This is a genomic window from Marinicella marina (assembly GCF_030065545.1).
In the GTDB taxonomy this organism is placed as follows: Bacteria; Pseudomonadota; Gammaproteobacteria; order Xanthomonadales; family Marinicellaceae; genus Marinicella; species Marinicella marina.
Window position 1 is genome coordinate 461,372 of sequence record NZ_JASJNC010000001.1, and the last position, 57,671, is coordinate 519,042.

The 57,671-nt window shown below is 45.5% G+C and carries 55 protein-coding genes and 1 pseudogene (2 of these 56 running past the window's edge); 26 read left to right on the forward strand and 30 right to left on the reverse strand.

Annotation, left to right across the window (positions count from 1 at the left end; genetic code table 11):
• Window positions 1-333, forward strand: the final stretch of a protein-coding gene (locus tag QNI24_RS02080; RefSeq protein WP_267175759.1) for an ankyrin repeat domain-containing protein. Its footprint begins 369 nt before the window's first position; only the last 333 of its 702 coding nucleotides appear in the window; the start codon falls outside the window, past its left edge; its stop codon occupies window positions 331-333.
• A 36-nt stretch (window positions 334-369) separates the two neighbouring features.
• On the opposite strand, the gene QNI24_RS02085 is transcribed toward QNI24_RS02080, so the two are convergent.
• Together QNI24_RS02085 and QNI24_RS02090 are read right to left on the reverse strand one after the other, a co-directional pair.
• Window positions 370-906 carry an REP-associated tyrosine transposase gene (locus tag QNI24_RS02085; RefSeq protein ID WP_267175760.1) on the reverse strand — a complete coding sequence of 179 codons (537 nt, stop codon included), beginning with the start codon at window positions 904-906 and terminating at the stop codon, window positions 370-372.
• Window positions 907-1,123: 217 nt separating this feature from the next.
• The gene (locus QNI24_RS02090; RefSeq protein WP_267175761.1) at window positions 1,124-3,094 is read right to left on the reverse strand and encodes a GTP-binding protein; all 1,971 of its coding nucleotides are present in this window, start codon (window positions 3,092-3,094) and stop codon (window positions 1,124-1,126) included.
• Between the two features lie 738 nt (window positions 3,095-3,832).
• On the opposite strand from QNI24_RS02090, the gene QNI24_RS02095 reads away from it, so the two are divergent.
• From QNI24_RS02095 to QNI24_RS02125, 7 genes are all read left to right on the forward strand, one after another.
• Window positions 3,833-4,324, forward strand: a complete 492-nt coding sequence (locus QNI24_RS02095) for a hypothetical protein (protein ID WP_267175762.1) — start codon at window positions 3,833-3,835, stop codon at window positions 4,322-4,324.
• A gap of 256 nt (window positions 4,325-4,580) precedes the next feature.
• Entirely contained in the window at window positions 4,581-4,841 is a 261-nt protein-coding gene (locus QNI24_RS02100) for a hypothetical protein (protein ID WP_267175763.1), read from the forward strand.
• Between the two features lie 117 nt (window positions 4,842-4,958).
• Window positions 4,959-5,360 (forward strand): hypothetical protein, encoded by a 402-nt coding sequence (locus tag QNI24_RS02105; protein ID WP_267175764.1) that lies wholly within the window; start codon window positions 4,959-4,961, stop codon window positions 5,358-5,360.
• Between the two features lie 70 nt (window positions 5,361-5,430).
• Window positions 5,431-5,922 (forward strand): P-loop nucleotide/nucleoside kinase family protein, encoded by a 492-nt coding sequence (locus tag QNI24_RS02110; RefSeq protein ID WP_267175765.1) that lies wholly within the window; start codon window positions 5,431-5,433, stop codon window positions 5,920-5,922.
• Between the two features lie 191 nt (window positions 5,923-6,113).
• Window positions 6,114-6,533, forward strand: a complete 420-nt coding sequence (locus QNI24_RS02115; RefSeq protein ID WP_267175766.1) for a hypothetical protein — start codon at window positions 6,114-6,116, stop codon at window positions 6,531-6,533.
• 252 nt (window positions 6,534-6,785) lie between these two features.
• Window positions 6,786-7,112: a hypothetical protein gene (locus QNI24_RS02120; RefSeq protein ID WP_267175767.1), complete on the forward strand. Its 327-nt coding sequence runs from the start codon at window positions 6,786-6,788 to the stop codon at window positions 7,110-7,112.
• Window positions 7,113-7,494: 382 nt separating this feature from the next.
• On the forward strand, window positions 7,495-8,754 hold the full coding sequence (locus QNI24_RS02125) for a Y-family DNA polymerase (RefSeq protein WP_267175768.1): 1,260 nt from the start codon (window positions 7,495-7,497) through the stop codon (window positions 8,752-8,754).
• A 25-nt stretch (window positions 8,755-8,779) separates the two neighbouring features.
• On the opposite strand, the gene QNI24_RS02130 is transcribed toward QNI24_RS02125, so the two are convergent.
• From QNI24_RS02130 to QNI24_RS02140, 3 genes are read right to left on the reverse strand one after another with little or no spacing between them, the layout of a single operon-like run.
• Window positions 8,780-9,136, reverse strand: coding sequence for a VanZ family protein (locus QNI24_RS02130; RefSeq protein WP_267175769.1), 357 nt, complete (start codon window positions 9,134-9,136; stop codon window positions 8,780-8,782).
• On the reverse strand, window positions 9,126-10,211 hold the full coding sequence (locus QNI24_RS02135) for a tRNA-queuosine alpha-mannosyltransferase domain-containing protein (RefSeq protein WP_267175770.1): 1,086 nt from the start codon (window positions 10,209-10,211) through the stop codon (window positions 9,126-9,128). Before QNI24_RS02135 ends, QNI24_RS02130 begins: the two co-directional genes overlap by 11 nt.
• A gap of 18 nt (window positions 10,212-10,229) precedes the next feature.
• The gene (locus QNI24_RS02140; protein ID WP_267175771.1) at window positions 10,230-12,263 is read right to left on the reverse strand and encodes a serine/threonine-protein kinase; all 2,034 of its coding nucleotides are present in this window, start codon (window positions 12,261-12,263) and stop codon (window positions 10,230-10,232) included.
• A 212-nt stretch (window positions 12,264-12,475) separates the two neighbouring features.
• On the opposite strand from QNI24_RS02140, the gene aspS reads away from it, so the two are divergent.
• From aspS to QNI24_RS02155, 3 genes are all read left to right on the forward strand, one after another.
• The gene (gene aspS, locus QNI24_RS02145) at window positions 12,476-14,254 is read left to right on the forward strand and encodes an aspartate--tRNA ligase (RefSeq protein WP_267175772.1); all 1,779 of its coding nucleotides are present in this window, start codon (window positions 12,476-12,478) and stop codon (window positions 14,252-14,254) included.
• A 6-nt stretch (window positions 14,255-14,260) separates the two neighbouring features.
• Window positions 14,261-14,875: an esterase/lipase family protein gene (locus QNI24_RS02150; protein WP_267175773.1), complete on the forward strand. Its 615-nt coding sequence runs from the start codon at window positions 14,261-14,263 to the stop codon at window positions 14,873-14,875.
• An 86-nt stretch (window positions 14,876-14,961) separates the two neighbouring features.
• On the forward strand, window positions 14,962-15,861 hold the full coding sequence (locus tag QNI24_RS02155; RefSeq protein WP_267175774.1) for a mechanosensitive ion channel family protein: 900 nt from the start codon (window positions 14,962-14,964) through the stop codon (window positions 15,859-15,861).
• 51 nt (window positions 15,862-15,912) lie between these two features.
• Here the strand turns inward: QNI24_RS02155 and QNI24_RS02160 are convergent, their stop codons facing one another.
• Window positions 15,913-16,650: a class I SAM-dependent methyltransferase gene (locus QNI24_RS02160; protein ID WP_267175775.1), complete on the reverse strand. Its 738-nt coding sequence runs from the start codon at window positions 16,648-16,650 to the stop codon at window positions 15,913-15,915.
• Window positions 16,651-16,731: 81 nt separating this feature from the next.
• A complete protein-coding gene (locus tag QNI24_RS02165; protein ID WP_267175776.1) occupies window positions 16,732-17,064 on the reverse strand; it encodes a YegP family protein in 333 nt (110 codons plus the stop codon).
• Window positions 17,065-17,234: 170 nt separating this feature from the next.
• Here QNI24_RS02165 and QNI24_RS02170 point away from each other — a divergent pair, with 170 nt between their 5' ends.
• The 6 genes from QNI24_RS02170 to QNI24_RS02195 all read left to right on the forward strand — a co-directional run bounded on the left by QNI24_RS02170 (window position 17,235) and on the right by QNI24_RS02195 (window position 24,609).
• Window positions 17,235-19,406 (forward strand): LPS-assembly protein LptD, encoded by a 2,172-nt coding sequence (locus QNI24_RS02170; protein WP_267175777.1) that lies wholly within the window; start codon window positions 17,235-17,237, stop codon window positions 19,404-19,406.
• A 1-nt stretch (window position 19,407) separates the two neighbouring features.
• Window positions 19,408-20,667 carry a peptidylprolyl isomerase gene (locus tag QNI24_RS02175; protein ID WP_267175778.1) on the forward strand — a complete coding sequence of 420 codons (1,260 nt, stop codon included), beginning with the start codon at window positions 19,408-19,410 and terminating at the stop codon, window positions 20,665-20,667.
• A 21-nt stretch (window positions 20,668-20,688) separates the two neighbouring features.
• The gene (gene pdxA / locus QNI24_RS02180) at window positions 20,689-21,606 is read left to right on the forward strand and encodes a 4-hydroxythreonine-4-phosphate dehydrogenase PdxA (protein ID WP_267175779.1); all 918 of its coding nucleotides are present in this window, start codon (window positions 20,689-20,691) and stop codon (window positions 21,604-21,606) included.
• Entirely contained in the window at window positions 21,603-22,364 is a 762-nt protein-coding gene (gene rsmA / locus QNI24_RS02185; RefSeq protein ID WP_267175780.1) for a 16S rRNA (adenine(1518)-N(6)/adenine(1519)-N(6))-dimethyltransferase RsmA, read from the forward strand. The genes pdxA and rsmA overlap by 4 nt, the downstream gene beginning before the upstream one ends.
• Window positions 22,365-22,367: 3 nt before the next feature.
• A complete protein-coding gene (gene bioD / locus QNI24_RS02190) occupies window positions 22,368-22,967 on the forward strand; it encodes a dethiobiotin synthase (RefSeq protein ID WP_267175781.1) in 600 nt (199 codons plus the stop codon).
• Between the two features lie 106 nt (window positions 22,968-23,073).
• The gene (locus tag QNI24_RS02195) at window positions 23,074-24,609 is read left to right on the forward strand and encodes a choice-of-anchor I family protein (RefSeq protein ID WP_267175782.1); all 1,536 of its coding nucleotides are present in this window, start codon (window positions 23,074-23,076) and stop codon (window positions 24,607-24,609) included.
• Between the two features lie 269 nt (window positions 24,610-24,878).
• On the opposite strand, the gene QNI24_RS02200 is transcribed toward QNI24_RS02195, so the two are convergent.
• The 15 genes from QNI24_RS02200 to ccoN all read right to left on the reverse strand — a co-directional run bounded on the left by QNI24_RS02200 (window position 24,879) and on the right by ccoN (window position 38,446).
• Window positions 24,879-26,117 (reverse strand): ABC transporter permease, encoded by a 1,239-nt coding sequence (locus QNI24_RS02200; RefSeq protein ID WP_267175783.1) that lies wholly within the window; start codon window positions 26,115-26,117, stop codon window positions 24,879-24,881.
• Window positions 26,114-27,325, reverse strand: a complete 1,212-nt coding sequence (locus QNI24_RS02205) for an efflux RND transporter periplasmic adaptor subunit (RefSeq protein WP_267175784.1) — start codon at window positions 27,323-27,325, stop codon at window positions 26,114-26,116. Before QNI24_RS02205 ends, QNI24_RS02200 begins: the two co-directional genes overlap by 4 nt.
• Window positions 27,322-28,272, reverse strand: coding sequence for an HlyD family secretion protein (locus tag QNI24_RS02210; RefSeq protein WP_267175785.1), 951 nt, complete (start codon window positions 28,270-28,272; stop codon window positions 27,322-27,324). The genes QNI24_RS02205 and QNI24_RS02210 overlap by 4 nt, the downstream gene beginning before the upstream one ends.
• A gap of 1 nt (window position 28,273) precedes the next feature.
• The gene (locus tag QNI24_RS02215; protein ID WP_267175786.1) at window positions 28,274-29,212 is read right to left on the reverse strand and encodes an HlyD family secretion protein; all 939 of its coding nucleotides are present in this window, start codon (window positions 29,210-29,212) and stop codon (window positions 28,274-28,276) included.
• Window positions 29,209-29,874: an ABC transporter ATP-binding protein gene (locus tag QNI24_RS02220; RefSeq protein ID WP_267175787.1), complete on the reverse strand. Its 666-nt coding sequence runs from the start codon at window positions 29,872-29,874 to the stop codon at window positions 29,209-29,211. Before QNI24_RS02220 ends, QNI24_RS02215 begins: the two co-directional genes overlap by 4 nt.
• A gap of 155 nt (window positions 29,875-30,029) precedes the next feature.
• On the reverse strand, window positions 30,030-30,746 hold the full coding sequence (locus QNI24_RS02225) for a sulfite exporter TauE/SafE family protein (protein WP_267175788.1): 717 nt from the start codon (window positions 30,744-30,746) through the stop codon (window positions 30,030-30,032).
• 3 nt (window positions 30,747-30,749) lie between these two features.
• On the reverse strand, window positions 30,750-30,959 hold the full coding sequence (gene ccoS, locus QNI24_RS02230) for a cbb3-type cytochrome oxidase assembly protein CcoS (protein ID WP_267175789.1): 210 nt from the start codon (window positions 30,957-30,959) through the stop codon (window positions 30,750-30,752).
• A gap of 78 nt (window positions 30,960-31,037) precedes the next feature.
• Window positions 31,038-33,428: a heavy metal translocating P-type ATPase gene (locus QNI24_RS02235; RefSeq protein ID WP_267175790.1), complete on the reverse strand. Its 2,391-nt coding sequence runs from the start codon at window positions 33,426-33,428 to the stop codon at window positions 31,038-31,040.
• Window positions 33,429-33,447: 19 nt separating this feature from the next.
• On the reverse strand, window positions 33,448-33,630 hold the full coding sequence (locus QNI24_RS02240) for a hypothetical protein (protein WP_267175791.1): 183 nt from the start codon (window positions 33,628-33,630) through the stop codon (window positions 33,448-33,450).
• Complete coding sequence (ccoG, locus tag QNI24_RS02245; RefSeq protein WP_267175792.1) at window positions 33,627-35,018, reverse strand: cytochrome c oxidase accessory protein CcoG; 1,392 nt, start codon at window positions 35,016-35,018, stop codon at window positions 33,627-33,629. Before ccoG ends, QNI24_RS02240 begins: the two co-directional genes overlap by 4 nt.
• Before the next feature lie 8 nt (window positions 35,019-35,026).
• Window positions 35,027-35,341, reverse strand: a complete 315-nt coding sequence (locus tag QNI24_RS02250; RefSeq protein WP_267175793.1) for a hypothetical protein — start codon at window positions 35,339-35,341, stop codon at window positions 35,027-35,029.
• 21 nt (window positions 35,342-35,362) lie between these two features.
• Window positions 35,363-36,247, reverse strand: coding sequence for a cytochrome-c oxidase, cbb3-type subunit III (gene ccoP, locus QNI24_RS02255; RefSeq protein ID WP_267175794.1), 885 nt, complete (start codon window positions 36,245-36,247; stop codon window positions 35,363-35,365).
• Window positions 36,240-36,404 (reverse strand): cbb3-type cytochrome oxidase subunit 3, encoded by a 165-nt coding sequence (locus QNI24_RS02260; protein ID WP_267175795.1) that lies wholly within the window; start codon window positions 36,402-36,404, stop codon window positions 36,240-36,242. The genes ccoP and QNI24_RS02260 overlap by 8 nt, the downstream gene beginning before the upstream one ends.
• A 12-nt stretch (window positions 36,405-36,416) precedes the next feature.
• A complete protein-coding gene (gene ccoO / locus QNI24_RS02265; RefSeq protein ID WP_267175796.1) occupies window positions 36,417-37,031 on the reverse strand; it encodes a cytochrome-c oxidase, cbb3-type subunit II in 615 nt (204 codons plus the stop codon).
• Window positions 37,028-38,446: a cytochrome-c oxidase, cbb3-type subunit I gene (gene ccoN, locus QNI24_RS02270; RefSeq protein WP_267175797.1), complete on the reverse strand. Its 1,419-nt coding sequence runs from the start codon at window positions 38,444-38,446 to the stop codon at window positions 37,028-37,030. Before ccoN ends, ccoO begins: the two co-directional genes overlap by 4 nt.
• A gap of 125 nt (window positions 38,447-38,571) precedes the next feature.
• Between ccoN and QNI24_RS02275 the strand changes: the two genes are divergently transcribed.
• From QNI24_RS02275 to QNI24_RS02290, 4 genes and pseudogenes are all read left to right on the forward strand, one after another.
• Window positions 38,572-39,306, forward strand: coding sequence for a cyclic nucleotide-binding domain-containing protein (locus QNI24_RS02275; protein WP_267175798.1), 735 nt, complete (start codon window positions 38,572-38,574; stop codon window positions 39,304-39,306).
• Between the two features lie 83 nt (window positions 39,307-39,389).
• Window positions 39,390-39,716: a thioredoxin gene (gene trxA, locus QNI24_RS02280; protein ID WP_267175799.1), complete on the forward strand. Its 327-nt coding sequence runs from the start codon at window positions 39,390-39,392 to the stop codon at window positions 39,714-39,716.
• A gap of 258 nt (window positions 39,717-39,974) precedes the next feature.
• A pseudogene (rho, locus tag QNI24_RS02285) lies at window positions 39,975-41,228 on the forward strand (transcription termination factor Rho); the annotation flags it as partial.
• Window positions 41,229-41,338: 110 nt separating this feature from the next.
• Window positions 41,339-42,856: a Ppx/GppA phosphatase family protein gene (locus QNI24_RS02290; protein ID WP_267175801.1), complete on the forward strand. Its 1,518-nt coding sequence runs from the start codon at window positions 41,339-41,341 to the stop codon at window positions 42,854-42,856.
• On the opposite strand, the gene QNI24_RS02295 is transcribed toward QNI24_RS02290, so the two are convergent.
• On the reverse strand, window positions 42,822-43,265 hold the full coding sequence (locus QNI24_RS02295; protein WP_267175802.1) for a VOC family protein: 444 nt from the start codon (window positions 43,263-43,265) through the stop codon (window positions 42,822-42,824). The two genes, QNI24_RS02290 and QNI24_RS02295, sit on opposite strands and share 35 nt — an antisense overlap.
• A 53-nt stretch (window positions 43,266-43,318) precedes the next feature.
• Here QNI24_RS02295 and QNI24_RS02300 point away from each other — a divergent pair, with 53 nt between their 5' ends.
• The gene (locus QNI24_RS02300; protein ID WP_267175803.1) at window positions 43,319-44,446 is read left to right on the forward strand and encodes a glycosyltransferase family 4 protein; all 1,128 of its coding nucleotides are present in this window, start codon (window positions 43,319-43,321) and stop codon (window positions 44,444-44,446) included.
• Window positions 44,447-44,565: 119 nt separating this feature from the next.
• Entirely contained in the window at window positions 44,566-46,209 is a 1,644-nt protein-coding gene (locus tag QNI24_RS02305; RefSeq protein WP_267175804.1) for a Na/Pi cotransporter family protein, read from the forward strand.
• A 29-nt stretch (window positions 46,210-46,238) separates the two neighbouring features.
• Here QNI24_RS02305 and QNI24_RS02310 read toward each other — a convergent pair whose 3' ends face one another.
• Complete coding sequence (locus tag QNI24_RS02310) at window positions 46,239-47,831, reverse strand: metallopeptidase domain-containing protein (protein ID WP_267175805.1); 1,593 nt, start codon at window positions 47,829-47,831, stop codon at window positions 46,239-46,241.
• 383 nt (window positions 47,832-48,214) lie between these two features.
• Here QNI24_RS02310 and QNI24_RS02315 point away from each other — a divergent pair, with 383 nt between their 5' ends.
• Entirely contained in the window at window positions 48,215-50,461 is a 2,247-nt protein-coding gene (locus tag QNI24_RS02315; protein ID WP_267175806.1) for a S9 family peptidase, read from the forward strand.
• A gap of 148 nt (window positions 50,462-50,609) precedes the next feature.
• Here QNI24_RS02315 and QNI24_RS15410 read toward each other — a convergent pair whose 3' ends face one another.
• The 5 genes from QNI24_RS15410 to QNI24_RS02340 all read right to left on the reverse strand — a co-directional run bounded on the left by QNI24_RS15410 (window position 50,610) and on the right by QNI24_RS02340 (window position 55,174).
• Entirely contained in the window at window positions 50,610-50,768 is a 159-nt protein-coding gene (locus QNI24_RS15410) for an SEC-C metal-binding domain-containing protein (protein WP_323373312.1), read from the reverse strand.
• Between the two features lie 170 nt (window positions 50,769-50,938).
• Window positions 50,939-52,096, reverse strand: coding sequence for an aminotransferase class I/II-fold pyridoxal phosphate-dependent enzyme (locus tag QNI24_RS02325; protein WP_267175807.1), 1,158 nt, complete (start codon window positions 52,094-52,096; stop codon window positions 50,939-50,941).
• 128 nt (window positions 52,097-52,224) lie between these two features.
• Window positions 52,225-53,190, reverse strand: coding sequence for a biotin synthase BioB (bioB, locus tag QNI24_RS02330; protein WP_267175808.1), 966 nt, complete (start codon window positions 53,188-53,190; stop codon window positions 52,225-52,227).
• Window positions 53,191-53,332: 142 nt separating this feature from the next.
• Window positions 53,333-54,529: a PQQ-dependent sugar dehydrogenase gene (locus QNI24_RS02335; protein WP_267175809.1), complete on the reverse strand. Its 1,197-nt coding sequence runs from the start codon at window positions 54,527-54,529 to the stop codon at window positions 53,333-53,335.
• A gap of 183 nt (window positions 54,530-54,712) precedes the next feature.
• On the reverse strand, window positions 54,713-55,174 hold the full coding sequence (locus QNI24_RS02340; RefSeq protein WP_267175810.1) for a helix-turn-helix domain-containing protein: 462 nt from the start codon (window positions 55,172-55,174) through the stop codon (window positions 54,713-54,715).
• Between the two features lie 161 nt (window positions 55,175-55,335).
• Between QNI24_RS02340 and upp the strand changes: the two genes are divergently transcribed.
• Together upp and QNI24_RS02350 are read left to right on the forward strand one after the other, a co-directional pair.
• Complete coding sequence (upp, locus tag QNI24_RS02345) at window positions 55,336-55,962, forward strand: uracil phosphoribosyltransferase (protein ID WP_267175811.1); 627 nt, start codon at window positions 55,336-55,338, stop codon at window positions 55,960-55,962.
• A gap of 25 nt (window positions 55,963-55,987) precedes the next feature.
• Window positions 55,988-56,686, forward strand: a complete 699-nt coding sequence (locus tag QNI24_RS02350) for an SGNH/GDSL hydrolase family protein (RefSeq protein WP_283708469.1) — start codon at window positions 55,988-55,990, stop codon at window positions 56,684-56,686.
• Between the two features lie 188 nt (window positions 56,687-56,874).
• On the opposite strand, the gene QNI24_RS02355 is transcribed toward QNI24_RS02350, so the two are convergent.
• Window positions 56,875-57,671: the 3' portion of a serine hydrolase gene (locus QNI24_RS02355; protein WP_283708470.1), read on the reverse strand. Its footprint extends 553 nt past the window's final position; 797 of the gene's 1,350 nt are visible here — the last part of the coding sequence; the start codon falls outside the window, past its right edge; the stop codon is at window positions 56,875-56,877.

Genomic DNA, 57,671 nt, shown 5'->3' on the forward strand with positions numbered 1-57,671 from the left:
TATTTTAAACAGTTGTTAGATGCAGCCAAATACGATGAATCTGTCCGAGTTGCAAGGTATTGGAAAAGTATAGAAACAGCTTTACGATTAGCAGGTAAGTTCCTAACAAAACCTCACATGTTCAAACTCGAAGAAAGGGCGTTGGAAGAATATAAAAACTTCGAGGATAAAGCATTCTTCGAACGTTCAATCAATGAACTAGCTGAGATTGCAAAAGATCATGGAAGTAAGAAAGGTCTATGGAGAAGACTGAGCAAAATTGCAAAACAAATGGGCTTGTCAAATAAGGCCGAAGAGTATGAAGCTATATTTCATAGCACACTGCAAAAGTAAGGTAGCACCGTAGGATGGGCTCTGCCCATCAAAACATTAATGGTAATCCTTCAGCTCAGTAAAATCACACCAATTGGAATCATAAAACCCCTTCTCAACAAAACGCTTGAATGACGAATACTGCCATTCAGCGGGTTTTTCAACCAACCCGTGTTTGACAGGGTTGTAGTGAATATAGTCGGTTAAATGGTTTAAATCTGATTCATTGCGAATGGTATGTTCATAAAACCTCCTTTGCCATACCCCACTTTCCCTTTTCTTTGTTTTGCTTTTTGATACTTCGTTAGAGAGCTCCGATCTTATTTTTTTTGGTAAACTTTTTGTGAAGTTGATTTTTATCAATGAAACTATTTTTGGATAATCAGATACACAACGGGGCCTAATAATCATGTGAAAGTGATCCGGCATGATAACAATCGCATGAACCTCAAACTGAATTTGAGATTGAACTGTTTTAAAAGCTAATTTGAGATCGGTTACATGCTCTGTTAAGAGTTTACGGTGTCGGTTGTTGATAGCCACAGTGATAAAAACACAGCTGTTTTCAACGAAAACCCTTCTAAAATTGGGCATATGCAAATTCTAACATAACACTGTTATTAGACAGATTTTTGATGGGCGGAGCCCATCCTACGTATCTCCTGCTGTCTTAAGCATGGTAGATATCCTGTGATTACTGGAAAAACACCCACCTGGGTTCCTGCGCTCGCCTTCGGGCTCGGCTGGAACGACGGTTTTGGGGAGTATTGTAGGATGGGCTCCGCCCATCACAAACAGAGCTTGATACAACTCACAGCGCCCCGCGCGCTTGCAGAATCCATTTGTCTCGATCTAGGGAACTGACGCCGCGGTACTCGCGGGTTTGGCCTTGGGCCAGTTCGCACGGTTGGTAGTTCAGTAAGCGGCTGGAGAACTTGGCTTTGCCGCCACTTTTTGAGGCCAGTTGTACCGGGTAATCAATCGATGTGGCCGCAGGGATTTGGGCGTTTAATGTGAAACGTTCGCCGACAATATCCGGGCTCTCAGAGACGCCACGCATTTTAGTGATGTCGCTGCTGATGGTACCGAGTAGGTCTAAGGGCGCGGTGATTTTTACTGCCAATATCGGTTCCAGTAATTGGGTGCCAGATAACACCAAGCCATTCATGATGGCCATCGGTGTGGCAATGGCGAAATCCCCTGAGCGGCTGTGGACGTTGTGGTCTTCACCCGCGACTAAAGTGATTTCTACATCGGTCACTTGCCAGCCCTTGGTGCCCTGTTTCAGCGCTTGGGGCAGGGTTGCTTCGATTTCTTTTTGGTATTTTGCGGCCACGTCATTGTGCGATACTTTGGACTCAAAAGTCACACCGCTACCAAGTTCACCTGGCTTTAATTTAACTTCCATGATCGCCCAGCAGGGTTTCGGCATCCAGTACCGCTCATAGCCCAAAGCCGTCTTGATTGGGGTTTCTTGGTAAATGATGGTTGGTTCTTCGAACGTTGCGTTTAAGCCATAACGATCAAGTAACTGCGCCGCCAAGATTTCAATTTGAATTTTACCGGCTATTTTGATGTGTAATTCCCGGATGTCGGCCAGCCACTCTAAATCCAACATCGGATCTTCAGCCGAGAGCTGCTGTAAGGCCTGCGCCAATTGGGGAAATTCAGCCGCCTTATCCGCTTTCACTTGCACCGTTAACAAGGGCGCTGAAAAACGCGCCACCCTCGGCACCAAAGCAGCGTCACCAAACACATCACCCACTTGCGCATCCGCAAGGCCACTGACCACACCGATGTCACCCGAAGGAACCACATCAACGGCCACGTACTTGCCTTGGTGTACTTGTTTGATTTGGCTGATTTTTTGTTCAATTTTTACCCCATGACGCTCAGTGATGACCACTTCCCTGGGCAGGATTTGGCCGGAAAACACCCGGATATAAGCCATGCGACCTAAGGTCTTATCGTGTTCAATTTTAAACACCACCGCTGACAGTTCACTGCTTGAATCAGCGTTTTCATGTTCAGCTTCAGCCGGTAAATAACGCACAATGGCATCCATCAATGCCTCAATACCCAAACCCAATTTACCCACCCCACACAAAACAGGCACCAAGTCACCGCTCACAGTCGCTGATTTTAAGGCCGCATCCAATGCCTTGAAACCAATGGCTTCGCCTTCTAAAAAGCGCTCCAATAAGCCCTCATCAAGCTCAACCACTTGTTCAATTTGTTGCTCTGAGACAGCGTGTTCAGACCAAGCTCTGTGCAAAGACACATGTGCTTCACCGGCATTATCAGCGGATTGCAAAACAAAACACCGCACAGCGAATTCCTTTTCCAATTCCTCAATCACCGCAGCCACATCAGCACCCATGCGATCCACTTTATTGATGAACACCAAGGTCGGAATCTGCATGTCTCTCAGCGCATGGAAGACGGTCAGGGTTTGTGCTTGTACCCCTTCCACCGCACTTAAAACCAAAACAGCCGCATCCAAAGTCAACAAAGAACGCTCCACCTCCGAACTGAAATCCACATGGCCCGGGGTATCAATGATGTTAACTTGCTGCCCTTTCCAAGTGAAACTGGCCGTGGCCAAACGCACCGAAATACCCCGCTCACGCTCCACCGCCAAGTGATCGGTGGCAGAAGTGCCCTGATCAACACTGCCCGCCTGGCGCAAAGCCCCCGCCGCAAACAGCATCTGTTCAGTCACAGTGGTTTTCCCCGCATCCACATGCGCCAATACACCAATATTCAAAATGGACTTCGTCATGCCCGAACTATAACACTTCTGCTGATGTCAGTACCACACTGCCGGATGAACCACTGTAGGATGGGCTCCGCTCATCAGAAATTAAAGAACTGTCTTTGTGATATGGCTACATCACTGCGTAACTCACAATGACTTGTGTTAATATTTGTTCTTTTAAGCGCATTAAAATACGCAAATATGACGTTATATGGCACCAATGCATATATGATAAATTGTTATAAATCAGAGCATGAAACTTTTTAGGCGCAAACCTGTTGAGTACTGGATTAAGCATCAGCAGAAGCTTAAAAGAGATATACAACTTAAGTCACGGATTGCTTTGTTTCTTATCATTCTCTATATGCTTTTAGGAGCTTATAATTTTTTACTGCTGGTTATAGTAATTTCTATAACGGGATATATCTTCTTAGATCTATTAGTTGATATTTTGTCTATGAAAGAGGTAAAAACTAGATTGAGGTCAACAAATGATACGTAACAAGCAAAAGTTCTGTAGGATGGGCTCCGCCCATCAAAAATCAGCGAAAATACTATAATTGACGTGAGCATTCCATTGTTGAATGTTTATTGAGTAGTAACATCCAAGAAGCTGTATTATTATTGTGTTGTGATGGGCAGAGCCCATCCTACGAGTCTAAAATTTTAGGTTTTTAAGTGCATTAAATACCCAAATATGACGTTATATGGCATCAATGCACACATGTTAAATTATTAAAAAGCAATAAGCAGATTGAATGTATGAATAGATTGTTTTTCTTGTTTTTTTGCTCAGTCGTTTCATCGGTTTTAGCCCAAGAAATATATTACGACGGCTTATCTGGTGCATCAGCTAAAGCGCAATGGCGCGTTGGTTTTGACTGCGAAGTTCATGATTTTAAATTCACCGAACTTTCGCATCACGCCGGAGTTAAGGAAGCAGCCACGAAGGCATTCAGCCGCATGACGAAGCCCACTGTTACCGAGCCGAGCATGGATATCAAAACGGAATTTGACGAAAACATGAAACTTACCCTCGTCAAACCTGAGTTATGGCAGAAAAAGATAATTCCCGTTCCTGGTTCAGGTGTGGATGAGTATAGCTATTTAACGTGTTTCATCTACAAAGATAAGGCTCCAAGATGGGAGCTGTTGACAGTTTTTAATGAAGGGCGGGAAAGTCGTAAAAAACTGTTAACCAAAAAAGACATTGATGGACTTGGGCTTTACCATGCAACATTCGAGGTAGAGTGATTTTTGATCTCGCTCCCAAGCTCCAGCTGCCTTAAGGACCCAACTGTTGGTGGTCATGCACAGGGATTTGTTTTCGCAGGGGTGATTTGTAGAAAACCAATTTAAAAAATGTTGATTCAGCCTTTTATCATTGCTAAATTATTTACAGTGTTATTTAAGAGCCCTATGAATTCCCAAGCCGGAGCTTGGGAACTAGGAAAAGCCGCGTAGATACTCTGTTGCCCCTTAGCCCAAAGTTATGTGTAAGCTAAAGAATATGGAATATCATTCGAATACAGATTTATTTGAAGCTATTGAAGAGCTACAGAAGTCTCTGGCTTCGTCTGGAAACGAAGAGGCTAGTAATTTGATTGCGGAAGGTTTGTCAGGTTTAAATGGTCTCACTGATGGCTGGGCTGTGCTATTTGAATCATTAAGAACTATTAATAACAAATACGGCACCAGCTTTTCTAAGCAACAAAGCGCCGAACTAAACAACCTTCAAAGCACTGTTCATAAGGCGATGCATCGTGTGTAAAATACACAACAATTGAATCAATGGGGTCAGAGAAATTGATTTAAAATTGAACGCACTTAAATACGCAAATATGACGATATACAGCGCATATGCACATATGAAAATTGTTAGGCTAATATGAATCTTGAACAAATGTATGAAGTCTTGTTGACTTATATTTATTTTATGTTTCCATATCCAACAGGATACTTTTTTTATGCAACGGAGATGGGATTTATTGAGTATGCAATAGCTTGGATGCTTGTCGGTCTGTCAATTGCTTACGGGTTACATCGCTGGGCACCGCGATTGTTTTTTAAGTTGTGGATTGTGGTGTGGTTCATGCCAGGCACACTTATTTGTGGTAGTGCCACTCTTATTCCATGGATCACGTCATTATTTTGGTTAGGAAATGAAAGTTATTGCGTTACATTGTTGTCCACAATTACATGTTTGGCTCTCAACTTATTAGTTGTCTTTACTTTAGCGTCAGTTTTTAGGAAATTAAGACAACCGACTTCTGATATTAAAGATGCCTAACAAAATAATGCATGTTACCAGCAAGTTGGTACCTGAGTTTAGGCGTTATTTAACGAAATAAAGGGTAGACATGAATAAAGGTAAACTGACTTTTTTCTGCGGAAAAATGGGTGCGGGGAAGTCAACTAAAGCCAGTGAAATGGCACAGGATGGCAACACAGTATTGATTTCAGAAGATGAATGGCTTGCGTCGCTGTACCCAAATAAAATCTCATCACTCAACGACTATATTGAATACTCAAATCTACTTAAACCACAGATTAAAAAACTTGTACAATCTATTTTGTCTTCCGGAACTGATGTGGTCATGGACTTCCCAGCAAATACTCGCTCACAAAGAGATTGGTTTCGGAGTATTTTCTCGGAAATCGGTGCCCCACATAATTTGATATACATTGATATACCCAATGAAGTCTGCCTAGAACAAATCGAGAAAAGGCGTACAGAACAGCCTGAAAGAGCAAATACTGATACGCCGGACATGTTTGAACAAGTTACAAAGTATTTTACGGCTCCAACATCAGAGGAAGGTTTCAATACAACCATAGTATCTTCGAGCTGAAAATAAATAGATTGATTTATTCATCATTTGAGGAATGACTCACCTCAAAGCGCTATTCCAGTTATTGATATAGCGATGTAAAATATAATGCCTAAAATATTGTGATGGGCAGAGCCCATCCTACTTGGCTGGGATATATCATGCTACGAACTCTTACAACAATAATGGTCTTAATATCTGGAGCACAGGTTATGGCCGAATCAATGGATTCAATAATCGAAGGGAAGTCCATTGAAATAACCGGCTTTGATTGTGCCGAGAAAAGTGTGCACATGATCGAATGGTTGGGTCTTGGTAAAGATTATCGTAAGTTTGTGGTTTCTGATGTTGAAAGCGAACTTTATAAACAACAGCCAGGGTCACAACTCTTAAAATTGCATTGTATTGGTAATCCTGAATTGTTAACTGGTGCACTGCCACAAAATAGTGACGAGTCGAAAGCTATCCTTACACGCTTTTCAGCAACCTTTCCATTGGAGGCAACAGTCAACCTTGGTGGTGAAGTTTGGATTTTAACTATCGACCAAAATTACTACGCCGAAAATCTCAATATCCCAAATGAGCGTAAGCTAACACAAAACTTCAATGTCAAAGGCAGCGCCAAGCAATGAATTTAACCAGGCCAAACAGTAGGGCCTTTAAGGCAGCTGGAGCTTAGGAACTAGGAATAAAAATGAAGCACGAGCCAATAGACATAAAAGGCGTATTATTATTGTTTTGTGATGGGCAGAGCCCATCCTACTTGGCTGTTCCAGTTGTTGGTATAGCGATGTAAAATATAATGCCTAAAATATTGTGATGGGCATAGCCCATCCTACATGGTTTCTTTTCAACTGAGCTTGGGAACTAGAATATAATAAAAAATGAAATTAGAAAACTGTACAAAAATTTATGACTACCTGCTCGAGCAGGATGGAGCGGGTGTTTCGGCAGCAACGATTGCCAAAGATTTGCAGATGGCGCCGGCAGAGGTCGAGGCCTGTTTGAACACATTGAATACAAGCTTCATCAAGGTCAATGGCACGGACAGCTACACAGTCAACAAGGCAGAGGGTTTTGATCAGGCATCAATGGTCAAAGAGTTTGAGGAGAAATGTGCCACTAAAAACATGTCTTTGTTCTGGTATATGATCTTTTTCACCATTGGCATTTCATTGATAACGGTGTTCACTGCAACCAACAACACGTAAAAAACATCGCGCTGTTAATTCTTTAATCTCGTTCCCAAGCTTCAGCTGCCTTAAGGGCCCTGCTGTTGGTGGTCATGCACAGAGATTTGTAATCGCAGGGGTGATTTGTAGGTAACCGATTTAAAATTGTTTATTTGGCCTTTTACCAATGCTAAATTATTTACTGTGTTATTTAAGAACCCTATGAATTCCCAAGCAGGAGCTTGGGAACTAGGAAAATAATCCTTCTAAAGTTTGGCATATGCAAATTTGAGCATATCACTGTAATTAGATAGCATTGTGATGGGCAGAGCCCATCCTACATGGTTTCTTTTTAACTGAGCTTCAATTCTTTAAAAATCACTTCTCACTTTTCGCGAATCGGGGGTATGATAATTGCCCCATGATTGCGCTGTGTGATGTCAATAATTTCTATGTGTCTTGTGAGCGGGTGTTTAATCCGAGCTTACAAAACCGGCCGGTGATCGTCTTGTCCAACAACGACGGCTGTGCGGTGGCGCGCTCCAATGAAGTGAAAAATTTGGGCGTGAAGATGGGCGCACCGCTGCATCAGATCAAAGACCTCATCAGGCAGCACAACATCGCGGTGTTTTCCTCCAACTACATCCTCTATGGCGATATGTCGCAGCGAGTGGATGACATCATTGGTTTGTACAGTGATCAGGTGGAGAATTACAGCATCGATGAATCGTTCATCCGCTTCAAAGGTTTTGAGCATTTGAACCTGACTAAGCACTGCCAGAAGCTGGTGAAGCAGATTGATCAGTGGTTGGGCTTGCCGGTTTGTGTCGGTTTGGCACCGTCGAAAACATTGGCTAAAATCGCCAATCATTACGCCAAAAGTCTTAAAGTTGACGGTAACGTGCTGGATTTGTCGCATGAGTACCACATCAAACAAGCGCTCGAACACTTACCGGTGGGTGAGATTTGGGGCATTGGGCGTCGCCTGTCACAACACCTCAGTGACATGGGTATCGAGACCGCTTTGCAGTTGCGTGATGCCGATCGCAAAACCCTGCGCAAACGTTTTTCGGTCAATATGGAGCGCACCATCATGGAGCTGCGTGGGGTGGCTTGTATTGAGTTTGATGCCGATCCGGAGAAGAAAAAAGAAATCGTCTGCACCCGTTCTTTTGGTAACAAATCCAGTGACTATCAGGTGCTGCGTGAGGCCATTGCATATCATGTGACCCGTGGCTGTGTGACCTTGCGTGAACAAGACTCGATGGCACAATGTTTAACCGTGGGCATCAAAACCAATCCATTCAGCAAGAACGACCAACAATACACCAACTCCATCACCATCCAGCTGCCACAGCCCAGTGATTACACCGGCCATTTCCTGGCGGCTGCGACCCATGCTTTGAAGCGCATTTTTAAACCGCATTACCAGTACAAAAAAGTCGGTATCATGCTGTCTAACTTGAGTGATAAAGGCAGCGCGCAACAAGACATTTTCAACCCGGTTGCGGTGAGTGAAAAAAACAGCGATTTGATGCGGGCTTTGGATGCGGTGAATGACCGTTTTGGTAAAGGCAAGTTACGCAGCGGCACCGAAGGTTTTACCAAGGAGTGGGTGATGCGCTCAGAGAGAAAATCGAAAGAATTCACCACCAACTGGCGGCATCTGATCAAGGTCTGATCGACCAGTGCATTCACTCAGGCAGTCAGTCAAGCAGGGTTTTGAGGCGCAGCTTGAGGCCGTGATAAAGCAGCCAAGCCAGCAGCACCCCAGTGACATTCATCAACATATCCAGCCACTCAAAATAACGATGTGGCGTCAGTGCCTGCAGCCATTCCAGGCCGATACCGAGCGCAATCAGGCCCGCCGTGATTCGGTACTTGAAAGCGTGGTAAGCATGGTAAAACCAATAAGCCAGAAAACAGTAACTGCTCAGGTGCAGCCATTTGTCGCTGTGAGGGATTTGGGTTTGGGGTTGTGGCAGTTTAATCAGTGATAAAACCACCAGAGCGACTGTCATCAACCAAGCAATCAGTTTAATCCAGTTTTTCTTACTCAGCATGCGAGCCACCCAGTAAATCAGCATACATTGGTTTGAGTTTTTGCCAGCCCAAATCAACCACCGCAGCGGCTAAATTTTGCGGCTTCAACAGCAATGCCAGAATGCTTTGTGCTTGTTGTTTCGGCGTGGCACTGGGGTATAAATTCTCAGGCGGATAATACTCGGGGTAGACCAGGCGATCAGGTGCCACTGGCAGGCAGCCACAAGCCACTGCTTCTAACATGGCGATGCCTTGAAAGTCGTGCTGGGCAGTGGATAACACCACATCGGCGCGCTGTAAAATGGCCAAATATGCATCGCGATCCTCAACATAACCGAGGTTCAGGCATTGGTCGCGGTGGGCATCGATGATGCTTTGCATGGCTGGGGGTGTTTGTTTGAACTGTTGGCCCAAGATATGAAACTTGATCTGCTCATGACCTCGGCACAAGCGCAGCAGTTCGAGTAAGGTTTCTGGCCCTTTGTCGTGCTCCCAGCGGTGATTCCAGATGACTTCAAGGCAGGGCTTTTTGTTGTTGTCGGTTTGTTGTTGAATTGGCCTGGCATCGTCTCTGATGGGGACCGGTAACAGCTGGGCTTTGGCTTTGAGCCGCTGGGGTAAATCAGCCGGCGTGCCATCGGGCATCTTTTTAATGAATGCGCCCACGCCGCTGATGAAGCTGTCGCGGTTGAACTGAGAATTGAATACCAGCACATCGGCCACCATGGCGGCATAGATGCTGCGCAACTGCATTTCAGCCAAACCTTGTTGCTTGTTATTCACCGGATAAGCGAATTGGTTTTCGTGGAAATAAAGCAGTTTTCGCGCCGGGTTCAAATGGGGGTATAAAGCCAACAGGGTACTCAGGTCGGTCATGGAAGTGGCCAACACCACGTCGTAATCAGCTGACAATTCAGTGTCACTTTGTTGTTGAAAACTCATGGCGTTACCGCCCATGCGCCAAGAAAAATAACGGTCTTTCAAGGTCAGCAGCTGCCACTTAAATTGGGGCAGGCCGCTGATCAGCTGCTGGTGCCAGTAGCGGTGTGACTGGGCGTCATAAGCTGATATCAGCAGTATCCGTGGTTTATGCACCTGGTTTTTATGATCGACTTATTGTTTGTTTTTTAAATCTTGTTTGAGGCGATCAACAAATTCCATCACCGCATCCTGTGCCGTCTCGGTGGCGTTCAAACTGGTGTAGCTCAATTGGCTGCCATAGCCGTTACCAATTGAATCACCAGTGGCCAAATCATAGCTATCGATGTCCAACTGGGCATTAACCAATTGTGATTGACGGCCGTAGTATTCCAGGGTTTGTTCGCCGACGTAATTGACATTGGCAATGATCATGGCCTCGCCACCGTAAGCATCGAGTTTAGTTTTGATCGCGGCCAGATCGACACCTTGGGCCATCACTTGTGACAAGCCTGGTACGAACTGCTCATTCAGCACTTTGATGTTATCGCGCTTCAACTCTGCCTCAAGAATTTTTTCAATCGGGTTGGCCACTGCTGGATCACCGAATACCAACACCGCAATGCCTTTGTCTTTTTTCACCACTTTGGGCTTTCTGATCACAGGTTTGGTTTGTTTCTCAACAAATTCATCCAGGTTATTGGTCACAGTTTTGCTGCTGTTATCAACCGCAGCAAGGGTGGCTTGAGTGATGGTGGCTTGTGCTTGCTCAATTTTTTCGTTGTTGATCACAGGCTGTTGTATCACCTGATCGGTGGTTTGTTGTGGTGTTGTTGTTTGATTAGCTGCCAAGGCCTGATCCGAACCAGTGACCTGATTCGAAGATGCCGGAACACTGGCTACCAAATTCTCATTGGCGCTGTTCACAGCAGGGTTGGCAGCAGTTGTATCAGTCATGCGGTCAGCCGCTGTCATGTCGCTGGCTTGTTGAGTGACTGCATCTGTCGAGGCTGAACTGTTATCAGCTGTGGTTGTGGTGGCAGCGCTGTTGTTCTTTTGGTTCATCTCGTTGTTGATGGCGGCCAGCTCTTCAGGTGACTTCAGGTTCACATCGGCCAGCTCCATGTCCTGCTTGCTGTCATCGCTGAGCAAGGTCATGGCCTGTTTGTCGCTGTTATCAAAGGGTGAAGGGATGTAGCCTTCATGCATGCCCACCGCACCCAAGCCAACAGCAACGGCCAGGGCCAATACGCCCCACACGGCTTTGTTGGATTTTTTATGACTTTTAGGTACCACGGTATCAATGGTACTGGCATTCGGCAGGGTCACTTGTTGTGACACACTGGGCGCTTTCTTCTCGGGTTTGACTGAGATGGCCTGGCTAGTGATGTCAGCCAGGCTCAACTCGATCGACGAGGGCCCCAAATGTTTGATCACTTCCTGGCAAGACTGAAAACGCTCTTCGGGATTTTTGGCAATCATCTTTTGTAAGATGTAGCTGGTTTTCTTATCGACTTTTTTGTTGATGGCGCGAATGTCTGGAATATCAGCTTGTACCACTTCCAACATCAAACCCAAAGGACTGTCATTCTCAAACGGCACTTTACCTGCCAACATTTCATAAAACACAATACCCAAAGCAAAAATATCAGAGCGGGCATCGACATCATTGCCAGTACAAACTTCTGGAGATAAATACCCAGGAGTACCGACAAATTCACCGGTGTTGGTCAGTTTGTCGCCATATTCACGGGTTTGGGCGATGCCAAAGTCAACCACTTTAACGGTGCCATCATCGCACAGCATCAAGTTAGCGGGTTTGATGTCGCGGTGCACCAAGTCACGGTCATGCGCAATGGCCAAACCAGCACAGGCTTGGCGCAAAATTTCTTTGGCATGAGAGACGGTCAAAACTTTGTTGCCACGCAGTAGGTCATCCAAAGAAACACCTTCAATGAATTCCATAGCAAAATAGGGTTGGTTGGCTTCCATACCAATGAAATAGACCTGTATCACATTGGGGTGGTTGATGGCTGCCATGCTTTTGGCTTCGCGGGTGAAACGCTCAATCAAGCCCTCATCACCCAGCAGGTGCTCGCCCAATGCTTTGATCGCCACGTGCCTGTTCAGTGAGGGTTCCCACGCTTTATACACCACACCCATGCCACCACGGCCCAATTCTGAGACCACTTCATAGTGACCAAACTTTTTCTTTAATTCTTCAGACATAACCTTTTCCCAACCTGATTTTTCTATATCGAGCATACCATTATAATGACAGCTGTTGAATATCAGCTTAACGCAAAAATCGCTGTTTTGTGAAGTACATCACTTTCAAATGTATATTTTAAGCGGTTTTAGCCACTAAATAGCATCATTCTTAATGGTTTGTTGGTAACTGTTAAGGTAAAATTGCTCGCTTTTTTAAACGATTGAATGTCATGCGGAATGAGTTTTGTGGTCAGGTTACGGAAAAATACCTCGATCAAAAAGTAGAAGTTTGTGGTTGGGTTGGAAACAGACGCGACCATGGTGGGGTGATTTTTATTGATTTACGCGACCACACCGGGTTGGTTCAGGTCGTGGTTGAGCCAGATAATGAAGCGGCTTTTAAGATTGCTGATGGCGCACGCTATGAATATTGTTTGCGCGTGACCGGTACGGTCAGAAATCGCCCAGCTGGACAAAACAACGACAAATTAGCCACTGGCCAAATCGAAGTGGTGGTCGATGATTACCACGTGCTGAACCCGTCCAAGGCTTTGCCCTTCATGTTGGATGAAAATCCGGGTGAAAACATCCGTTTACAGTACCGTTATTTGGATTTGCGTCGCGATAACATGCAACACAACATGCGCCTGCGTTCAAAACTAACCCACGCATTGCGCAGTCACTTGCATGGCAATGATTTCTTGGACATTGAAACACCGATTTTAACCAAAGCCACACCAGAGGGTGCTCGTGACTTTTTGGTGCCCTCACGCATGAACCAAGGTCAATTTTATGCCATGCCACAATCACCGCAGCTATTCAAACAGTTGTTGATGATGTCAGGGATGGACCGCTACTACCAAATTGCGCGCTGTTTCCGCGATGAAGATTTACGTGCCGATCGTCAACCTGAGTTCACTCAATTAGACATCGAGATGGCTTTTGTGGAGCAAGAAGATGTGCTGAACATGGCAGAAACCTTAATCCGTGATACCTTCAAAACAGTCATGGATGTTGAGTTGGCCAGCCCGTTCCCGCGCATGACGTATGCCGAGGCCATGCGTCGCTATGGTTCTGATAAACCTGATTTACGCATTGATCTGGAATTGGTCGATGTCGCTGATGCGGTCAAAGATTCAGAATTCAAAGTGTTCTCAGCACCTGCCAATGACCCCAAAGGTCGAGTGGCGGTGTTGAAAGTGCCTCAAGGCGGTGCTAATTTCACCCGCAAGCAAATTGATGAATACGAACCTTACGCGCGTCGTTTTGGTGCCCGCGGTTTGGCTTGGATCAAAGTCAATGACAAAGCAGCCGGCAAGGACGGCTTACAATCTCCCATTGTTAAGTTCCTCAGTGACGATGCCTTGGCGGGTATTTTGTCATCAACCGCAGCAGAAGACGGTGATTTGTTGTTCTTTGGTGCCGGTAAATACAACGAAGTGACTCAATTCATGGGTGCTTTGCGTTTGAAAGTCGGTCAAGACATTGGTCGCGTTAAGGACGAATGGGCGCCGCTGTGGGTGGTTGACTTCCCCATGTTCGAATACAACGACGATGAAGACCGCTGGGATGCCTTGCATCACCCGTTCACTGCACCCACAGGTTCGGTAGAAGAATTACAAGCAAACCCCGGTGAGGCTTTGTCAAAAGGTTATGACATGGTGCTCAATGGCGTCGAGCTGGGTGGCGGTTCAATCCGTATCCACGATCAAAAAATGCAATCAGCTGTGTTGGAATTATTGGGCATCAGCGAGCAGCAAGCAGAAGATAAATTCGGTTTCCTACTGGAAGCGCTGCAATACGGTTGTCCACCACACGGTGGTATCGCTTTTGGGGTTGATCGCATGGCCACTTTGATGTGTGATGAAGAGTCGATTCGTGAAGTGATTGCTTTCCCGAAAACATCTTCAGGCCATTGTCCATTGACTCAAGCACCTTCCAACATTGATGCAGAGCAATTGGCTGAAGCCCACATTCAGGTCATAGAGCCAGAAGACGAAGATGAATAACAACTGATGAGTACCACAGCAGATACTGCTGTTGTTTTGGTCCACGGCTTGTTCATGAAGCGGTGGACCTGGTCATCTTATCGCCGCAGGCTCGAGGGCAGCGGCTTCAAAACCTATACCTTTGCTTATAAAACCACGCGTCAGTCGATTGATTTGAGTGCGTTACAGTTGGCCGCTTTTGTCAATTCCAGACCTGAGACAACGGTGCATTTGGTGGTGCACTCGATGGGTGGGATCTTAACCATGCGGGCACTGCCTAAAATCAACAAACCGGGTAAACTGTTGATGTTGGGTTCGCCCATCAAAGGTTCTCGTGTGGCTCATAAACTCAAGCGCATGGGCTGGCACAACGGCATATTAAAACATGCCACTGAACCACTGACCAGCGGTGTGGTGGCACCCACCGTGTTCAGAACCACCATGATGATTGCTGGCACCTCACCTTATGGCATGGGCCGGGTGATTGAAAAGAAACTCGGGCCCAGTGACGGTACCGTGGCCATTGATGAAACCCAAGCTGACTGGCTGGATTACCACGAAGAAATTGATGCCAACCATTTTGGATTGTTGAATAACAAATCAGCCATCGAAAAGACCATAGCGTTTTTCAAACAGGACTGAACCATCCGCAATTAACCATAATTCACATTTTCATCAGAACATGATTTGTTAGAATATGGTTTTTTTATTAAGTCAAGGAACCTGATATGAACCAAGCAGCTGAACAAAACGAAGCCGTGGCGCAAGAGGGCGCGGCCACTGAACCAAGCTTAATTGAACAAATTCAAAATAAAATCACCGAGTATATATCTGACCCTGCGTTATTGATAGACATTGCCCAGTCTTTGATTTTGGCGCTGTTGATTTTTTGGGTGGGTAAGCGCATCGCGCGGTTTGTCAGTAACATGATTGGAAAAGGCCTGACTCGATCGGGCAATGAAGTCATTTTAGTGAACTTTATCCAGAACATCGTTTATTACGTGTTGTTGGTGGTGGTGATTGTCATGGCATTGGGACAATTGGGTGTACAGACCACTTCATTGATTGCGGTCATGGGTGCCGCTGGCCTGGCTGTCGGCTTGGCTTTGAAAGATTCGTTGTCTAATTTGGCCTCAGGAGTGATGTTGGTATTGACCAGACCATTCAAACGCGGTGATTTTGTTGAAGTGGCAGGGACACAAGGTAAAGTTACCGAGATTAAATTATTCAGTACCATCATGCACTCAACAGATAACAAAGAGATGATCATTCCAAACGGTCAAATCACTGCTGATGTCATCACCAATTACACCACAGAAGCCACCCGCCGGATTGATTTGGTGATTGGGGTCTCATATGACGATGACATCCACAAAGCGAAACAAATACTGATGGATACCATCAGTGGCCATGAGTTGGTGCTGAGTGATCCGAAACCCAATGTGATGTTGAAAGATTTGGGTGCATCAAGCGTTGATTTTGCGGTCAGGCCTTGGGTCAAGACCGATGATTATTGGACTGTTTACGGTGACTTGATGGAACAGATCAAGACCAACATTGAAGCAGCTGGCTTGAGTTTCCCATACCCGCAACAAGATGTGCACATGCACCAGGTTAATCAAGATTGATTTAATTCAATGAATTAACTGTAACAAGGGCTGAATAAAAATTCGGCCCTTTTATTTTCTGGCCAACGCCACCAAACGCTCCGCACCCAGATCATAATCATCTTGCGACAATGAACCAAAAATGCGTACATCAGTGAAGCCTGCTTGTTGCAGCATTTGTGACAGTTCGTTAGCAGAATAGACAAAGTGTTCATAAGCCCAGCGGTGGGCCTGGTTGTCACGAACCAGAATCCACTCATTGGAATAAACAGACATGTTTTCAATCAGCAAAGGACGTTCAAAACGTATGTCACCGTTGTCATATTCGGTGCAATGAACCGGTTCAATGGCATGCGCTGCTTGTTCTTTACCAAAGGTATCAATAACCAAGCTGCCACCCTGATTCAACCACTGATAGGCGTTCTCCAGTACCCGCTGGTTTTCTGTCGGGGTGGGGTAGTAGCCAAATGAAGTGAATAAGTTGGTGATCAGGTCAAACTTCTGTTGCGGTTGATAGTTCAATAAGTCGCTGTGAACTAAATTGGCGCTGAGCTTTTGTTGTTCTATATGATTGGCTGCTTGGTTCAATAGGAAACCACTTAAGTCAACGCCAGTGACTGCCAAGTGTTTTCGCGCGAAACCCAAAACATGTCTGCCTGGACCACAAGCCAAATCGAGCACGGTTTTCACTGGATGGTCTACCAGTTCCAGTATTTGTTGGCACTGTTGATTGGCTACATCGAAACTTTCTTGATCAAACATACAATCATAAAAGATGGCCCACATTTCGTTGTCGTCGTACCAAGGCATGTTTTTCTCAGCGCAAAAAAAAAGACACTTTAAATCAAAAGTGTCTTTTAATGAAGTTATTAATTGATTTAGATAATGAGCTTATCTTTCATCAACGGTGGTCGCATCGGCAGCATTTTTAGCCACTGAAGCCATACCGTTTTTACAGCCACTGTCAGTTTTGTACATTTGAGACCGTCCAATTTCTTGGCCATTATTGGCTTTCAATACAAAGTAAGTGCGCCCGTCTTTGGCTTCTCTGCATTCGAACTTAGACTCATCTCCTGCATTGGCTTTGACTGATTCAATGCCGTTTTCACAACCCGAGGCTGAACTGTAGCCTTGAGACTGAAGGATGACTTCGCCATTGCCTGCTTTTAATACAAAATAATCTTTACCGTCTTTACCCTTTGTTATACAAAATTTTCCTGCCATGATTATAAACTCTCAAATGGGGTGATCCTCACACGGGCGTTTTCGCTTGCCACTGATCACATTACAAATAATAACATCCATAGAGGACATTTACCTTTATCCATATTAAAATAGAGGATTCATAATGTAAAACACATATTACGAAATTTTACAATTGACTTGAGAAAAATTTGACACAAAGATTCTTTATTGTGCTGTTTGGCACGCTCATCAACTTCGCACCCCTCATCGCCCAGGCTGACTTGAGCAGCTGTCCTGCTGTTGATGTGAAAATTAATGCGGTACAAAAACATTGTATAGAGCAAACCAGCACGCCCGGAAAAATTGGTTTGTTGGCCAAGCGTTCGGCCGTCATTGAGCCAGGTGAGTTTTTGTTGGACGGTGACATTTGCATCATCCAAGATGAATTGCGGATGATGACACCCAAGCTGATTTACCATCAGGCTGAGGGTGAATTCGATAGTGAGGGTGGCGTGATGCTACAAAACGGTGCGCAAAGAATCAGTGCGGCACAAGCCAAATTCTTCTCGGAAGACATGAGCGCCCAACTGGAACAAGTTGATTTCTTTTTGCGAGACTCAGACATGAACGGCCAAGCCAGTAACATGTTCTTGCAAAAAAACCGTTCAAAACTCGATAACCTGACTTTTTCAACCTGCTCACCTGAACAGCGTGACTGGGAAATCATCGCCCAATCTGCTCAGTTGGATCATGAGAAAGGCGTAGGCACTTTCAAGCACGTCAGCCTGCGCTTTAAGGATGTACCCATTTTCTACGTACCTTGGGCCAAACTACCGTTGAATGATGATCGACGCAGTGGCTTATTGATGCCGCAAATTTCCTATTCTGATAATACTGGTTTGGATTTGGCGTTGCCTTATTACCTCAACATCGCGCCACAGGTGGATGCCACTTTGACACCCCGGTTTTTACAACAACACGGTTTGATGTTGGGTGCTGAGTTACGCTACCTGAGCCCGCGATCGAATGGCATTTTTTCGGGAACCTATCTGCCAGATGATGATCGCAGAAACCGTGACCGCGGATTGATTGAATACAACCACCGCACCCGTTTTGCGCAGGGTTGGTCATTCAACAGTGATTTAAACCATGTCACAGACTCACAGTACTATGAAGATTTTGCCTCCAGCTCATTTCTGACGGCCACACCTTATTTGCGCAGTGCCATCAATGTTCGAGGCAACGGTTTGAATTGGCGCTTTTTTGCTGGCATCAATGACTACCAAGTATTGAGCCAAAACATCACAGCTGCCAATGAACCTTATCAGACCTTTCCTGAAATCGCTTTTGACTGGTTCGAATATGATTACCGCCGCCAGTTGAACTACGGTATCAGCACTGAACTAATCAACTTCTATCGTGAGGATTCGGTCGGTGCATGGCGCAGTGACATCACGCCTTGGGTTGAAAAACAATGGTCCAACGCATGGGGTTTCATCAAACCCAAACTGCAGTACCGCAGCACCTACTACCAGTTTGATGATGAACGAGAAGACCTCAGCAGGAATTTGCCGATTGCTTCATTGGACATGGGCATGACCTTTGAAAAAAGCAGTACCGACGGTTATAAAACCATTGAGCCTCGGTTGTTTTATGTGTATGCCCCCGATCGTGATCAAAGTGACATTCCAATTTTTGATTCACGTGAATTAACTTTTGGATCATCGCTGCTGTTTCAGACCAACCGTTTTTCTGGTGGCGATAGACAATCAGACATGAACCAAGTGGCTGCCGCTTTGACCCATCGCAGCTTTACTGCCACGGGTCGTGAACAATGGAACCTCACAGTCGGTCAGATCAAGTATTTTGATGACCAAAGCGTGCAAATCAACAATCAGCCTGAAGATTTAACGAAATCTCCATTAGTGGTTGAATACAATCACTTCCTGAGTAAATATTGGAATGCTGGGTTGAGTATTCATTATGACCAAGTCAACTCGGAAATGGAGCGGGGCATGTTTCGGGTCCAGAGAATAACCCCCAAACAGCAAGTTTTTAATTTTGCCTACCGCTTCAGACGCAATCAATTGGAACAGTTTGACACTTCATTTGTCTTACCTATCAAGGACCAACACCGCATCATTGCCAGGTGGAACTACTCAACCAAATTTGATAAAACCATTGAGGCGGTCTTTGGTTACGAAAGAAAAAGTTGTTGTTGGGCATTTCGCCTGTTGGGTAGGCACTATTTGACTGATGAAAATGGTCAATCAAACAACGGCATATACGCAGAAATACAACTCAACGGCTTGGGTTCAGTTGGCAGGAACCCAAGGCGCATATTGAAACAAACCATAGCAGGATATAACGAGGCTTTTTAACATGAGAAACACCTTAATCATTTTATTTTTAACTACAACTTTCGTGGCCACTGGCCAGGAATTATTAGACGAAATCGTCGCGGTTGTTGATGATAATGTCATCATGCGATCTGAACTGGATCGTGCCACTGAATCAATCAAAAAACAAATCGAAGCCAGTGGTAACCAAACACCACCTGCTGAAATTCTGAATTCGCAAGTCTTAGAACGATTGATTATCCAAGAAATTCAAATCGCTCGTGCCGAACAGGCAGGTATCAGAATACCTGACAATGAAATTGATGCGGCTTTGGCCAACATTGCTGCGCAAAATGGTCTGACCTTGGAACAGATGCAACAAGCGGTTGAGAGTGATGGTTTCAGTTTTGCTGATTTTCGTCGTGACATGAAACGTGACATGCAAGCTGAGCGGGTTAGATACGCCTATGCCAACTCCACAGTCAAAATCAGCGACCATGAAATAGACTTGTTCTTGGCTGATAATGAATTGGATCAGGGCGAAGTTGAAATTCAACACATTCTGATAGCTACCAGCAGTGATAACGATGCATCAGCCACTGAAGCGGCGCAAACGGAGGCCAATGAGTTGTATGAAAAGATTCAATCAGGTGAAAATTTTGCCGCATTGGCCACACAGTTTTCTGATGGCCAAAAAGCCCTGGAAGGTGGTCGCTTGGGTTGGCGCCCAGTTAACCAGCTGCCACCCTTGTTTGCTGATCAAGTGACCTTGATGTCACCTGGCGAAGTAACGCGACCCATCCGCTCTCCCAGTGGGTTTCATATCTTGAAATTGTTGGATAAAAAAAGCGAAACCATCAAAACAGTCGATCAATACAACATGCTTCACATCATGATTGAAACAGACGAAGTTGTTTCAGCCCGCGATGGCATGGAGATTGCCAATGGTTTACATGAAAAGATCATGGCAGGCGAAGATTTTTCAAAATTGGCTGAAGAACATTCAGACGATCATTCATCGGCACCATTGGGTGGTGATATGGGTTGGTTTGAAATCAATAAATTTGGTCCTCGCATGGCAGATGTCATAGCCGGCCTTGAAGTCAACGAAGTGTCGAACCCCTTCCAAACTGATGTCGGATGGCACATCATCAAGTTTCTGGGTAAAAAAGAAGCGGACGTAACCACTGAATTCAGGCGGGAACAAGCGAGTAACGCCATCAGACAACGCAAAGTTGAAGAAGAAATCGAATCATGGATCAGACAGATCCGTGGTGAAGCATTTGTTGATATCAGACTTTGATGGCAGTTAAAGCCTAGTCTCATGATAGCTATTACTCTGGGAGAGCCAGCTGGGATAGGGGTGGAATTGGTGGCTCAACTGGCAGCCAAAAATGAACTCAAAGGTTGTGTTTTGATCGGTGATGAAAACTTCATCTGCCAAAACATACCAGAAGCATCGGCACTGACCATCAGGCACATACCTTTGGCCGCCAAGGCAAAGGCAGGACAGCTTAATGCGCTTAATTCAGCTTATGTGTTAGAAACCATCAAAACAGCCACTTTAGGCTGTCTCAGTGGTGAGTATGATGCGATGGTGACAGCGCCTATCCACAAAGGCATCATCAATGATGCGGGTATACCGTTTTCGGGACACACTGAATACCTGGCAGAATTAACCCATACCCCACAAGTGGTGATGATGCTGTTGAATTCAGTGATGCGGGTCGCGCTGGTGACCACGCACATCCCGTTAAAGGACGTTTCAAAACAGGTCACTGCTGAGCAAATAAAATCAGTTACGCACATTTTGTACCAAGACTTAAAACATAAGTTTGGTATTCAACAGCCCAGTATTGCTGTGTGTGGTTTGAATCCACACGCCGGTGAAGGTGGCCATATTGGTCAAGAAGAGCTAGAAACCATTATTCCAGCTTTGGATGACTTGAGAATGGCGGGGCTGTATATTCATGGCCCGATTCCAGCAGACACCTTGTTCACGCCGAATAAAGTCAAAAACTATGATGCCATTTTGGCGATGTACCACGATCAGGGTTTGGCACCATTGAAGTATGCGGGTTTTGGTGAATCGGTGAACATCACCTTGGGCTTGCCCATCATTCGTACCAGTGTGGATCACGGTACGGCTTTGGACATTGTTGGTCAAGGCAAAGCCGACGCGGGCAGTCTGCGTGCGGCACTTCAATTGGCTAAGGATTGTGTGCAAAGGACGGTTTTATGAAAGCCAAAAAATCACTGGGACAAAACTTCCTCCAAGATGAAGGCGTCATTCACAACATCGTCAAAATCATCAACCCACAAGCCGATGACCGGCTGATAGAGATTGGTCCAGGTCATGGCGCCATCACTGAACACCTACAGGCCAGTGGTGCAGAATTGCAGCTGATTGAGCTGGACACTGACTTGATCCCCATTTTAAGTGAGCGTTTTGCTGCATCAAGCAACGTCACTTTACACCATTTGGATGCTTTGAAATTACAGCTCAAAAATGGACCTTATAAAGTGGTTGGTAACCTGCCATACAACATATCATCACCATTACTGATCAGCATGTTGTACCAAGCCAGCCAAATTGAACAAATGGTGTTTATGCTGCAAAAAGAGGTGGTACAACGCATTTGTGCACCACCAGGTGAAAAGTTATTTGGTCGTTTATCGGTGATGTTGCAGCACCGCTTTGAATGTTTGGGACATTTAAGCATTCCGCCGGAAGCGTTTAATCCACAACCCAAAGTGGACTCACAAATCATTCAACTGATCACCAAGCAAAACCCAACACAAGTGCCGTTGCCGGAACTGGAAGCATTGGTCAAACAGTCTTTCGCCATGCGCCGCAAAACCATCCGCAACAACTTAAAAGGCATGATCAGTGTCGAACAAATTGAGCAAGTGGGTATTGACCCAAGTCAGCGCCCAGAGACCATCAGTGTGGCTCAGTTCGAACAATTAACCTTGCAGTACATTGAAAGCAAAAAATAAAACATGCTAATCAAACAGTTTGTTGATATACCCAGTTGTTTCATCACGGCCACCGATACCGATGCTGGTAAAACTTACATTTCTTGTCAAATCCTCAAAGCGTGGAAAAACCAAGGATTAACTGTGGGTGCTTTCAAACCAATTGCATCCGGTGCCATCTGGCAAGGTGGTCAGCTGGTCAGTGAAGATGCGCTTGAATTGGCCAAAGTGACGGGACAAACATTGAGTGAAATCAACCCTTATACATTTGAACATCCCGCATCACCACACATTGCGGATGTCGATGGCCAGTTTAATATGTCTGAATGCCTGGATTTATTTCAGCAATTAAACAACAAATACGACCGTGTATTGGTGGAGGGTGTCGGCGGTTGGTGTGTGCCATTGAGTGAGAATCTGATGCTGAAAGACTTGGCCATTGCTGTGCAATTACCAGTGGTGATGGTGGCCAGAATTGGTTTGGGTTGTATCAACCACAGCCTACTGACCATCGAGAAAATCAAACAAGACAGTGATTTGTATCACGGTTGGATTGCCAATGTCATTGAAGCCGAATTCACAGATATTGATAGCAACATACAAGCCATTGTTGACAGGAGTTAGGCCAGCGTCATGAAAACATCATCTGAATTAAACACAAGCACAACATAAGACACCTAAACTTCTCCGGATTAATTGCTCCTTACTATTAATCCTATGAGAGGTTCTGATGAGAATAAAACACCCCATTAAGATGCTGGCTTTGTTGGCCATGAGTTGCCACAGCCATGCCGCCATTCAATTAGAGAAAATCAATCAATTATCGACTGGGCTGGGCGAAAGCTCCGGTGAAATATCAAGTTACGACAGCAACAGCCAGAAATTATTTGTGATCAATTCAGGCTTTGCATCATTCAGTATTTTTGATTTCTCGACGCCATTACAGGCTGGTGCCAGTACCACCATCGATCTCAGTTCATTCGGCGCTGGTCCTAACAGCATAGCCAGCCACGATGGCATGGTTGCTGTGGCAGTTCAAGCCGATGCGGTTACTGACAATGGTACGGTTGAGTTTTTTGACACCAACGGGGTGCACCAAAGAACGTTAACGGTTGGTGCTTTGCCGGACATGCTGACTTTCAATCAAGACGGCAGCCAGTTGATTGTGGCCAATGAAGGTGAGCCGGATGCCGGCATCAATCCTTTGGGCTCAGTGAGCATCATTGATATGTCTATGGGCGTGGCCAACGCCACTGTAGCCACTTTGGACTTTACTGCATTCAATGCCGGTCAACCCAGGAACAACGAGCTGCCTGCTGATCTGATTATTGCGCCCAATCAAGCAGTGGCTGAGGATTTAGAACCAGAATACGTTGCGATCAGTGCCGATGGAAGCCAGGCTTTTGTGACCTTACAAGAGAACAATGCCGTGGCTGTGGTGGATTTAATCAATCCCGCCATCAACAGCATCCAAGCACTGGGTTTCAAAGACCACAGCTTACCGGGCAATGAATTGGATCCCAGTGACAGTGATGGTCCCAAAGCTAATGGTGCTATCAACATCAATAACTGGCCGGTGAGCGGCATTTACATGCCTGATGCGATTGCTGCCGTGAACATCAACAACAACGATTATTACCTCACCGCCAACGAAGGTGATGCGCGGGATGAAGATGCCCGCATCAAAGACCTGGTATTAGATCCGATCAGCTTCCCCAACGCAGCAGACCTGCAACAAGATGCCCAGTTGGGTCGCCTGGATGCGCAAACCAATCTGGGTAGCGGTCCAAACGGATACACCGAGCTGTATGTTTATGGTGGTCGTTCTTTCTCTATCTGGGATGCCAGCAGTGGTGTCCAAGTGTTTGACTCTGGCAGTGAGGTTGCTTTTAAAATTGCTGAATTGAACCCTGAGTTATTCAATGCCAATAACGCTTCAGCAGATGACTTTGATCAACGCAGTGACAACAAAGGCGCTGAACCGGAAGGCATCACCACTGCACGCATCAATGGGAAAAATTATGCTTTTATTGGTTTAGAGCGTGTGGGTGGCATCATGGTTTATGACATCACTGATCCGGCTTTGGCCAGTTTTGAAAGTTATCAGCCAGCCACCGATGGTGATGTGGCGCCTGAAGGATTATTATTTATCCCTGGTGAGAGCAACGCCACTGGCGAAAACTTGCTGTTGGTGAGCTATGAGGATACCGGCACCATCGGGGTGTTTCGATTGATTGATGTGATTTTCAACAACAGTTTTGAATAAGTGCAATAGATTAAGAACTACCAAGCCCTATGTCAGCTCACGGGGTGTTGTCTATATGAAATTAAAACCAAAAAGTTGATTATGGCGGTCACAACAGGCTTCAGGTCATCATGCTGGGCGAGAGTCAGTGGCCCTTGACTTAAAAGTAACATACTGCCAAGTGAAGATGCCTGTTATTAACAAAATCAATTTATACAGCTGTGGAGCTTAAGCAAAAAGCGCTTTACCGAAAGGGATTTCAGTAAAGCGTTTAATTGGATTGAGGACTTTTAATTTTTTTGCAGTGCTTGTATGGGGTCTAATTCAGCGGCTTGTTTGGCGGGATAGTAACCAAAGGCCACACCTGTGATTAAACACACGCCGACAGCCAGTATGATGGAAAAGAAACTCCAAGCCACCGGCCAACTGGCCAAAGACTGGATCAAGAACGAGAGCACAATGCCCATGATGATCCCCAGCATGGCCCCGACGGCCGCGATGGTCGCACTTTCAATCAAAAACTGGTTTTTGATATCCACCTTGCGCGCACCTAAGGCCCTTAATAAACCGATTTCTTTGGTTCGCTCCAGTACTGTAGCCAGCATGATGTTCATGATGCCGATGCCACCGACCAACAAAGAGATGCCGGCAATACTGGACATCACAATGGTGAATATTTGTTGGGTCTGGTTTTGTTGGTTAAGCAGCGATGCAGGCACAATGATTTGGTAATCATCGATGTTGCCATGGCGGCGTTTAAGCAATCGATCGATGGCCACTGAAGCCATTTGTGGTTTGATTGATTCATCCAATCCAACTCTTATGGTATCCAATTGACTCTCTAGCATTTCTAATTTCAGGCGTTTGAATGCCGTTTCAACTGGAATAAAAATTTGGTTGTGTTCAGCACCCAGTTTGATGCCTTGGATTTCATCTTTGGATAATTCATCCTTGCGCAGAATTCCAATCACTTCGACCCACAAGTGATTGATCTTGATGCGTTGACCCAGGGCGTCTCCAGCCGGAAACAATGAATCGGCCGCCTCTGAACCAATCACGGCCACTTGGGCAAAACCTTTGTTATCTTTATCATCAAACAGGCGACCCTCTGAAACTTCCAGATTAGACATGGAAAAACAACTGGGTGAAACGGCTTTAACAGCGCCGTCCGAGTTGGCATTCACCGAAAAAAGGCTCCAAGTTTTGAGGGTTTTTTCGCCACAAGTTTGTTCAACAAAAGGCAGGCTGTCTTGCAGGGCCCGCACGTCGTTCATTGATAAACCCAAGGTGTCTTCGCGAATTTCTTTCAGGGTTTCCTGGTCAAAGGTTTTTTCTTCAATCACCAAGTTGCGCAGGCCCATTTTTTCGATCAAACGGGTGGCTTCGGCCTGTGCGCCTTCACCGATACTGAGCATGGCAATTACTGCACCCACACCAAAAACCATTCCCAAAAGGGTCAGCAAGGTGCGCAGTTTGTGGTGCATCATCTCTGATATGGCATGACGTAAATTGATGGTTATGGCATTCACAATCGAGCCTCCGCAATGACACCAGCTGGTTGCGACAGTGCAATCACATCTCCATCAGTTAAACCAGCTTCAATGGTACATAAGCTGGAACTACAGAACCCGGTGGTGACGGTGTGTTGTTTAAAGCTGTTACCGTCCTGAATGAATACCCAAGTGTTCTCTTGTTCTCGGAATACTGTCTGGATAGGTACCACCAAGCCGCTGTCTTGTTCAATCACACGGATGCTGGCATTCAGTCTTTGGCCCGGTTTGAGTTGCTCGTTATCAGTGGCATCTAAGCCGACAATTACAGTGAAGTATTTAACGGGATTATCACGCTCTTTCGGTTGTGCTGTTTTACTGATGGAGCTGACTGTGCCTTCAAAAGAACTGTCAGGAAAAGCGTGCAATGAAACGGTCACCGCCACACCTTCCTTAATCCCAATGGCCTCCACTTCAGGTACATAAACTTTGGCTTGCATGGCACTTAAGTCAGGTAGTTTGGCCAGCTTGGAACCTGGGAAAATAGATTTACCTGGTTCAGGTAAAGAGCCATCCCAACTGGGTTCCAAAACAAACAAGCCATCGTGCGGCGCCTTGATTTCGAGCGCACTTAAACTGGCATTGTTCATTTCTAGTTTGGCCACTTGCTTTTGTTTGTTACTATGCAGCACGGCTTTTTCTGTTTCAGACTTCTCCTCAAAGTTGTCTTCTATTTTATCGATGTGATCGGCTTTGGCCTTAAGAAAGTCTTCGTTGTCACCTGCCTCAATCATTTCAATCTTGGTGTATAACAATGGGTCATCGATGTTGAATTGTTTGGCCAGATCGTATTCAAAGTCTATGACCTGTGATTCAGCGTCAAAGCTGAATTTGGTGTTGTCAATTTCGCGGTCTTTGGCCATCATGGAGTACATGATTTTTTGGATTTCAAAACTGGTCTCATCCACTTCCAATTGAAAACTGCTGCCATCAAAACGAGCCACAACCTCGCCTTCTTTGACGTTGGTAAACTGCGGTGCAATCCAGGCCAAGGTTTGTGGTCGGCGTGATGCTGTCGGTGCAGTTATCGGGGTCGATTTGACTGCCTCTAATTCACCTTCGGCATGTATTTCAAACACCACTTTGTCAGTGGCCACTGAAATAACAGGGGTGGTGTCTTTGTCTTCACTGCTGCAGCCAACCAACAACAAAACCCATACAATTAAATAGCTGAAGTTACGCATCATGTCTCCGATAAAATGGTTGCCTTGATACTCATGCCCGGACGCATAATTTCAAGATTGAGGTCATTGATAGCGACTGTTGCATCCAAGATTTTCGAGGGTTGATTCTTCGACTTGGTGCGTACCACTTTGGATAAGGATTTTATGGTTCCCGTGAACTCCATATCTGGATAAGCATCCAATACAAAACTGACTGTTTGGCCCTCAGCAACCCTAGACATGTCGTTCTCTTTGATTTCCAACTGCGCTACAATTTGTTCTAAATCAGCCACTTCGGTCACCCGTGCGCCACCCCAAACATTATCACCCACTGCATATTTGTTGTTGTTCCAGTCGGTTTGGTGCATCACAATGCCTTTGCGATTGGAGATGATGCGCATGCTTTTAATGGATTCATTCAGTTCGCTCACCTCAGCACTCAACTTGGCGATGTTGGCCTTCAGGATATCTATCTCAGTGTTCAGTCTTTCGTTGGTCAAGCGCCGGTCATCAAGGGCGTGTTGGTATTCAAGTTTTGCCAGTTCAAAATTAAGCTGATTTTCCTCGTACTCGTTCAAGGCAATCACACTTTTGGGCAGTTCGGCTTTTCGTTGTGCTTTATCAAGCAACATTTTCTTTTCTTCAACCGCCAAGTTTTTGTTCTGAATGGTTTCAACTTTCCCCACTTCGGTATTTTTCAATTCAGATTGTTTGATGTTAAGTTCACCTTGTTTATCCAACAGACGCTCTTTGAGCTGATCTGTTTTGAACATCAACACCGGTTGACCAGGATTTACTTGGCTGCCATCGGGTGCCATAAAGGCGATGGTGTATTGCCAAATTCGGCGAATTTTAGGTGGCGAGTAGTTATCTGTTTCTAAGGCCTTTAATTCACCGTTGGCGGCAAAATCAGCTGCATCAACGGCATGGAAAGATGCCATCAAGGCAAGAAATATTAATATGTGTTTCATTTCAGACCTCACTCAGTTTGACCAGGGCACTCATACCTGGCAATAATTCTATGTCATCGGCGCCATTGAGGCTGACTTCTACCTCGTAATACAGGCCGTCGCCCCAATCGTTTTTATCTCTGCCGCCGGAAGAAATTGAAGTGATTTCACCGTTCACTTGGGCATTGGGCAGCGCGTCAAATGACACTTTGACTGCTTTGCCTTGGGTGATCTTCGGTACATCGATGGCGTTGACCCAAGCTTTGACTTTCATGTTTTGTTTTTTCGACACCCTAAGGATTTCCATACCACTGTTGGCTTGATCACCCACTTGGTATTTGCTGCCAGTGCGCGGGTGTGCAGCATAGATGACATATCCTGATTGGTCAGCGGTGATACTCAAGGCTGCTAATTGACCTTGCCAGTAAGTTAATTCTTGTTGTTTCTGTTGTAGACCTAATTCGATTTCTAATTCCTTTTCTCGTTTGTTTTTGATGATGGTATTGAGTTCGTTCTCAGCATCATTCAAATCTTTGATGGACTTCTTTAGCGCCAACTGACGTTCCTTGAATTCCAATTCACCGATGAAATTAACCGGTACATCGGCTTTGAGCTGAGCCACCTTGCGGGTTACTTTGGCTCGTTCAAAAGCGAGGTTGGCGTTGTTTAAATCGATTTCGATTTGAATCATGTCGCGTTTGGCACTGGCTTTGAATACGTCTAATTGTTCGACTTTACTCTCGATGGTGCTGTCGACTTCGCTGCCGTCTATGCGTACCAGAAAATCACCTGCTTCAACAAAGCTGCCTTCGTCTATCATTTCAGCAATCTTGGCCTGCCAACCTCTGACCTGCGGCATATTAATGACTTGGGTTTGGCTGGATTCTACGGTGCCTGTGTACATATCAGCATGGCTGAGTGCAGTGACAAACATGAGTGTAAGTATGAGTGATTTTTTCATGAGATGATTTTCCCGTCTAAAAAATGAATGGTGCGCCCGGCATTTTCCGCAATATCGGGTTCGTGGGTCACCATCACAATGGTCTGGCCTGACTGGTTCAATGAACACAGCAAGTCGATGATTTGCTGAGAGATGGCGCTGTCAAGGTTGCCGGTGGGTTCATCGGCCAACAGCACGGCAGGTTGATTAATCAATGAGCGGGCAATGGCCACGCGCTGAATCTGACCACCTGACATTTCATTGGGCATGTGATGTACGCGTTCACCCAAGCCCACTTGGCGCAATAAATCCTTGGCTCGTTCCTCGCCACCTTGTTGTTTTTCTGGAGAAGCAAAGCGCAATGGCACCATAACATTTTCCAGTGCACTGAGCCTTGGCAACAAGTGAAAGCCCTGAAACACAAAGCCAATGTGGTCGTTGCGAATTTGGCTCAAAGCATCATCATCCAGTGAGCTGACATCCTGATTAGCCAGTTGGTAATGGCCGGAGGTGGGCTTGTCCATGCACCCGAGGATGTTCAACATGGTTGACTTACCTGAACCTGACCGCCCCATGATGGCCACAAATTCACCGGTACCGATGCTTAAATCAACATGATCCAGTGCAGTGATGGTTTCACCTTGGGTTTGATAAATTTTTGAGATTTGTTTCAGTTCCAGCATCCGCTTATGGGTCCCTAATGATTGTTGATAAGTGTATTGAATCAATGATACGGATAAACAGTGTCAAAAGTATCTTATTTATTGATTGTCAAAAGACTGATTAAGTTCAAACATTCTAAGCAGTATTTGTGCACGAATTGTGAAAATGCTGGGTTTCAGGGGATACAAAGGTCCAAAACAGCTGATAATTCAGTAAAAAACACGTTATCTGCTGGAATCAAAGCATGAGCGAACCAGGGTGATGCCAAAATCCACAAACCAAGGATAAAGATGAATAAGCCGGAAATTGAGCGCAAAACCACCCCAAAGGAGCTGTTCAACAGGAACTTGATAACCACTTGAGAAAGCAGTAGCGGCAGCAGCGTGCCCAAGCCGAAGAACAGCATAAAACCAGCACCGCGCCACACATCTGCAGTGGTGGCAGCAACAATCAGCATGCCATACAACAAACCACAAGGAATCAGGCCCCAGAGCAATCCTTTGCCAAAGACCGCGGAGAGTGTGGTAGATGACTGCAATCGTTTCATTTGTTGACTGACTTGCGGCCAAAATGGCAAGGGCTTTTGTAGTACCAGCCATTTTGCTCTGTCTTTAAAGATAAGTACCAAGCCGGTGAGTATTAACATCACGCCCATCATAGAACGCAAAAACAAGCCCCACGCGCCCAAGTTAAGTTGTAACGAAAGGCCTTGGACCAAGCCGGCAAACAAAGCGCCTAAAAGGGTATAAGTGGTGATTCGACCGAGATTAGTGACCAGGGTTTGGCGGTGGTTTTGTCGCTGGCACAACACACTACAGACGCCGCCACACATGGCAATACAGTGAAAACCTGAAAAAAAACCAATCAGTAAGGGTGTGATGATGGCTGACATCGCTCAGTCGGTGGTGTCCTCGGTTTTATCTTTGGTTTGTTTCTCTGAGGTTTTTTTGGCACGATTGAAGGGCTCATTTTTATCGTCCAAGATGGAGTACGCTGGGCTATCCAAATCATCAAACTGATTTTTATTGATGGCCCAAATCAACGACCAAACGGCCAGTCCGGCCAGTACCAAACTGAGTAGTACCAAAATAAATACCATATTCATGTCAAGTCTGAGGCCTCAAATGTTTTGTTGATAAATGTGGTGGTTGCATAGGTGTTCAGTGGTTCTGTTTGAGCTGGTTTATTTCAGCAGTCTGCGTGAATTAAATACCACCAGCAGTGAGCTTAATGACATCCCAATTGCCGCCATCCAAGGTGCCAACAGACCCATCATGGCCACTGGCGTCACACTGAGATTATATACCAAAGACCAAATCAGGTTTTGTTTGATGATGGCATGGGTTTTGCTGGAGATATCCAGCGCCTTGACCACCGGTGCGAGCGACTTACCTAACACAATCATGTCTGAGGCTGAATGGGCTAGGTGGGCGCCTTGTTTTAAACTGATCGAAACATCCGCTTGTGACAGCACTGGTGCATCGTTAACCCCATCTCCAACCATCACGCAAGCAGCGCCAGCTTGTTGTTGTGCGGCCAAGTGGTTGATTTTTTGTTCGGCTTTGAGTTCGCCATGGTATTCTTTGATGCTCAGTTTAGTGGCCCATTTGGCCACGGTTGCGGCATTATCACCACTGAGAATGGCTTGTGGTTTTTGCACTTTTTGGAGGTGCTTCAACAATTTTTTAGTGCCCGCACGAACCGGTACATCCAACTCAAACACAGCAACGACCTGTCGGTCCTTGGCCAACAAGATTTGGGTGTACGCTGAATCAGTATCGATTTGTGGAATCGCAACATTTAGGGATTGTAACCAATGGCGGCTGCCCATATGCCATTCAGCAGCTCCTGTCTCATCGCTGATTTGACCGCTAACTCCTCGACCAGCTAATTCTTTGGCATTTATCACCGGTAATATTTCTGGGTATTGGAATGCGGAGGCAATTGGGTGGTTGCTGACTTGTTGCAAGCTGCTGCATATCTGCAGCAATTTATTTTTATCGTAGTCAGTCAAAATGTGTTGTTGGTGGATGCTGAGTTTGTCTTCAGTCAGGGTGCCTGTTTTATCAAAAAACCAACGATCGGTTTTGGCCAAGCGAGTAATGGCGTCGGTGTTATTGACTAAAATACCCTGACGCAACAAATGCACGCCTGAGGCGGTTAATGCCGTAGGTGTTGCCAGTGAAAGTGCACACGGGCAGGTGGCAATCAATACCGCCAACAGGGCCGTCATCAAAGCATCACTTTGGTTCATGCCATACCAAATGGTGGTGGCCAGTGCCAGAAACAGCACCCCAGCGACGAAATAACTGGCTATCTGATCTACCAGTTGTAGGCTGGCAGGTTTTTTACTTTGTGCCAATTCCATCAAATCAGCCAGCTTGGCCAAGAAACTGTTCTGATTATTGACACTGGTGGTGAAAACCAATTGACCATTTTGTAGGGTGGCGCCAGCATAAATAGTATCGCCAGGGCCTTTGTTTAATGATTGTGACTCACCGGTCAGGATGGCCTCGTTGACCTGACCCTGGCCTTCATCAACCACGCCATCACAGGGAATGGTCTCACCGGCTTTGACCAGTAATTGATCGCCTTTGTTGATTTGGTTCAGAGGCACGGTCTCCGAGGTGCCCTGATTCAACCTGATGGCACTGACTGGAATCAAGGCAAAAAGTGATTCACGCACGTTCATGCCTTGGTGTTTGACCTGGGACTCGACATAACGCCCTAATAGCAGGAAAAAGATGAACATGGTCATGGAGTCAAAATAGACATGGCCCTGTTGTTTGAAGCTCAGATAGATGCTGACAAAGTAGGCCAGAGAAATCGACAAAGCCACTGGCACATCCATACCTAAATGTCGGTTCCTCAGGTCACGGATGGCATTGTTGACGAAACTCATGCCAGAATAAAAATAAACTGCGGTGGCAATCAGCATGCTGATCATCAAGAAAAATCTTTGAATGTGTGGTGCCACGGTAAAATCTTCAGGCGAATAAAGTGGCACAGCCAAGGTCATGATAAACATCATGCCAAAGCCAGCCACAGCAATCTTTTTCAGTTGGTCTTTGCGGGCTTCATCAGCGGGGTTTTCACTGCTGTTTTGTTGCATGGGCTGGTAACCTAAAGTCTCAATCTGAGCAAAAATTTCACTGAGTTTGATCAGTTTTGGATTGAATTCAACTTGTAGGTTTTGGGTGACGGTGTTGATGCGCAGTTCACGAATGCCTGGTCGGTCAGCGAGGACTTTTTGCAGCAGCCAACCACAGGCGCTGCAATACATGCCTTCCACCTTAATGGTGACCTGAACTGTCTCATCGTCCAATACTTGCGTCAGTTCACTGAACACGTCTTTGGCGTCTAGGTGTTGCCAGCTGGTGGGCTTGTTACCGACCTGTTCGGCGGGTAACTGGCCTTGACGGTATTGATAAAAAACTTCGTGGTCGTTATCGGCAAGGAACAGTGCCACGGCTTGACAACCGATACAACACATGGGTTGTTCCTGACCAGCAATTTCAGCAGTCAGGTGGCAGCCTTTAGGAACTGTTTCGCCGCAATGAAAGCAGGCGGTCATCTTATTTAATTGGTCTCATTCAGTCTTTTTCAATCTGAAACTTATTCTGCTTAATAATCACTTGTGGGGCATTTTGTTGGGCAATGTAAACGGTGATCAAACCGGCAACCACAGCGCTGGCCGGTAAAGATATCACGAACCACAACCACGGGTATTTGTACCAGGGTAAGTTTTTATAGTTTTTTTGTTTTGAATTTTTCATTTGTTGTATCCGAAATATTTCACTTTCTCTGCAGCAGAATCGCTGCCATCACTGCTTATTTTAGTGACAGTGACTTCTATGGTGTGAATTTTCTTATTGGCAGCGTCTTTGGCCGCTTGAATTTTAATGGGTACCGTAACCAACTGGCCGGGCTCAGCACTGATGCCAGTCTCATTCATACCCAACACTACCTTGAGGCCATCAATGCCACTGGCATTGACCTCATATTGAGCTGCCTCATTGCCTTTGTTCATGACTTTTAAGGTGTAGACATTTTCAATGGTAGCAGAATCAACGATGCGGTAAAAAGTGTTGCGATCGTGAATCAGGTTCATATCAATGGCGCTGCGATTAACTAATGCCACACCAAATGATGCAACCAATGTCATCAAGATGATGAAATAAACAATTGTTCTGGGTCGAAGGATGTGGGTTGGTCTGCCTTCCAAAGCATTTTCAGTGGTGTATTTTATCAAGCCTTTTGGCATGCCACTTTTTTCCATCACATCATCACACGCATCTATGCAAGCAGCACAGGCAATACATTCGTACTGCAGACCGTCACGGATATCGATACCTGTTGGACACACCTGAACACACAAGGTGCAATCAATACAGTCGCCTGGGTTTTCAACTTCGCGGCGTTTTTTACCGCGCATTCTGGGCTCGCCACGCTGTTCGTCATAGGAGATGATCAGCGTTTCTTTATCAAACATGGCGCTTTGAAAGCGGGCATATGGACACATGTAGAGGCACACTTGTTCGCGCAGAAAGCCAGCATTGCCGTATGTGGCAAAAGAATAAAAGAACAGCCAAAACATTTCCCAAGGGCCTAGGGTCCACTGCCAAACTTGCATCGACAGTTCCTTGATGGGGGTGAAAAAGCCAACGAAGGTGAAGCCAGTCCAGAGCGCAAAGGTGATCCACAAAAACTGTTTGCTGAATTTTCTGAAGATTTTTTCACGCGTCCAAGGGGCTTTGTCCAGTTTCATGCGTTTGTTGCGGTTGCCTTCAGCCAATTGCTCTAACCAAATAAACACTTCAGTCCAGACGGTTTGAGGGCAGGCATAACCGCACCACAACCGACCGGCCAATGCAGTGAAGAAGAACAGTGAAAAAGCGGCAATGATCAGCATCAAAGCCAGAAAGATAAAATCTTGTGGCCACAGGGTGATGCCAAAAATATGGAATCGCCTTTGCGGCAAGTCAAACAACACGGCTTGTTCGCCACCCCAGCTGATCCAAGGCAGTAAATAAAATAAGCCAAGTAACAGCCACACAGCTAATTTACGTTTGAATTGAAACCGTCCTTTGACTTCTCTTGGGTATATTTTTTCGTGGGCTTTATACAGGCTCAGCTCAACAGGCTTGGTATCTTGGTTGGACATGGGTTTGTTTACGCGTTGGGGTTACGTTTGGCCAATTTGGTTCTGGGCAGAGCCAACACCAAACCACTGAACAATGCGGCAGAGAAGGTGAAGACCCAAAAGAACATGAAGCCCAATGCGTAACCCTGCCATTGTGAGACATCAACGCCAAAACTTGACAGTTGTCCCAGATAGGCAGGGTCAAACAGGGCAAAAAACACCATGGATTCAACCGCGGCGGTAAAAAATGAAACCCACAATACAATCGCCATACGGCGCCAGAAAATTCGTTTGATTTGTCTTTCGTTAAATCCTTGGTTTTTTACTATGGGTTCAGTTGTCATGATGGTTTCAGTTGTATAGGTTTATTTGTTACTCAATGAATAAACATAAGCCGCTACCAGCTTGATGCGGTTTTCATCCAATATTTCACTTTGTGACGGCATGTTGCCATTGAGGCCTTCATAAAGCGCCGTTTCAATGATTTCATGCGAACCATACAACCAAATGTCATCGGTCAGGTTAGGCGCGCCCAAAGCAGCAATACCTTTGCCTTCGGGGCCATGACAAGCGACACAAAACATCCCAAATTTAGCTTCGCCTTCAGCCGCCAAAGCGCCATCGTGATCGATGCCAGATAAGCTTCTGACATAAGCAGCGACTTGTTTCACACCATCATCACCCAATGCAGGGGCCCAAGGAGGCATCACGCCCATGCGACCATTATTTAAAGTGTAAAGAATGTCGGCATATTCACCGCCCCAATTCCAATCGTCATCATTGAGGTTGGGAAAACCGGTTGCGCCACCGGCATCAGAGCCGTGGCATTGGGCACAGTTGTTGGCGAAAATTCTTTGGCCCAGAAGCATGGCCTGATCATCTTGAATCAGCTCATCTAAAGGTTTGTTGATAAAACCAGCAAAAGACTTATCGCGTGCATCGTTTACTTTGGCATAGTTGGCTTCAAAGCGATTAATTTGAGTCCACTCTTTGCTGCCTTTGAAATTACCCATACCAGGATAAAGGTACAAATAAGCGATTGAGAAAACAATGGTAATCACAAACAACCACAACCACCAACGTGGCATGGGGTTATCTAATTCCGTTAAATCTTCATCCCACACGTGACCGGTGGTGTTATCGGCTCGTTTATCCACTTTTTTCTTTGAGGTGGCAAATAACAGCCACAAATAAGCAATGATGTGGGCAACAACCACAATAATTACTGTCCAATGCCAAAAATTACTCATGAGTTTTCTCCTCAGTTTTGTCGGTTATTTCATCATCATCTTTTAATGCCATTTGTGACATTTCATCAAACTTGGCTTTGTTTTTCTTACTCCAAGCCCATGCTACGATGCCAAGAAAGACCACCAGTAACAGACCTGTATATATTCCACTGATCATATTAACTGCTCCTTATTGGTAGCGTTTAGGCATGGCTGTGCCCAAATCTTGTAAATATGCCACCAACGCATCAAGTTGGGTTTTACCTTCGATGCTGGTTGCGGCGTTGGCAATTTGTTCATCAGAGTAAGGGTGACCTAACATTTGTAGTACCTTCATACTGGCAACGGTTTCCTCAACGTCGATTTCAGTCTCAGCCAACCAAGGGTAACCTGGCATGTTTGAAGTTGGCACCACAGCACGTGGATCTATCAAATGAATTTCATGCCATTCATTTGAATAACGCCCACCAACTCGCGCCAAGTCCGGACCAGTTCGTTTCGAACCCCATTGGAATGGGCGGTCATACACCGATTCACCAGCCACCGAATAATGGCCGTAGCGCAGGGTTTCATCAACGAATGGACGCACTTGTTGTGAGTGACAGTTGTAACAACCTTCAGAGACGTAAATGTTTTGACCCGCCAACTCTAAAGCGTTGCGAGGTTCCAAACCTTCAACTGGTTCTACCACGCTGGCTTGGGTCATCAGCGGGGCAATTTCAATGACGCCGGCAAAGCCAATAACCACTGCTATCAACACCCCCATCAGGCCAATGTTTTTTTCTATTTTTTCATGCTTGCTCATGCTTTTGCTCCTGCAGCTTCAGTACTCACTGCCACTTCGGCTTGATCGCCTTTGATGGTTTTGTAGGTGTTGTAGGCTTGAATCAATGCGCCAATTAAGAACAACACACCACCGATAATGCGGATGACATAGTATGGGTAAGTGGCTTCAATACTTTCTACATGGCTGTAAACCAAAGAGCCATTGGCATCAATTTCACGCCACATCAAGCCTTGCATCACACCAGCAATCCACATAGAAGCGATGTACAGCACAATACCCAGAGTAGAGATCCAAAAATGAACATTAATCAGTTGTGTCGAGTACATGCCATCCCTGCCCCACAGTCTGGGTACCAAGGTGTACATGGAGGCCATGGTCATCAATGCCACCCAACCCAGCGCACCTGAATGTACGTGGCCTATGGTCCAGTCGGTGTAATGTGACAATGCGTTGACTGTTTTAATTGATAGCATAGGACCTTCAAAGGTACTCATGCCATAGAATGACAGCGCCACAATCATCATTTTAATGATAGGGTCTGAGCGCAATTTGTCCCAAGCACCGGATAAAGTCATGATGCCGTTGATCATGCCACCCCAAGAAGGTGCCAACAGAATCAATGAAAACACCATGCCCAGAGATTGGGCCCAATCTGGCAGGGAGGTGTAATGCAAGTGGTGTGGTCCAGCCCACATGTAAGTGGAAATCAAGGCCCAAAAGTGCACGATTGATAAGCGGTAGGAATAGACCGGACGGCCAGCCTGTTTGGGTACGAAGTAATACATCATGCCTAAAAAGCCAGCGGTTAAGAAAAAGCCCACTGCATTGTGACCGTACCACCATTGAACCAGAGCATCAACCGAACCTGAGAATACGGGGTAAGACAAATGCCAGTTCACTGGTATGGCTAAATTATTGACAATATGCAACACCGCAATGGTGATGATAAAGGCTGAATAAAACCAGTTAGCAACATAAATGTGTTTGACCGTACGGGTTGCAATGGTACCGAAATAAACAATGGCATACAAAACCCAAACCACAGTCAGTAAAACATCCAAAGGCCAAATCAGTTCAGCATACTCCTTACTTTGGGTGAAGCCAAAGGGTAAGGTTAATACAGCCCCCACAATGACCAACTGATAACCCCAAAAGACCATGCTGGCTAAAGTGTTCGAAAACAGTTTGACTTGGCAAGTGCGCTGCGCAACATACATCGATGTGCCTAACAAGGCATTACCACCGAAAGCGAAAATAACGGCATTGGTGTGTAACGGCCTCAAGCGACTGTAAGTCAGCCATGGAATATCAAAATTGAATGCCGGCCATGCCAGTTGTATCGCGATGATAACGCCGACCAACATGCCAACAATTCCCCAGAATATCGTCGCAATGGTGAATTGCTTGACTACTTTATCGTTAAAATCAATCATATTTTCAATGCTTAGTTGCCCATTTAGTGATTGCCATGAATTATAATGACTCAACGACCAAGCAATGATTGACCTAGGTCAAGATTTTGTGACATTGACTGAGATAACAATAAAATGAATACACCATGCTGAACACCAACCTCAATAACAACAAGAAAATTGAACAAAAACCAACTGGCTATTGTGGCGATTGTGAGCTGTGCACCAAAACAGTGGATAACCGCAGGGTCAGGATACAATCCAACGAAATCGCAGCCATTGAGGCCATCATTGACTCTCACATCATGATTGAGAAAAACCAGACGGTATATACAGCAGGGAATACTTTTCAGAATTTATACACAGTACACTCTGGCATGTTTAAGTCGGTTTACTTGACTCAACAGGGTGATGAGCGCATTGTTGATGTATTCATTCCAGGCCAAATCATGGGTTTTGATGGCATCCATGATGGCAAATATAAGACCACCGTCAAAGCGGTGAGTTCAGGTTCATACTGTGTGATTCCCTTCTACCCCTTACAAGAGCTGTCGATGAAACACCGTGATATTCAAAATCGATTGATGAAGATGATGAGCGAGAAAATCATTCAATTCGAAATCACCCACAGTGAATACAATGCCCAACAAAAACTGGTGAGCTTCGTCAAGGATGTATCAGAACTATATTACTCCAGGGGGTTTTCGGCCAAACAATTTCCATTTCAAATTTCACAGCGTGACCTGGCTAATTATTTGGGTTTGGCAGAGGAAACATTGAGCCGCGTGTTCAAAAAGCTCAAGAAAAATGATGTGTTGGCGCTCGCCGACCACCAAATCACCATCATTGACATGCCCAAATTCTTAAGTGTGCTTGATTAAGATTGAATTTATACCAACTGACCCCATATAGCGCACAACTAACAATTCAGCCTTAGACCCAAGGTTATTAATGGAGAACATAAATGAGTGAAAACATAATCCAGGCCACTGATGCCACATTTGAAGAAATTACCAACTCTGACACACCGGTATTGGTTGATTACTGGGCAGAGTGGTGTGGCCCATGCCGCATGATTGCACCAATCCTTGAGGAAGTGGCTGGCGAATTGGAAGGCCAAGTTAAGGTAGCCAAACTCAATATTGAAGACAACAAAGAGACAGCAGTTAAAATGGCCATACGTGGTATACCAACTTTGATGGTTTTCAAAAACGGCGAAGTCATTGATCAGCACGTGGGTGCTGTTTCAAAAGGTCAGTTAATGGATTTCTTATCTAAACACACTGCCTGATACCAAAGTCACCGAAAAAAACGCCTGAATAAGTCAATATCGGGCGTTTTTTGCTGTTCAGGCTGGACAGTTTCAAATTTACATGGTAGTTTATACAGCATCAACTCCGGCAAGCCTTTTGTCGCAATAACAACACCCTTAATTTTTAAACTTAAACTTGTATCAACTGTGTTCGAATGTTGGGGTTAAAAAATAAAAGAATTTAATAATAACAAACAACCATCTAACAGGCTTTCTGCCAAAAACAATTAACTTATGAATCTCTCTGAACTGAAACAAATGTCAACGCCAAAGTTGACTGAAATTGCTAAAAAAACGGGTGTAGAAACACGCTCTCGAGTCCACAAACAACAAATGATTTTTTCAATCTTGAAAAAACATGCCAAAAAAGGTGAAGACATCTTTGGTGATGGTGTCTTAGAAGTACTGCCTGATGGTTTTGGTTTTTTAAGAGCACCGGAAGGATCTTATCAAGCAGGACCTGATGATATTTATGTTTCACCCAGCCAAATCAGACGTTTTGGTTTACAAACCGGTGATACCATCGAAGGCAAAATCAGACCACCAAAAGACTCAGAAAGGTATTTTGCTTTGTTGCAGATCAGTACCATCAACTACGAGCCACCTGAGAACACCAAAGGCAAAATCATATTTGAAAACTTGACACCATTGTTTGCTACGGAGCAGTTAAAGATGGAACGTGGTGATGGCTCAAGAGAGGATTTAACCACCCGAATCATTGATTTGGTCTCGCCCATTGGTAAGGGCCAACGTGGCTTGATCGTATCACCTCCAAAAGCCGGTAAAACCATGATTTTGCAGAACATTGCTACATCGATTGCACAAAACAATCCTGAGGCTAAATTGTTCGTACTGTTGATTGATGAACGTCCGGAAGAGGTGACAGACATGCAACGCACAGTCAAAGGTGAAGTGATAGCTTCGACCTTTGATGAACCGGCCACACGTCACGTACAAGTCGCTGATATGGTGATTGAACGTGCCAAACGTTTGGTGGAGCACAAACAAGACGTAATCATCTTATTGGATTCGATCACCCGTTTGGCCCGTGCCTACAATACCGTGACGCCGGCCTCTGGTAAAATTCTTACCGGTGGTGTGGATGCCAATGCTTTGCATCGGCCGAAAAAATTCTTTGGTGCAGCCAGAAACGTTGAGGAAGGTGGGTCATTGACCATCATAGCCACTGGCTTGGTTGAAACGGGCTCTAAAATGGACGAAGTTATTTTTGAGGAATTCAAAGGCACCGGTAATATGGAGGTTCATCTGGACCGTCGTGCAGCAGAAAAACGCATCTGGCCTGCCATGAACATCAATAAATCAGGTACGCGCCGTGAAGATTTGATTGTTGATCCTGAATTCTTGCAAAAAGCCCATATTTTGCGCAAAATCCTGAATCCAATGGATGACTTACAAGCCATTGAGTTCTTATTAGATAAACTGAAAGACACCAAAACCAACGAGGAATTCTTTACCTCAATGAAACGGTAGTTTTTATCTCAAAATACGGTGCGCAGTAAATCTCACTGCGCACCACAAAGAAATCCCCCAATTCATTATTATCTGAACACAAAGTGCCTTCCATTGGTTAAAATAATGGCATGTCACAATCCAAACCGCTCAGTTACGCAGCCATTGACCTTGGTTCGAACTCCTTTCATTTGCTGGTTGCCACCTTCAAGTCAGGACAAATTTATCCATTAGATTCAGTCAAATACATGGTGCGATTGGCTGCTGGTTTAGATCACAGAAAAATGATTTCATCCGAATACCTCAATAAAGCCTATGAAGCGCTTGAGGCGATGTCGGCAAGAATTGAAAACATTCCTGATCAGCGGGTCCGAATCGTAGGCACCAACACCCTGAGGGTGGCTAAAAACTCACAACAGTTTCTGGCAAGAGCAGAGCAAATCTTGGGCCATGAGATTGAAATCATATCAGGCCGGGAAGAGGCGCGGATGCTGTATTTGGGTGTGGCCCAATCGACCAGTGACAGCCCCTCGCGAAAGCTGGTGATGGACATTGGTGGTGGCAGTACCGAATTGATTATTGGTGAAGGGGTTAAATCGGAAAAAAGAGAGAGCTTACACATGGGTTGTGTCAGTTACACCAAAAAGTATTTCAGTGACGGTATGATCAATGAGCACAACTGGAAACGTGCATTGATACATGCTTTACAAGAGCTTAATCCATTCATCCAATCATTTAAAAAACAAGGCTGGGAACACAGTGTGGGTGCTTCAGGTACCATGCGTGCCACGGCAAAAATTCTAGAAGTCAATGAATTTGCTTTGACTGGCATCACAGTGGCAGGATTGGAGCAACTCAAAGAAAGGTGTTTTGATTTGGGAACAATAGATCAATTGACGGAGTTGTCAGGCTTGAGTGAAGACCGACGGCCTGTTTTTATTGGCGGTTTGGCCATTGTTTATGCCTTGATGAAGGCCTTCACTTTGCAGCAAATGGAGGTTTCAACAGGTGCTTTGCGTGAAGGCTTGATTTATGAAATGTTGGATGGGCCCAAATCCATTTCTGTCACTAAGCGCAGTATCAGAAAATTGGTTGAACAATTCACCGTTGATACAGTTCAGGCAGAAAACGTGCAGAGGCACAGCGAAGATTTGTTGGGACACTCAGAGGTGAAAATTAAGAAACGCTTACTGAATTTACTTTTTGGTGCGGTCAAACTACATGAGATTGGTTTATCCATTGCCCACAGCCAGTACCATAAAATCGGTGCTTATGTGGTTCAACACGCTGACATGCCAGGCTTTTCGAACCAGCAGAAGTTAGTGATGGCAACATTGATTAGACTGCATCGCAGAAAAATCAGTAAGTCTGTTTTGGCCAATTTAACCGAGCGCCAACATGAGGTGGTGATGTCATTGCTTGTGGTATTGCGGTTGGCAGTCATATTTGCTCGCAACAGGCACTTTGAGCCGGTACCCGTCGAACACTTTAACTACAACGATAAACGCATTGAAATAACCATTAAAACCGAATGGTTGGTTGATCATCCATTAATCAAGGCTGATTTAAAGGATGAAATCAAACGCTGGCGATCGGTTGGTGTTGAAATGACAGTTAATCAACCGCAAAAAGCTGCTGTAAATCCTTGAAAGCTTTGAACTCGAGTGCGTTGCCTGATGGGTCGAAGAAAAACAAAGTGGCTTGTTCACCCGCCTTGCCCTTGAAACGCACGTAAGGTTCAATCACAAAGTCAGTACCGGCAGCGGTTAGGGTATCTGCCAGTTTTTGCCACTGGGCCATGTCCAGAACCACACCAAAATGTGGCACAGGCACGCCATGGGCATCGACCTCATTATTGATTAATTTGACCTTGCCTTCTGGTCCCAATGACGGGTCTAAATGACAAACCAACTGGTGTCCAAATAAATCCAAATCAATCCACTCTTCACTGCTTCTGCCCGGTTTACAACCCAGGGTGTTGATGTAAAAATCTTTAGATTCACTGATGTTTCTGACCGGAATGGCCAAATGAAAAGGCGCATGTATGTGTTTCGACATGGTGAAAGTTGTTATAATCCAAAGACATCATCATAGCAGCATGAGAATAATTTTTGAAAGTCATTTTAAACGTTGACGCCATTACCCACCCTTTGACTGGAATTGGTCGTTATGCGCTCAACTTGGGTCAAGCCTTGGCTGCACATGAAGAGATCGAACACATCAAATTTTTCTCAGCGGATCACTGGGTTGAAGACATTGAGCTATCAACAGCAGAAAACAAATGGTTATCAGCGGCCAGGACGTGGATACCTATTAAATCACTGGCACTGAAACTTTATGCCAGTCGCCGAGCAAGTAAGTTTACTCAGTTGTCTGTAGGCATGGAAGAGCATGTGTTGCACAGCCCTAATTTTATATTGATGCCTTTTGTTGGACGTTCAGTGGCTACCTTTCATGACCTCTCATTCGTAAATTACCGAGAGACTCAGCCGGGCTACCGACTCAAATTTTTAGACCATGCGATACCAAAGACCTTGCAACAGGCAGATGCTTTGGTCACGCCAACTAACTATGTGAAACAAGAAATCATCAAGCATTATGCTTATCCAGCCGAACGAATTCATGTCACACCTTTGGGTGTCAGCGAGGGGTTCAAAACTTATACCGAAGAGCAGTGTCAAGCAACCTTACAAGCTCATGGATTGGGATTCAAAACTTATGTATTGGCCGTGGCGACCACAGAACCACGTAAGAACCTGATGCGGTTGATACAGGCCTACAGCTTGCTATCGCCTGCTTTGAGAAGGGCCCAGCCCTTGGTCTTGGTGGGTTCAGCTGGTTGGCTCAATGGTAAGCTCAATAGAACCATCAAAACAATGGTACAACAGGGCCAAATCATCAGTTTGGGCTATGTCAGCCAACAACAGTTACAACACTTGTATGCAGCAGCCACCCTTACGGCTTTTCCTTCTCTGTATGAGGGTTTTGGACTGCCCATCATTGAATCTATGGCTTCAGGCACACCGGTACTGACCAGTACCGATTCAGCCATGGCTGAGGTGGCAGCCAACCATGCTTTGTTGTGTAATCCATTGGATGTTGATGACATTGCCGCTCGATTAAAGCGTGGGCTTGAAGATGTAGACTGGATCAGCCAAGCGCAATCAGCTGGTTGTGATCATGCTGCCAACTTCACTTGGCAGCGCTGTGCAACTGCAACAACCAAGGCATACAGATAGCGGCTTCATTCGTTCGCAGTAAGACGTGTTATTGAGCATTGTTAAAACCCTTTCTTGATATCAATCAAAACTTGAAATGAGGCCATAGCGCATAATGGTGCTTTAAGCTGATTCATTAAATGATGGGACTTTGGCAAGCATTGGCAGGTTTGGGTTTGTTTCTTTTTGGGATGAAACAGCTCGAGACAGCCTTAAAACTTTTGGCCGGACCCCACTTCAATCGCTGGATTGTAACTTCAACCAACCAACCATTGCGCTCTGTCAGCACGGGCATTCTGGCCACAGCCATGGTGCAAAGCAGCTCTTTGGTTGGTTTAATCACGCTGGCCTTTGTCGGCGCTGGCATCATGCCATTGGTCAACGGTATAGGTGTGGTTATTGGCTCAAACTTAGGCACTACTTTTACGGGTTGGTTGGTGGCCACACTGGGTTTTAAAGTTGATATGGGTGTGATGGTTTATCCGTTGCTGGGACTGGGTGGTTTGGGTTATGGTTTGTTGAAAAACAAATCTCAAGCAGTGGCCCTGGCGGTTTTGGGTTTGGCCTTGTTACTACTCGGCTTGGGCTTGATGAAAGACAGTGCCAGTGTGCTATCGGGTCAGCTCAGTTTGGGCGCTTTACAAGGCTACCCACTGATTGTCTATTTGTTGTTTGGGTTGGTGATTACCGCCATCATCCAAAGCAGTTCCGTCATGATGATGCTGGCTTTATCCGCTTTGTATGCTGATTTACTGACCTTACCAGCAGCAGCAGCCTTGGTCATCGGTGCCGATTTGGGTACCACCAGCACAGTGATGCTGGGGGGTATACAAGGCGCCACAGCAAAGCGCAGATTGGCCTTGGCGCATGTGATATTTAATTTGGTGGTTGATGTCTTGGCATTTGTATCAATCCATTGGATATTAATGGTCATAGCTTATTTGCAGATCTCTGACCCATTGTTGGGTTTGGTGGCTTTCCACAGTTTTTTCAATTTGACGGGATTACTGCTTTTTATCCCTTTTATCGGCACTTTCAGTGACTGGTTGGAACAGGTGGTAAAAACCAAAACACATCCGCATTCTGTGGCCTACATCGATGCTGTTCCGGCGAGTGTCACAGATGCTGCAATGCAGGCTTTGGCATTGGAAGTCAATCGTTTGATTGCCTTGGTGTTGTTCTTCAATATGCGTTTATTGGGTATCAAAAATAATACAATAACCACTGAGGATCTACCCGTTGATTTCAGACAACACAGTACATTGGAATTTTACACCCACTTAAAAGGCCTGGAGGGTGAAATCATCAGTTATGCCATGGCGGTGCAAAGAATGAGTCAACCTGAAACATCTAAAGCAAATAAAAATTATGTATTGGGGCATCAGATTGATCATTACATGCAGGCCATCAGAGCTGCTATATACGCGGCCAAGTCAGTCAAAGACATACATGAAAACATCCTCGAGTTTGATCAAAGTACTGAAAAAAGTATCCAGCAACTTTATGCCACAATCATGAAGTCAACGGTTCGTGACTATCAATTCTTAATAAAGATGATGGCTGCAGATTGTGAAATTTTGCCTGATGAACTGGATGAGCTCAAAGTCCATGCCAATAACGCTCGGCGAGAAATACGCGCCTTCATTCATCAACAAATGATTCACTTAAAAGTTGACGCCACCAAGCTTTCGACCTTGTTGAATGTCAACAAAGAAACTTATAACTCAAAAAGCGCCTTGATCAAAGCCCTGCGAGCAATTGGTAGTCAGCAGCATAAGCGCTGATCATGCCCGTGGTATGCAACCATAAGGATTTAATCAAAGCCGTTATTGAAAATCACATCATCCTGGTTAAAATCAACTCGCAATTCAACATCGGCATACATCACCCCATTGGTATCGGTGGTGATGTCCAAAACGGTGATGATTAAATCTTTGTTGTTTGACCAAAATGCGTTAAAAGTTTGAGACTCCCCAGAGGCCAGATTGGCAGCAACCAGTGATGTGTTGTAACCGGTTGGGCTGTTGGTTGAGGTTACCATCAAGCGATCTTGTCCGTCTCTGGTACCGCTGTTGATGCCAGCATCACGGTTGAAGTTGATGTGGATGCTTGATGAACTCTGATCACCGTCAATGCTGTGTACCTTGATTAGGTTATGCTGGTTGGCAGTGGCTTGATCATAATCAGCGATGCCGGTGATTTGGCCGCGCCAAGTATCCTGGCCAATGCGCCAATCACTCTCATAAAAAGTCAGCTCTTTGTTTTCATACCAGCCAAATTTTGAACTTTTGACCGCATTGAAGCACATCCTAGGTCCATCGTCACTGGAATAAGAGTAGCCCATCATGCCTGATCTGTCAGCATACTCATTGGAGCCAATACCCGAGTGCCCCATGCCAAAATTATGGCCCAGTTCATGCATTTGCGCACTGACATAGGTGGCCCAGCGGTTGTTATATGTGGATGAGGCGCCATTGATTGAGGCGTAAGCTATCCAGCCACCTTCGGTATTCGGAGGCAGGGCAAACATGATGTGATCGGCTTGGGCATATAAACTACCAAACAATTGATTGCCAGCAGCGACCACAGCATTCCTTACCGTACCCCTTGATTCACCTTCGACATCGATGTTGATTGTCAGTTCTACCACGCCGTTGGTGATGTTTTGCCCTTGTGCCGGCATCATCTGTAACTGTCCGTAGGAACAATTATCAAACTGAGAGGTCATGTTGACCTCATCGCCAGCGGTACCAAAGACCGAATCAGCCAAAGCAGCTGGGGTGTCGGTGGTGCTGAAATCATTGGCTGTGACATGAATCATCAAAGCAGTTCTTTCGTTGATGCCACCACCGGCTGCCAACAAAGTTGATTCATCGGCCACGGTCAACGCACTTATGTTGGCATCGAATTCAGCCGCATCAAAAAATAGCGACCACTGGGATTGTGGGGATAAGATGATTTGATCGGATGTTTGCTGAAATTGGCTGATGCTGAGTTGTGGCTGTGCCGATGTTTTAAGCTGTTGACGAAGCCTGGCTTTGGCGGTGGTTATTTGAGCGGTTTGATGCTTTTTCAGTCCGGTGATTTGAATCACATTATGGATCAATGCCTCATCAATCAATTGACTGACTTTTTGCTGCTGTTGCAAGAATGCTTGAGTGAGGCCTTGCAGTTGATAGGACAGGCCATTGCTGTACTGACAGTGTAGGCTTTCGGTGTGTGATGTTTCAGTCTGCTGTGTGGCCACCAGATAGATGCTGCAGCGAATGGTCTCAGGTGATTCTTTAGGTGCTGTCTGTGCTGCAGCTTGGTTAATGAAAGCCAACAGCATAGTCACAAAAATTACCACTAATTGATGACGCTGCAGTTGGGTTGAACAGGTGGTTGGGTGGGATTCTTGGTTCATAGGTGTTGCTTTGATTGATTTGATGGTATCGATTCATTATAGGTGTAATTTGATCCCTGGCTGCGAACTGGTTCAAATTATGGCGCTCAATATGGTTGTTTTTTTGATGCTTAGTGCTGAGATTGAATTAAAACCCAAGCATGGGTAATTTCGGCGCTCTTTTTATCAAATAATCAGTTTTATTTATATCCACGTGAGCTGTTATAATTTTTGCGAAAAGATAACCCATTTTGTATTTAACCCTGAGTCTCTATAATGTATGACTCAATCACAACCGCCAAAATACCATGTCAATCATGCATAAACCATACCTAACAATCACCACAGCAGTCCTCGTCATGATGATGACCGCTTGTAGTACCACATCAAAGGAGAAGCCAGTCATGACCAAAGATTCTGCCGCTGTTATTTTGACCAATGAAGCCATTTACCAAGATTGGGAGTACAACCCACAGCGACCAGGGGTCATCAGATGGGCCGACGAGGGTGCTTACTTCACGGCACTGGAGACGGCTCAAGGTTTTGAAGAGGCTGAGCTGGAAAAAGACCAGTACGGCGATGACATCAAGCTCTATGAAGAAATCGTTCAGTATGATCCGGCCACTTTAGAGCGTGAGGTGTTGATTTCATTGGCGCAATTAACCCCTGAGGGCAGCGAAAATGCCTTGCCGGTTGACAGTTACAATTGGTCGAAAGACCGCAAGCTGGTGTTGATTTACACCAACGCCAAATACGTCTGGAGGGATAAAACGCGGGGAGAATACTGGGTATTGAACCTACAAAATGATGAGTTGTGGCAATTGGGTGGCGATGACTATGAACCCAGTCAAATGATGTTTGGTAAATTTTCACCCAATGGGCAGAAGTTTGCTTATGTTTACCACAACAATATTTATGTGCAGGATTTAAAGTCCCGTGAAATCACCGCCCTGACCACTGATGCATCAGACACCATCATCAATGGCTTGTTTGATTGGGCGTATGAAGAAGAGTTCAGCATTCAAGATGGTTTTCGCTGGAGCCCTGACAGCCAGCGCATCGCTTATTGGCAACTGGACACCCACGCGGCCCAAGATTTTTTAATCATTAACAACACCGACACGTTGTACCCAGAAGTAAACGCCATACCATATCCCAAAGTCGGTGAGGAAAATTCGGGTGCACGCATCGGTATCACCACCATTGCTGAACCGAAAACTGTTTGGGTGACCTTACCGGGCGTGCCCAAAGACATGTATGTGCCGCGGATGGACTGGGCGGATAATGCTGATCAAGTACTGATTCAACAAATGAACCGCAAACAAGACACCAACACCTTGTTTTATGCCGATGCCAAAACCGGTGAGGCCAGACCTTTTTTTGTTGAACAAGAAGAAACATTCATTGAATTGGTGGAGGACCCGAAGTGGCTCAAGGATTCTAAAAACTTCTTGTGGCAAAGCGAACGGGATGGCTGGAAGCATGTCTATCGAGTCTCTCGCGATGGTCAAGATGTGATTGATTTGACTCCAGGTGACTTTGATGTCACCGAATTGGTGTCGGTCGATGAGGCTAAGGGTTGGTTGTATTTTATTGCCTCACCTGATGAAGTTTCGCAGCGTTATTTGTTCCGCACCCGCTTGGACGGCAATGGTGATACAAACAGCAGCCAAATGCAACGAATCACTCCCGTTGAGTCTGTTGGCACCAACAGTTACAAAATGTCAGCGGATGCCACCTGGGCGATACACACGGTTTCAAGTTTTTTGAGTCCACCAGTTTCAACCTTGGTGTCACTGCCTGATCATAAGGCGCATCATGTACTGGAGGACAACGCCGAGTTGGTAGAAAAGATCGAAAAGTTGGCTAAGAATGAGGTTGAGTTCTACCGCGTAGAAGCCCGAGATGGTTTGCGTTTGGACGGGTTTTTGATGCGCCCGCCCAATTTTGATCCGAATAAAAAATATCCGTTAATTAATTTTGTCTATGGTGAACCAGCGGGCCAGACCGTGAGGGATGTCTACAGCACCCGTAATATCTGGCATTTAATGATGACGCAACAAGGTTTCATCGTGTCATCGATAGATAACCGCGGCACCAAAGCACCGCGCGGTCGTGACTGGCGTCGCTCGGTGTACGGTAACATAGGCCCCTTGGGCGCCCGCGATCAAGCCGATGCCTTGCAAGCCATGTGTGCACGCTGGGATTATATTGATTGTGATCGAGTCGGTGTTTGGGGGCATTCTGGCGGTGGGTCAATGACCTTGAACTTGTTGTTCCGCTACCCTGACCAATACCATGTCGGTGTATCCAGAGCACCAGTGCCTGACCAGCGTTTGTATGATTCCATTTACCAGGAGCGTTACTCAGGGTTACTGACGGATTTTGCCGAAAATTACCGCGAAGCATCAGCGATTACACATGCGAAAAACCTACAAGGGAAATTGTTATTGGTGCACGGTACCGGCGATGACAACGTGCATTACCAAGGTGCAGAGCGTTTGATCAATGAATTGATTAAACACAACCGACAGTTTGACTTCATGGCCTACCCCAACCGCCGTCACGGTATTGTTGAAGGCGAGGGTACCTCTTTGCATTTGTATACCATGCAGAGCAAGTACTTTATTGAGCATTTACAGCCTGATTGATTGGTTATAGACAAAGCCTATGGGCTATTATCAAACAGCCCCAACGAAATAACAGCGGTTACACACCGCTGTTATTGAGTCAGATTTTAACGTTGGTAATAATGCCGATTACTGTCGTCAAAAGCAACCTGACTTGAGGCAGCAATTTCTAAAATAACCTCCGTGATCCACATGGACAAGGATCATTGCGGCCTAACTTTTCTATCAGTTCTTTATCGCCGTGTACAAAGCGGTGGCCTTTTTTGACATGGGTTTCTGATGGGTAGCCTTTTCGGCGTTTACTGGTTGGCTCGAAAGGAATATGGATATTTACTGTTTTTCATGAGTTTCTCCTTTTTATCAATGGACTCTGTTTTTATGCCTGAGTCTTTGGCGAAATGCATTGTATTTGAAAACAGTTCTGTTGATGAAAGTTTTTCAACTGAAATTGGCTTCATTTGCGTTCAACCTAGGTAATATTTATTCGTGGTTTACGGGTCAGTAATTACCAATCAAACACTGTATCAACAGATCAATGTCCTCCCGTTCCAGCTCGCTGTTCAGGGTGATACGTAATCTGCATTGGTTTTTGGGTACGGTGGGTGGTCTGATGGCGGTGGTGATGATGCCACATGTTTTGAGGTAGTCGGATTTTTCAAGCGCCGCGGTTTCGGATTTGAGCATGATGGGTTGAATGGCAGAATCAGTGAATTTGGCTTGTTCGGCCAGCCCGTATTGGTCACATTGTTTTTTGTAATAATAGATTAAATCAGCGACTTTTTCACGCCGCCAAGGCTCTGTCTTTATCAATTCCAGTGCCTTCAATGTGGCCGCCACCACGGGAACAGGCAGGGCGGTGTTGTATTTATAAGTGCGGGCTTTCTGGATGATGGTTTCAATGAGGGTTTCAGAACCAGCGACATAAGCCCCACAGGTACCGAACGCTTTACCAAAGGTACCTGAGAGGATAGGCACCTCGGACTCGCTCAGAGTCATGGTGTCTAACACGCCGCGGCCATTATCGCCCAATACACCTACACCATGGCAGTCATCGACCCATAGCAGGGCGTTGTAGGTGTGGGCGCTTAGCGCGGCCCTGAACAAATCATGTGAATCACCATCCATACTGAAAACGCCTTCGGTGGCCCATAATTTAAACTTATTTATTTCGTCCTTAAGAATGGCTTCTGCTTTTTCATTGTTTAAGTGTGGATAGCGTTTCAGCTCAGCGCCGGTAATGTGTGCTGCATCAATCAATGAGGCGTGGTTCAAGCGATCTTGAATGAACCAATCATTGCGCTTCAAAAAGGCCTGTGCAATACCAATATTGGCCAAGTAACCGGCTGAGAACAAAACCACTTTGGGATAACCGAGGAAATCAGCCATGGCATATTCCAGTTCTTGGTGTAAGGATGTATAGCCAGACATCAAAGGTGAGCCTGTGGCGCCAAAACCAAACATCTGCGAGGCTTCTTGCGCCGCTGCCAGCACTTCCGGATGGTTAGCCAGTCCCAGGTAATCATTGCTGTTGAAGTTCAACATCTGCCTACCTTCAATAGACACATATCGCGCTGCTTTTGAAGTTCTCGTCATGCGCTGACGAAACAAATTATCGGCTTTGAGTTTTTCCAGTTGTTGTTCGAGCTTGGTTGACACTGATGTAATGTTTCGGTTTGTTTGTGAACATTATAAACCAGTTATAAACAAGCTGAGGCAGCTCATGATGCCTCACGCAATGGCCTTGGTTTGTTATGCTTCGTAGGCAGCAGCCACGGAATCATGTCTCAGTGATTCTTTGGCATAGGTTCAATGCCGAGTTTTCTGAACAGCGCCATGTCTTTGTTTTCTTCTGGATTGGCGGTAGTTAATAACTTCTCACCGTAAAAGATGGAATTGGCGCCGGCAAAAAAGCACATCGCTTGCACCGCTTCTGACATGTCATTACGACCCGCGGATAAACGCACCATGGATTTCGGCATCATGATCCGTGCCACCGCAATGGTTCTGACGAAATCAAGCGCATCGATTTTGTCAATGCCATGCAGTGGTGTGCCCTCAACCTGCACCAATGAATTAATCGGTACACTGCCTGGGTGTTGGTCCAAGTTAGCCAAGGCCATTAACATGCCACCGCGGTCACGCTGTGATTCACCCATGCCAACGATTCCACCAGAGCAGACATTGATGCCTGATTCTTGAACATTTTTTAAGGTGTCCATGCGCATTTCAAATTTACGCGTGGTGATGATTTTCTGGTAATACTCTTCGGATGTGTCGATATTGTGGTTGTAGTAATCCAAGCCTGCATCAGAAAGCTTTTTTGATTGTTCAGGGGACAGCATACCTAAGGTCAGACAAGTCTCCATGCCTAAGGCTTTGACCCCTTTAACCATGCCAATGACCTGATCCAAATCGCGATCTTTGGGGCTGCGCCAAGCGGCCCCCATACAAAATCGGGTGGCACCTTGTTCTTTGGCCAAACTGGCTTGTTCCAGAACGGCATCAACTGGCATCAATGGTTCGGCTTCAACCTCGGTGTCGTAACGCACCGACTGTGGACAGTAATTACAGTCCTCAGGGCAGGCTCCGGTTTTGATGCTCAATAGGGTGCTGATTTGGACGTGATTGGGGTTGAAAAATTCGCGGTGCGTTTGCTGTGCTTGGAACAGCAGATCATTGAACGGTACAGCGAACAAGGCTTCCACTTCATCAATGGTCCAGTCGTGTCTGATGGGTGTGCTTTTAGTCATCACAGGGCATTTTAAAACAAAGTAAGGCAGTATGCTTTCCCAATAGCCAATAGTCAATGATTGAGCCCGAATTTCAAACGACCGTTAGCCATAAAATGCCAGAGAAGCTCGGGTTGACATGAGCCCCTCCAGCGGTCAAAACCTATTGAGTTTGTTCAAAACCATTAAAGAAGATTAAATCAGGCGCAGGGATGCCAACTAATTGATACAGGCTTTCGCCACCCATGATATACAATTCGCCATCATCACCTTCACCCATGCCTGTTACAGTAAAACTGCCAACCAGTGTGCCCAGGTTGTAACTGTTCCATGAATCATTTTGGCTGGGTTCAGCGGCCCAAAATTTCCCATCGCACCAGTCAGTATAAAAGTACCACCCGTACAAACCTGGATAATCATTACCACGGTAGCGAAAACCGCCCACTGCTGAACAATTTTCAGAGCCAGGGATGTCATGTTCCAAAACGGCAATGGGTGAAATTTGATTGGTAATGGCCTGACAAGTGGCATCGTTGGTAAAAAAGGCATCATTGTTTTCAAAACAAGGCCAGCCATAATTCTGTCCGCCGGCAGAGCCAGATTGTAGGTGATTGAATTCTTCCCAGCGGTCTTCGCCAACATCACCAATAAACAAATCGCCGTTCAAGCGATCAATTGAAAAACGCCAGGGGTTTCGAAAACCTTTGATCCAAACAGCATTACCAAATGGGTTATCGGCAGGAATGGCATAATTGATATCTTCAGTAGTTGGAAAATCATCACCATCGACATCTATTCTTAAAATTTTACCCAATAAACTGTTGTTGTTTTGTGGTTCAAATATATTCAAACCACCATCACCGGTGCTTAAATAAAGCAAGCCATCAGGACCAAAGTGCAAATCGCCACCGTTGTGGTTTCCGGCTAATCCGGTTATTTTAAGTATTTTATAAGCACTGTTAGGATCAGCCAAATCAGGGTTGTTAGCAGAAATGGTATACCTGACCAGCTCATTATCGCCTTCATTGTTGCTGTAAAACACGAAGAAGTAACCATTGGTCTCATGGTCAGGGTGAAAAGCCAAGCCTAACAGTCCTCTTTCACCTCCAGATAAAACCAAAGCGTCAATGTCTAAAAGTGGCTCATTATTGACTTCATTATTTTTCACTACCTGGATGGTACCGCCTTGTTCAACCACAAACAGTCTCTGGCTGTTGTCCTTGGCGGAAGTGACGCCAACGGATTGAAAAAAGCCGTTGGCCACTTCGATGACATCTACACCCACCGGTTGGGCCATGGATTGAAAACCCCACAAAATGTAAATCAGTGCTACGGCTTTGGTTTGCATGTTATTTTTCATAATATCCCTGACAGACATCGGTACCCCAGTTCGTGTCTTTGTATTTTATGAATCAGTTTTAGGTGAAGTGAGTGATAAGGTAAATATGAAAAAGTATCAACGGTCAATCTTGGCGACTAAACGGTTGATTTTAGGTAAGACACATCGTGGTTGTGTTGGTTTCGGTGTTTCTCAATAAGAAATTTATGAACGTGTTTTTTTGTTCAGTTCTTTCAATGCCTGGTAGTCTTTTAGCTTGTGGCTGGTTAGTGTGCTCAGGTAGACAAAGTAAATAAATCCAATGACCACCCAGCTCAATAGCAGCGTTTTGAGCCACAATAAATTGATTGATCCGACGAATACCCAGACCATCATTATCAACAACACTTGTGCCAATGCCACAGAAATTAATGCAACGCGGAAACCTTTGTTGATGATTTTGTCTTTCTCTGATTGAGTTGGTCTTTGTAACTCTTCTCGATTCAGTTCAAAAACCGCACACAAGCTATTGAGGGTTTCGGTTGACACGGAGCCTTTACTTTCGGCGCGTTGAATGGTTCTCAGACTGATACCACTGACATCGGCCAGGTGTTGTTGGGTCCAGCCTTTGGTTTGTCTCAAAGTTTTTAGTTGGAAGGTGTCTATTTGCATCTCGGCTTGGTTCATGTTGTTTTGGTTACCCCATTATAAAGCCATCAGTAAAGCATAAATACCTCAAAGTCTTTACGTCATCCTTGCGTCACCAAGTCGCCATTACGTAGCGTATCCAATTAATCCAATCTGTTTCTATCTGTTAGAATGCTGTTTTTCCATTCAACGAGTATGCTATGCCTGTACATGAAATCAATCACCCTTTGGTCAAACACAAAATCGGTTTGTTGCGTAACAAAGACATCTTGGTAAAAGATTTCAGGGCCATTGTGGCTGAAATAGGCGTCTTACTGACCTATGAAGCCACGCAAGATTTAAGCACCAAGGAAGTAACCATTGATACCTGGGCCGGCCAAGCCGAAGTGCAAAAAGTCAGTAACCAAGATATTTCAGTTGTGCCCATACTCCGTGCCGGTTTAGGTATGTTGGATGGGGTGCTACAAATGTTGCCTGGTGCTGGCGTCTCGGTGGTTGGGTTCGCGCGCAATGAGGATACATTAGAGGCTGAGAACTATTATGAGAAACTGGTTGCTGACATCAAAGATAAAACTGTCATTGTGATAGATCCAATGTTAGCCACTGGGGGTACTTTAGATGCCACCTTGGATTTGCTGAAACAGGCCGGCTGCAAAAAGATCAAAGGGATTTTTTTAGTGGCAGCACCTGAGGGCATCGCACGCATTGAACAAAAGCATCCCGAGGTTGATATCTATGTCGCAGCAGTCGATGACCACCTCAACGAGCAAGGCTATATCTTGCCTGGTTTGGGAGATGCTGGCGATAAAATATTTGGTACTTTATAGCGGTTGAATTGGCTGCTCAAAGTTGATGCTGTTGTTGTTTAAAATACTGTTTGGCCCGATTCTGCTCATTCAGGGTTGGTGGGTGCGGCACAAAACCCCAGTATTACCTGAGCCTGAAATACCAGCCAAAGGCGTCAAAGGTAAAGGCAGGCCATTAAAATTATTGCTAATGGGTGATTCCTCCGCAGCTGGTGTCGGTGCTCTGGTGCCTGAACAATCTTTATTGGAACAGCTGTTGAGCCAACTCTGTCAGCGGCACCAGGTTAAGTATCTGATGCTGGCAGAGACGGGACGCACCACTGCACAAATGATCGCCATATTGGAAACAAGCGAGGCCAGTCAATTTGATGTCGTCATCACCGCACTGGGGGTCAATGATGTGACTTCACAAGTGGCAGTTAAAGCATGGGTCAAGCAACAACAAAACCTGCTTTCATTGCTTAAAGCCAAACACCAACCACAACTCATCATCATGTCTGGTCTGCCGCCTGTGGGTGATTTTCCCGCTTTGCCATGGCCGCTCAATGCTTATTTGGGTGCGGTGGCTGATCAAATGAATGTCGCGTTAGAGAAAATTTGCGCAGAACACGCGGAGGTGCATTTTCACTCTTTACGTGACTATCCAGATGATGCCAAAGCCGCCAGTGATGGCTTTCATCCCGGGCCTAGCACGTATCAAATATGGGCTGAGAGACTGGCTGCACAGATCATAAAATCGATTTGAGCATGTTATACTGCTGTCATATTCAAGGCCCATTAGCGCATCGATGCTAGAACAACTGATAACCTTGAAACACTGAATAAAACCGCTCAATACAGGAAGCAGTTTACAAATGCTGAACCGCATTCAAGAATTGGAAAGCTCAACATCATGGCGGTTAACCGCGCCGTTAAGAAAGATCAAGCGTTGGCTCAATCGGTGATTGATTCAGTTTTGCTGGACAAAATATAAGCTTGCGGCTCACCCCAGCCGATGAAATCAAGACCGTTTATTTGACCCTCATCGTTGGCTTTGAATGTTATCTTGGCATTCACAAGCTTCAACTTGAATGTGTTATCACCAATATAAGACATGGCAAATTTAGGCTGTTTAGGAGCAACCAGATACAGCTGATCATCGCGACGCTCAATGCGCAAAGGTTTTTTATTTGATTCATTGTAAAATTCACCGATGAAAGCATCCAACTCGCTGGGATCAATGGCCACAGGGAAGTCATGATTTCTCATCGGCTTGGATGGGTCCATTAAATGCACCGCAATGTCTTCAACATTATTATTTGGATCAGCGTTGGTGATTACGGCTACCACCTTTTCTTGTGCTTTATCAATCATCAGCATGGAACTGAACCCTGCTGTACCTCCGTTGTGCCAGATGATTCCAGATGCCGTGAAGTGCCAGCCCAAGCCAACTTGAGTTCGGTTGTTGGAAAAATGCACTTGAGTAGCCAAATTCATGGCATCTTCAAGCGCTGACTGGTCGGCGGCCAAGTAGGCCATACCATAGTGCAACAGGTCTTTCACGGAGCTGCGAATCGAACCGGCGCCAGCCAATGCTTTGAAGTTCCAGGCTTGCGCGGTACTGTTACCGGAATAACCTTGAGCCAAAAGTTCATCTGGAACAGCTTCAAGAGTCATGTAAGTCTGATTTAACTCCAATGGCCCGAGGACGTGTTGTTGAATCAAGTCGTTGTAGGTGGAATTGGTAATCA

What these genes read in the sequence shown, in the direction of transcription:
- QNI24_RS02085 (WP_267175760.1), bottom strand. Translation starts at nt 906, where the DNA reads ATGCCCAATTTTAGAAGGGTTTTCGTTGAAAACAGCTGTGTTTTTATC.
- QNI24_RS02090 (WP_267175761.1), bottom strand. Translation starts at nt 3,094, where the DNA reads ATGACGAAGTCCATTTTGAATATTGGTGTATTGGCGCATGTGGATGCG.
- QNI24_RS02095 (WP_267175762.1), top strand. Translation starts at nt 3,833, where the DNA reads ATGAATAGATTGTTTTTCTTGTTTTTTTGCTCAGTCGTTTCATCGGTT.
- QNI24_RS02100 (WP_267175763.1), top strand. Translation starts at nt 4,581, where the DNA reads ATGGAATATCATTCGAATACAGATTTATTTGAAGCTATTGAAGAGCTA.
- QNI24_RS02105 (WP_267175764.1), top strand. Translation starts at nt 4,959, where the DNA reads ATGAATCTTGAACAAATGTATGAAGTCTTGTTGACTTATATTTATTTT.
- QNI24_RS02110 (WP_267175765.1), top strand. Translation starts at nt 5,431, where the DNA reads ATGAATAAAGGTAAACTGACTTTTTTCTGCGGAAAAATGGGTGCGGGG.
- QNI24_RS02115 (WP_267175766.1), top strand. Translation starts at nt 6,114, where the DNA reads ATGGCCGAATCAATGGATTCAATAATCGAAGGGAAGTCCATTGAAATA.
- QNI24_RS02120 (WP_267175767.1), top strand. Translation starts at nt 6,786, where the DNA reads ATGAAATTAGAAAACTGTACAAAAATTTATGACTACCTGCTCGAGCAG.
- QNI24_RS02125 (WP_267175768.1), top strand. Translation starts at nt 7,495, where the DNA reads ATGATTGCGCTGTGTGATGTCAATAATTTCTATGTGTCTTGTGAGCGG.
- QNI24_RS02130 (WP_267175769.1), bottom strand. Translation starts at nt 9,136, where the DNA reads ATGCTGAGTAAGAAAAACTGGATTAAACTGATTGCTTGGTTGATGACA.
- QNI24_RS02140 (WP_267175771.1), bottom strand. Translation starts at nt 12,263, where the DNA reads ATGTCTGAAGAATTAAAGAAAAAGTTTGGTCACTATGAAGTGGTCTCA.
- aspS (WP_267175772.1), top strand. Translation starts at nt 12,476, where the DNA reads ATGCGGAATGAGTTTTGTGGTCAGGTTACGGAAAAATACCTCGATCAA.
- QNI24_RS02150 (WP_267175773.1), top strand. Translation starts at nt 14,261, where the DNA reads ATGAGTACCACAGCAGATACTGCTGTTGTTTTGGTCCACGGCTTGTTC.
- QNI24_RS02155 (WP_267175774.1), top strand. Translation starts at nt 14,962, where the DNA reads ATGAACCAAGCAGCTGAACAAAACGAAGCCGTGGCGCAAGAGGGCGCG.
- QNI24_RS02160 (WP_267175775.1), bottom strand. Translation starts at nt 16,650, where the DNA reads ATGCCTTGGTACGACGACAACGAAATGTGGGCCATCTTTTATGATTGT.
- QNI24_RS02165 (WP_267175776.1), bottom strand. Translation starts at nt 17,064, where the DNA reads ATGGCAGGAAAATTTTGTATAACAAAGGGTAAAGACGGTAAAGATTAT.
- QNI24_RS02175 (WP_267175778.1), top strand. Translation starts at nt 19,408, where the DNA reads ATGAGAAACACCTTAATCATTTTATTTTTAACTACAACTTTCGTGGCC.
- pdxA (WP_267175779.1), top strand. Translation starts at nt 20,689, where the DNA reads ATGATAGCTATTACTCTGGGAGAGCCAGCTGGGATAGGGGTGGAATTG.
- rsmA (WP_267175780.1), top strand. Translation starts at nt 21,603, where the DNA reads ATGAAAGCCAAAAAATCACTGGGACAAAACTTCCTCCAAGATGAAGGC.
- bioD (WP_267175781.1), top strand. Translation starts at nt 22,368, where the DNA reads ATGCTAATCAAACAGTTTGTTGATATACCCAGTTGTTTCATCACGGCC.
- QNI24_RS02195 (WP_267175782.1), top strand. Translation starts at nt 23,074, where the DNA reads ATGAGAATAAAACACCCCATTAAGATGCTGGCTTTGTTGGCCATGAGT.
- QNI24_RS02205 (WP_267175784.1), bottom strand. Translation starts at nt 27,325, where the DNA reads ATGATGCGTAACTTCAGCTATTTAATTGTATGGGTTTTGTTGTTGGTT.
- QNI24_RS02210 (WP_267175785.1), bottom strand. Translation starts at nt 28,272, where the DNA reads ATGAAACACATATTAATATTTCTTGCCTTGATGGCATCTTTCCATGCC.
- QNI24_RS02215 (WP_267175786.1), bottom strand. Translation starts at nt 29,212, where the DNA reads ATGAAAAAATCACTCATACTTACACTCATGTTTGTCACTGCACTCAGC.
- QNI24_RS02220 (WP_267175787.1), bottom strand. Translation starts at nt 29,874, where the DNA reads ATGCTGGAACTGAAACAAATCTCAAAAATTTATCAAACCCAAGGTGAA.
- QNI24_RS02225 (WP_267175788.1), bottom strand. Translation starts at nt 30,746, where the DNA reads ATGTCAGCCATCATCACACCCTTACTGATTGGTTTTTTTTCAGGTTTT.
- ccoS (WP_267175789.1), bottom strand. Translation starts at nt 30,959, where the DNA reads ATGAATATGGTATTTATTTTGGTACTACTCAGTTTGGTACTGGCCGGA.
- QNI24_RS02235 (WP_267175790.1), bottom strand. Translation starts at nt 33,428, where the DNA reads ATGACCGCCTGCTTTCATTGCGGCGAAACAGTTCCTAAAGGCTGCCAC.
- QNI24_RS02240 (WP_267175791.1), bottom strand. Translation starts at nt 33,630, where the DNA reads ATGAAAAATTCAAAACAAAAAAACTATAAAAACTTACCCTGGTACAAA.
- ccoG (WP_267175792.1), bottom strand. Translation starts at nt 35,018, where the DNA reads ATGTCCAACCAAGATACCAAGCCTGTTGAGCTGAGCCTGTATAAAGCC.
- QNI24_RS02250 (WP_267175793.1), bottom strand. Translation starts at nt 35,341, where the DNA reads ATGACAACTGAACCCATAGTAAAAAACCAAGGATTTAACGAAAGACAA.
- ccoP (WP_267175794.1), bottom strand. Translation starts at nt 36,247, where the DNA reads ATGAGTAATTTTTGGCATTGGACAGTAATTATTGTGGTTGTTGCCCAC.
- QNI24_RS02260 (WP_267175795.1), bottom strand. Translation starts at nt 36,404, where the DNA reads ATGATCAGTGGAATATATACAGGTCTGTTACTGGTGGTCTTTCTTGGC.
- ccoO (WP_267175796.1), bottom strand. Translation starts at nt 37,031, where the DNA reads ATGAGCAAGCATGAAAAAATAGAAAAAAACATTGGCCTGATGGGGGTG.
- ccoN (WP_267175797.1), bottom strand. Translation starts at nt 38,446, where the DNA reads ATGATTGATTTTAACGATAAAGTAGTCAAGCAATTCACCATTGCGACG.
- QNI24_RS02275 (WP_267175798.1), top strand. Translation starts at nt 38,572, where the DNA reads ATGCTGAACACCAACCTCAATAACAACAAGAAAATTGAACAAAAACCA.
- trxA (WP_267175799.1), top strand. Translation starts at nt 39,390, where the DNA reads ATGAGTGAAAACATAATCCAGGCCACTGATGCCACATTTGAAGAAATT.
- QNI24_RS02290 (WP_267175801.1), top strand. Translation starts at nt 41,339, where the DNA reads ATGTCACAATCCAAACCGCTCAGTTACGCAGCCATTGACCTTGGTTCG.
- QNI24_RS02295 (WP_267175802.1), bottom strand. Translation starts at nt 43,265, where the DNA reads ATGTCGAAACACATACATGCGCCTTTTCATTTGGCCATTCCGGTCAGA.
- QNI24_RS02305 (WP_267175804.1), top strand. Translation starts at nt 44,566, where the DNA reads ATGATGGGACTTTGGCAAGCATTGGCAGGTTTGGGTTTGTTTCTTTTT.
- QNI24_RS02310 (WP_267175805.1), bottom strand. Translation starts at nt 47,831, where the DNA reads ATGAACCAAGAATCCCACCCAACCACCTGTTCAACCCAACTGCAGCGT.
- QNI24_RS02315 (WP_267175806.1), top strand. Translation starts at nt 48,215, where the DNA reads ATGACCAAAGATTCTGCCGCTGTTATTTTGACCAATGAAGCCATTTAC.
- bioB (WP_267175808.1), bottom strand. Translation starts at nt 53,190, where the DNA reads ATGACTAAAAGCACACCCATCAGACACGACTGGACCATTGATGAAGTG.
- QNI24_RS02335 (WP_267175809.1), bottom strand. Translation starts at nt 54,529, where the DNA reads ATGAAAAATAACATGCAAACCAAAGCCGTAGCACTGATTTACATTTTG.
- QNI24_RS02340 (WP_267175810.1), bottom strand. Translation starts at nt 55,174, where the DNA reads ATGAACCAAGCCGAGATGCAAATAGACACCTTCCAACTAAAAACTTTG.
- upp (WP_267175811.1), top strand. Translation starts at nt 55,336, where the DNA reads ATGCCTGTACATGAAATCAATCACCCTTTGGTCAAACACAAAATCGGT.
- QNI24_RS02350 (WP_283708469.1), top strand. Translation starts at nt 55,988, where the DNA reads ATGCTGTTGTTGTTTAAAATACTGTTTGGCCCGATTCTGCTCATTCAG.